We start from the raw sequence: 57,671 nt of genomic DNA, 5'->3' as shown, positions 1-57,671 counted from the left end.
GATCACGTTCGTCGCCACAAAAAGCCCGTGAGTGTGAAAGATCGGCAGGGCGTGCAGCAACACATCACGGTCGCTGAACTGCCAGTACTCCACCAGCGTCTGCGCATTGGACAACAGGTTCTCCTGGGTCAGCATCGCGCCCTTGGATCGTCCCGTTGTTCCGGATGTATAAAGGAACGCAGCCAGATCATCACTGCTGCGTGCCACAGTATCAAAGCTGTCGGGCTGCGCCTGTGCCTTGTCCACGATGCCGCCGGTGCCGTCATCGTTCAAGGTATCCAGCGCCGCACCGCAGGCCGCTGCAATCGGGGCCAGCGTTTGCGCGCGCGCATCGGGGCACAGGACCAGACGTGCGCCGCTGTTTTCGATAAAATAAGCTAGTTCCGCTTCTTTATAGGCAGTGTTCAGAGGCAAAAACACCAATCCGGCCTGCACACAAGCGGCGTAAACGGCCAGCGCCTCGGGCGATTTGTCGATTTGTACCGCCAGCCTGTCGCCCGCCACCAGCCCCGCATTTGAAAACACATGGGCAAACCGCGCCGTCATCGCCAGAAAATCGCGATAGCTCAGAACGCCTCCATCCGGCAGCAGCAGGAAATCCGCATCGCTCCCCTGATGGGTTCCGAACAATGTATCATAAAGCGGGTTCGCCATATTCCGGCCTCCGAATTCTTTAGCGTTTGATGCGGGTTGCGTTGCGTGCCTGCGCCTTGACCGCGGACGAGGCGACCACCTGCCCCCCCGTGGTAAATGCCTGTACGTTTTCAGCGATTTTGGACAGATCGTACAGGTAATTCACCATTGCGCCCTTGGATTGTGCCTGCCCTTTGGCGGACAGATCGGCCTTGGCATGAACCGCGTGCACCATTGCCCCGTTGCCCAGATGGAACCGTGCCACCGGATCGATCGGCATGCCATCCAGCCGTTTGGCGTTCAGCAGGAAATCAGCGGCCACTTCGTCAATTTCGGCATCCGGGTTCAGTTCGTTCTTGTCCACGCTTTCCATCCATGCCGCCAGCCCCGGAATAGGCGACAGGGTCACAAAGGTTTTCAACCCCGGCAGATCACGGGCCAGATCACCTGCCACCTGTTTGATCAGCGAGTTGCCAAAGGAGATGCTGGCCAGCCCGGCCTGACAGTTAGAGATCGAATAGAACACGGCGGTATCCGCCTCTTGCGGGGGCAGTTCGGTGCGGTCTTCTGTCAGAACCGAATGGATCGAACTGGGCACACCGCGGGTCAGCGCGACCTCGACGAAAATCAGCGGTTCGTTTGGCATTGAGGGGTGAAAAAATGCAAAGCACCGCCGGTCGCTAGGCAGCAGACGGGCGCGCAGATCGTCCCAGCTGTCGATGGCGTGCACGGCCTCGTATGCGATGATCTTTTCCAGAATCTGCGCCGGACTGTCCCAGTTGACGGGGCGCAGCACCAGAAAGCCACGGTTGAACCACGACGCAAACAGGTGGCGGAAATCCAGATCGACAGGGGCCAGTTCGGGGTGGTCGCGCACCAGTTTCAGCAGATCGGCGCGCATTGCCACCAATTGCCCCGTCGCCCCCGGAACCTGGTTCAGACGGCGCAGCATTTCCTGACGCGGCGCTTCGGCCGCTTCGACAAAGGCGCGATAGGTGGCTTTGGTCTGATCCGCCTCGTACGCATCCAACGCGGCGCGCACCTGATCGGGCTGAATATCCATATCCTGCGCCAGCATCAGGAAAAACGCCTTTTTCTCGGCGTCTTCCATCGCGTGGTACCGGTTCAGGATTTGCTGGGCCAGCACCATGCCCTGCACTTCGTCGTGATTGCGCACCAGATCGCGCATCATTTCATCCAGCGGGGCACCGCTGTCGGCCTGCTGTGCCAGCGGTTTTGTCGCCCGCTCAAACACGGTCGACAGAAGATCGGCAAGCAGGCTCATAACGCGGGTCCCATCACCGCATCGGGCAGCCATGTCGCAATGCCCGGAAACAGGCACAACAGAATGATCGCAACGACCATACAGGCGACAAAGGGCAGCGATCCCAAAAGGATGGTCTTGAGCTTGATGTCAGGGGCGATGCCGTTGATCACGTAAAGGTTCAGACCCACCGGCGGCGAAATCAAACCGATTTCCATGTTGATCGTCAGAATGACGGCAAACCAGATCGGATCGAACCCGGCGGTTGTGATGATCGGCAACAGGATCGGGGCCGCCATCAGAATGACCGCGACGGGGGGCAGGAAAAAGCCCGCAATCAGCAGGAACACGTTGATCGCCCCCATCAGCACCCAGCGGTTCACATCCAGCGTGCCGATCCATTCGGCAATCGACTGGGTGATGAACAGGCTGGACAGCATGTAGGAAAAAACGCCCGCGGCGGCGATGATGAACAGGATCATCACGCTTTCCTTGGTGCTGTCGCGCAGAACAACCCACAGATCGCGCGGGTTCCACAACCGGTAGATCACCATCGCAATGATCAGGCACAGCAACGCGCCCACGGCTGCCGTTTCAGATGGCGTCGCAACGCCGCCATACATGGCGTAAAGAACGCCAATGATGATCACCAGAAACGGAACCACCCGGGGCAGGATTTCGAATTTCTCGCGCCAGCTATAGCTGGTGGATTGCAAAAGCTGGGCGTTGCCCGACCGCGCCGTAGAATAAAGCGACCATGCCATGAACAACGTCACCAGCAACAGGCCGGGAAAGACACCGGCCAGAAACAGCCGCCCGATCGATACCTCGGTTGCGATGCCGTAGACGATCATCGTGACCGATGGCGGGATCAGGATACCCAATGTGCCCCCGGCGGCGATCGACCCGGCGGCGACACCATCGGGATAGCCGCGCTTGCGCATCTCGGGGATACCCATCTTGCCGATGGCGGCACAGGTTGCAGGGCTTGAGCCCGACATGGCGGCAAACAGGGCACAGGCCCCCAGATTGGAGATCACCAGCCCCCCCGGCACCCGGGTCAGCCAGCGCTCCAGCGCCTCGTAAAGATCAGCACCGGCGCGGGTCGAGGCGATGGACGCCCCCATGATGATGAACATCGGAATGGACAGAAGGGCAAAATTATCCAGCTTGCCGAACAGGATTTCCGGCATCAGTTCAAGGCTGCGCACGCCATCGAACACAATCAGGAAACCGCCCGATACGATCAGCAGGCCCAGCGCGACCGATACGCCGGAAAACAGCACGAATATGGTGAAAAACGCAACCAGTCCGGCCAGTGTAAGCGGATCCATTATGCGTCCTCCAGCCCGAATGGCGCATCAATCCTGAGCAGGACAGCGACCAGATCGGCGATCAGTTGCAGACCCAGAAGGGCGAAACCGACAGGCAGGGCGGCATAGGGGATCCAGAGGCGCACGGCCCAGATTGTATCGGACGTCCAGCCGCGTGACCACGCAAGGTGCCAGTAATCATAGCCGTAATAAAGCATCACCGCGACAATCACGATTGACGTGGTCAGCGTGACGATGCACAGGGCCAGCCGCCAGCGCGACGGCAACATCAGGGGGATCAGATCCACGTTCACATGGCCGCGCAGGCGCTGCACATAGGGCAAGCCGATCAGGGTGGCCGCGATGACAAGGTAAATCACCATCTCGGTCTGCCAGACCGTTGATCCGTTCAGCACAAAGCGCACAAAGATCATCTGGCAGGTAATTCCAACCGCCAGAACGATCATCGCCGCAGAACACCATCCAGCCACGGTGGATATGGCTGCAACGCCTCGTAGAAACCGGTTGTCGCCCGTCTTGGCAACGCTGGTCGATAGCTGGCCCGACATGTGCCGACCCCCTGTTTTTCGTGTTGATTTCGTTATTCAGGTCGGGATGGGGCACATGTTTTGCGCCCCATCCGTGATCTTTACGTCAGATCAGATCATTCAACGGCAAGCGCCATGTCCAGCAATGCCTGACCATCGGGTACATCTGCCACGAACGCGGCATAAGATGTGGTTTTCGCCAGTTCACGCCATGCGTCGAAATCGGCCTGAGTCATTTCGGCAATTTCAACACCGTTGTCGGCAAACACCTGTGCCGATGCCGCGTCTTCATTCTTGGCTTCTTCCAGATAGAACGCTTCGGCCTTGGCCGAAGCAGCCAACAAGGCATCCTGCTGTTCGGCGGTCAGGCCTTCAAAGGTCGATTTGTTCATCAACAGCGGCTGGTACATGAACCACAGCGCCACATCTCCGGCAGGCGTGTAGCAAGACACCTGTTCGTAAATCCGGTAGGATACAAATGACGACGACGATGTGTTGGCCGCGTTCAGAACGCCGGTCTGCATCGCATTGTAGATTTCCGAGCTGGCCATCGACGCGATCGAGGCCCCTGCCCCTGCCAGCATCTGTTCGAACGCCTTGCCCGCCGCGCGGGTTTGCAACCCGGCTACGTCTTCGGGTTTGGTGATGCATTTGTCTTTGCCCGCAAAGCCGCCGGCAAGGTATCCGTGCACCAGAACCATCACATCATCTTCGGCCATCTTGGCCTCAAGCGCTTCCATGAACGGGCTATCCGCCAGGCGCGCGGCATGATCGTGGTTTTTCACCAGGCCGGGCATCAGTGTCAGGTTATAGGCCGGTTGCTGGCCGCCTGCGTAAGACAGCGGCAGAACAGTCATGTCCAGCTGGCCACGGCTAAGCGGCTTGTACTGCTCGCGCGGTTTGAACAGCGATTTCGATCCGAAAATCTTGATCTCAAGATCGACATTCGCGGCGGCAACCTCGTTTGCGACGATCTCGGCCACCTTGTGGCGGATGTCGCTGTTGGACCATTGGTGCGACAGGCGCAATTCGGTGGCAGACACGGCGCTGGCCGCCAACAGGGCAACGGCAGCAACGCCGGATGCGAATAGGTTCTTCATGGTATCCTCCCAGATAGACAGGTCCGAAAACGATGCGGACCATTGCGAGCAAGTAACCGCATCCGTGCATTCCATGTCAACCTTTTTGTATACAAGAATACTAAACTTGCATTTTCATAGGGCCGCTGCTAGGAAACCTCATGGATAAACGCCGTGCCGATATCATTGCCGAAGAACTGGAACAGCTGATCCTCACATCGGGATTTTCTGATGGCGAACGGCTGGACGAAATCAAGCTGGCAGAGCGTTTTGGCGTGTCGCGCACGCCGCTGCGCGAGGCGTTTCAAAAGCTGGCCACATCCGGTCTGGTCAATCAGGTGCCCCGCCGTGGCGTATTCGTGCGCCAGCCCGGACCGGTTGAATTGCTGCAGATGTTCGAAGTGATGGCCGAGCTTGAGGCCGCCTGCGGGCGCTTTGCCGCGCTGCGCATTTCAGACGAGGCGCTGGAACAGCTGGAGCAGGCCAATCTGAAGTGCCAGACAGCGGTGTCAGAGCAGAACGCCAGCGAATACTATATTGAAAATGAACGATTTCATCATCTGATCTACGCGCAGTCGGGCAATGCCTTTCTGGAACAGGAAGCGCTGCGCCTGCACCGGCGGCTAAAGCCGTATCGCCGGCTGCAATTGAAACTGCGGGGGCGTATGCGCCAGTCGATGGACGAACATAACCAGATCGTGCGCGCCCTGCGCGACGGCGATGCCGATCGTGCAGCGCGGGCGTTGCGCGATCACGTGGCGGTACAGGGTGAAAAATTCCAGCATCTGATGGCGGGCCTGAAAACCGCGGCTGCGTAAGAAACCAGCCGAGAAATCAGGGCGTCAGAACCTCTGCCCTACATAGATATAGGTATAGTTTTCGCCGTCCCGGTTGCGCACCAGATCCACCGCCAAATCCATCGGAAACTTGCGACTAAGCCGGAACCGCCCGCCAATACCGGCGGCATATCTGATGTCCGTATCGCCGAGTTCTGAAAACGAATCCGCGGTGTTGCCGAACCCGCCGAAAACGGAATAACCGAACCGCGCACCCAACTGCCCCCGATAGGCAATCTGCGCCGAAAGCAACCGGTCGCCAAGTGTTTCAAACGCATTGTATCCGCGAAAGGCATCGCTACCGCCGATCGAACATTTTTCGAAAAACGGGGTGTTGTCGGTGACTCCACAGGCTGCAACCCGCATGGCGATCACCCCCGGCCCCAGACCGCTGATAAAGTGATCGAAGGTCAGAACCGCCTTTTCGAATTCCCGTGCGGCCCCGTCAACCGTACGGCCCTGCCCCGCCGTGACCTGCAAGTGCGACCCTTCGGTGGGGTATAATGAATCATCCCGGGAATCCGCAGCAAAGACCAGATTGACCGTGACAATGTTGAGATCGGCATCCGGCAGCAGATCTGACGGCAGCACCCCGGACCCGTCGCGCCGGATCTGCGTATCAAGCTGGCTGATTTCCAGACCGGCCGAAATGTGCCGGTTGAACCCGTATGATCCCGACAATAATCTCAGGCGGCCGCTTTGATTGATCGCAACCGGCACGCCCAGCGGAAAGGCGTCATAAAAGGCATCAACCTCGCCCAGAAAAAACGTGGTTTGCCAGCGGTTGTCGCTTAAGGAAAGTTTACCCCCTGCGCCATACCCGTTGGTGCCGTTCGAGGTTTTCAGCCCCGCCAGCCCCAAAAATGATGTGTTGGATCCGGCATCGCTCTGGAAAAGATAACCGCCACCCAGGGTAAGGCCGGTTCCGAACATCGGGCTGCGCATCGGTATAGGCGCAACAACAAATGAACCGTTGCCAAATCCGAACGGCGTGTCGGCCACCGCTTCCAGCGCACTGCGCCGATCAAGACCTTCCTGTGTATTGTCTGCAATACTGCCCGCATGGGCGTTCTGCACTGCCGTCAATGCAACCAGCAGTGCGCTTGCCGCGATCCTGATGCGCGATATCGCACAAAGCTTTTGCAGTCGACGAAACAGCAGATGCATGAAACGGTCCTTCCCGCCTGTGATCACGAGGCCAGATCAGTTTACACGTCACATGGCACCTGCGAAAGCCGTGCGCAGATTTTGGGTTGTCCACTGTTACATGAAAAAGGCGGGTCCGTTTCCGGACCCGCCCTGCGTATTTAATAATCAGTGCTCTGGTGTCAGCGTTTACTACGGCGTCTGCGGCCAACAAAGGCCATGCCGCCCAAACCCGCCAGCAGCAGTGGCATTGCCGCAGGCACCGGCACTTGCGACAGAACGATATTGATGTCGCCCGCGTAAGACCGGCACCCTGTTTGCGCGCAGCTTTGCGGTTTTTCGGTAAAATCAATCCATGTCGACAGGCCCAGCAGGGTCGCGTCCTTGTCGTTTGCGCCGATCCCGAATTGTACCTTCAATGGATCACCGCGCAGGGAAATGTCATAGCTTCCCAGCGCCTCGCTTCCGGCAAGGGCCGTCATCATGCTGGATTTCGTCACATCCAGTTCGAAAAAGCGCCAGTCTGACCGGTCGCCGGCATAACCGGGCGCGTCTTTGTAGGTGCCCGGATCGGCGACTTCGGACATGTAGACTTCGACAAAGAATCCCTCGCCCGCAGCGTTCCTGACATTGCCGGTCAGCGTCGCCTCGTTACCGTTCACCGCAAAAATGCCGTGACCCGGCAGCGCGTTTTCAAAGGTGAAATGGTTTGGCTTGCTGCCAGATGATCCGCTGGGATTGCTGTTGCCAGAAAACCAAACACTGTGTTCGGGCTGACCACCTTCGTAATGGCTGAACGCTTTATAGGTTGACGCTGCGGCCGATCCGGCCGCCAGCATCAACGTCACAGCGGCCGCTGCGACGGTACTTTTGAAAAACATTGTATTCCCCCTTGGATGCAGGTCTTTGGCTGTTTCCAACAGCGACCCACATCAGATTTCACTCATTAAACTAACGTGACGACGATGTTCGCAGTTTGCCGTAGGTGGGTATATGAAATTCACGAAGAACCGGCCCATTGGCGGGTTTTCAGGAACAATAAGGAAAAAGGATATCTATTGGAATCTCTGAAGAACTTCCCCATTTTGGCGTGATTTGGTATGGTTTCTGCGGATGAGAGAGGAGCCCGCCGATGCCCAAACAGCCTGCCATTCCCGGCCTTGGTGATGCGGTGAAGAAGAAGGTGACGCGCCGCGAGAAGTTCCTGTCGGAGATGGATGCGGTGGTGCCTTGGGGTCGTCTGTTGGCGCTGATCGAGCCGCACTATCCGAAGGTTGGGTCAAAGGGTGGTCGGCCACCGATGCCACTGGAGACGATGCTGCGAGTGTATTTCCTTCAGAGCTGGTACGCGCTGAGCGATCCGATGGCCGAAGAGAGCCTGTATGACAGCGAGGCCATGCGCCGGTTTGCCGGTATCGAGCTTGGCGATGACCGCATCCCCGACGAAACAACGATCCTGAACTTCCGGCACCTGCTGGAGAAGCATCAGCTGACCGAGAAGCTGTTTGCCGAGGTGAATGCCTATCTTGCCGACAAGGGCGTCACGCTGCGCTCTGGCACGTTGGTGGATGCGACGATCATCGATGCGCCGTCCTCGACCAAGAATGAAGCCAAGGCCCGCGATCCCGAGATGTCATCCACCAAGAAGGGTAATGACTGGTACTTCGGCATGAAGGCCCATGTTGGCGTCGATGCAGACAGCGGCATCGTCCACAGCCTGGAGACCACCACTGCCAAGACCCACGATAGCCAGGTCTGGGACGAACTGCTGCACGGCAACGAAACATCCGTCTGGGCGGACAAGGGCTACGTGCATTCCGAACGAGAGGCGGCCTTCACCAAGGATGCAGGCCGGTTCTGGGGCGTGATGCGCAAGGCACCCAAAGGTGGCGAACTGGATCCGCTCGACGTGCAGATCAACCGGATCATCGCAAAGGTCCGGGCCAAGGTTGAGCACCCGTTCCGGATCCTGAAGCGCCAGTTCGGCCACGTGAAGACGCGCTACCGTGGGCTGGCCAAGAACCGGGCGCATCTGTTCACGCTCTTCGCCCTCGGCAACCTGTTCATGACCCGGAGAAAGCTGGCAGCATGAGGCAGAGTCTGCCCAAAAACGCCGAAACCGCCACTCAGGCGGCCGAAACAGCGGGAAAATCGCTGGAAATGGGACGTCTGACGCCCCAAACTACCTTCAAGCCGGCACGGCGGCGAAGCCGAAGGCGTTGATCAGACGTTCCTATTGTTTCGGTACCTTTCATCCTCACTGTTGCGGCCCGTCCAGCGCATGCAACCCAGAGGATAAGCCGCTTCACATTCAAAACCTGGCATTGATTCGCCGGTCAGGTGCCGTCAGTTCAACCGTTTGGATCAGGTAAGGCATGGGCGCAGGCCATGACAAACGCCCCGCCAGTCAGGGCCTTTGATGTTTGTTTGCGGCGGCAAAACGTGCCAGAACCTTGGTCATCTTTAAGGAGTATTCGATATGCGGGCACATCGTATTTTTAAGGCCCTCTTTGCCGCTGGCTGTGTTGTCTATCTATCCAGCCCCGCAGCATTGGCCCAAATGGAGGCACATTGTCTGTTGGGACAGGCCAGCGATCCCGACAGGCAGGTTTTCACCTGCTCCGGGGGCTTGGTGATCGAACTCGAAGCTGCGGCGCAAATGGGGTTCACGACGGGCGATTCCGATGCGGACACGCTTGATCTGACAGGCGGGGCCGCCCTGATCGAGGTTACACCGGGCGGTTTTGCCCCGCAGATCAGAACGCCGCACGCCATCGCCGCCGTGCGCGGCACGGTTTACGCGGTGGATGTGACAGATACTGGCACGTCTGTCTTTGTTGTGCGCGGTCAGGTGGATGTCGGTGCGCTGTCAGATCAGGAAGCCCCCGTAGTTCTGGGGCCGGGCGACGGGGTGGACGTAACACCCGGCGAAACGCTGGAGGTTAAATCGTGGGGGGCGGCGCGGGTCGCGGCCCTGTTGGCGCGCTTTGGCAGATGATACGTCGAACACGTCTGCGCACGTTGCTGATTGCGCTTTTCGGTGCCCTGTGCGCCGCGATCTGGGCGATTTTCCTGTCACTTCCGCATCTCGGTGCGCGTGCCGGATTACTGGACCGGTTTGAATCCGGCCTGATCGACCTGCGCTTTTCTACGTTCGGCCCTGTCGACCTGCCCAGCGATGTTGTCGTGGTTGCCATAGACGATGCCGCGCTGGCCGATCCGGCGCTGGCCGCCATGACCGGGCGTGCGCGTCTGGCCCATGTCATCAACGCCATCGCGGCGCAAAACCCCAAGGTACTGGCAGTGGATGTCGTGCTGGCCGATGCGGGGGATGCCGCCGGCAATGCCGCGCTTGCCGAGGCCATCGGATCGCTGCCCAGCGTGATCGCGGCCGCGGGGACATTTCCGATTGTACAGGCCGGTTCTGGCCTGCCCGTGCTTGAAAACGAACTGTGGCCCCTACCCGTTTTCAGCGCCGCCGCGGACACCGGATGGGTCAACATTGCTACCGACGTTTCCGGCACACCGCGCCATATTCCCTTGATGTTTCTGACATCGCAGGGGCTGCAGCCGGCCCTGCCATTGCGCGCAGCCGCCCTGTTCAGCGCAGACACCCCGGAATTTGACAGGAATGTTCTGCGTCTGGGTGCCCGCGAGACGCGGCTTGATTTCGGGTTCCACATGCCGCTGCGTCTGGCGGGGCCAAGCGGCACGGTTGCGACGATACCGGCGCTGGATTTGGTTGAGGGGCGCGCGAACGGGCGTTTGAGCGGCAAAATGGTGGTTCTGGGCCTGACCGGCACAGGGCTGGGCGACAGGTTTCCAACCCCGTTTGATGGAAATACACCCGGCGTCGAACTGATTGCGACGGCCATTTCGCAGCTTTTGGGCGGGCCCGGTCTGGTGCGGGATGACACTGTGCGCCGCGTCGACGTGGCGATGGCTGCGAGCGTGGCATTTTTGTGCACGTTTATTGTGCTTGCCCTGTCCCTTGGGCCGGGCGTCACGTTGGCATTGGGCGTTCTAGGCCTTTGGATCGCTCTGATCTGGCTGGCCTTTCCGTTCGGCTGGTGGCTAAGCGCGGCGTTGCCGCTGCTGGCCACACTGCCGCCGGTGCTGGGAGCTGCGGGGATGCGCTATGTTCAGGAACGGCGCAGGTCGGCCATTACGGATCGCGCGGTTGTCGCGCTGAAGAAATTCCAATCACCCGCGCTGGCCGACATGATTGCCGATGATCCTGATTTTCTTTCCCGTCCGGTGACGCGCGATCTGGTGATCTTTTTTGTCGATCTCAGCGGTTTTACCCTGTTGTCGCAAACATTGGGGCCACAAGGCACCGAGGACTTTCTGAAGCGGTTCCATTCGGTTGTCGCACGGGAAGTGCACAAGCAAAATGGCATTGTTTTCAACTATATGGGTGATGGCGCGCTGGCCGTATTCGGGATGCGCGACACGCATCCCAATCCCGCCGATGACGCGATGAAAGCAGCGTTCGATCTGGTTGCAGCAATCGTTGCACTGGGGACATCTCAGGGGCTGGATGTGCCGCTGGGTTGCCGGATCGGCATACATTTCGGCCCCGTGGTCCTGTCCCGTCTGGGGGATGACCGGCAACAACAGGTATCCGTCACCGGAGACAGCGTGAACCTGGCCAGCCGCCTGATGGAAATCGCCAAGGCGCAGGGCGCATCCATTGTCGCAACTGCGGATGTGCTTTCCGCACTAAACGCGCGGCCAGAACGCGATGCCGCCGAAATCAAAACTGTCGAGGTGCGCGGACGTGCCGGCAATGTTGACGTGCATTTGTGGACGGTCTGATCGGCAGTGCGCCGCGTCAGAACCTGTCGGCTGCATAGCTTGAGAGGTCGATGTTGACCTGACGCCCCGATGCCAGATCTGTCACCATCCGCCCCAGACGCGGGCCAATTGTCATACCGATATGCTGGCCGCCATAGGCGTGAATGATGTTGGGCGCATTGCGCGCCTCGCCCAGAACCGGCAGGCTGTCCGGTGTTGTGGGGCGCCGCCCCATCCAGACATCATCGCGTTCGAATGTCAGCGCGGGATAGACCTGTTTCATCTGACGACGCAGCAAATCCAGCGGCGCCTGTGACATCGGCGCGTCAAGCCCGGCAAATTCGGCCACACCGGCGGCGCGCAAGAAACCGTCCATCGGAGTCAGCACGAATTTTGCGTCCGAAATCATGTAAGGGTTGGGTGCGGTGAAACTGGGCGCATACATCGACACGTGATAACCGCGCTCGGCTTCGAGCGGCATGCGAAGGCCCAGTTTCCTGGCCAGCGAACCAGACCACGCGCCCGCAGACAAAACAACCTTGTCCGCATCCAGACGCGCGCCGCCTTTCAACGTAACCGAAGGGGCATCACCCGGCGCAATATCGGCCACCTCGCCCGCGACAAAGTTGCCGCCTTGCGTACGGAAATGATCAAACAGCGCCGCGACATAGCGATCAGGTGCCGACAACCAAGCATAATCGCCAAAGACCGTGCCAAACGTATAGCGCGGCCCGATATTGGGATCGCGTTCAAGAATCCCCGCCCGATCCAGATAGGTCGCATGGATCCCGTGGGCGCGGCGCAATTCGATCGTCAGCGGCGATGCATCATAAGCGGCCCTGTCGGGATACAGGCTGACATAGTCGCCTGTGCGGATAAATTCGGCGGCAGGTGTGCCGGCGGCCAAAATCTGGTGCTGATCAACCGAATCCAAAGTCAGTTGTGCCAGTGCCCCGGCAATTTCGGTGACGCGTTGCACGGAGCTGTTTTTGAAAAACGGCACCAGCCAGGGCAGCAGTTTCGGCAGATAGCCCCAGCGCAGAAACAGCGGTGACGACGGGTTCAGCACCATGCCGGGGGCCTGTGTCATCAAACCGGGCGTGGCCACCGGAATGATCGCCGTGCGCGCGATCAGACCCGCGTTTCCATAGGATGTCTGATCACGCCCCCCCGGAACGATCCGGTCCACCAGCGTTACATCCCAGCCATCGCGCCGCAGCCATTCAGCAGATGACACACCGGTGATACCGGCCCCGATCACGAGAATGGATTTGCCCATGGTCTGCCCTTTTGCGTTCTGATGCGCCGCCTTTGGTCGCACGGGTGCATTTGTTTGCATGTGTCCGCCGTGGTCAACGGCAATTCGTTGACCCTGTGTTACAAAGGCCGGATAATTTGGCAGCACCGCCGCATGACAGGAGGATCGACATGACAACGAAGGACAGCTTTTCAGACGAGGAATGGGATAGAATTGTCAGGGCGCCGTTTGTGGCGGGTTTTGCCGTGACAGCCGCTGACCCCGGTGGGTTGATCGGGGCCGTTCAGGAAAGCTCGGCCATGGTGAAATCAGTAAGGGACGCGCAGGCCTCTGCCCCCGAGGGATCATTGATTGATGATCTGGCCGCCACGTTCATGTCCGCCGAAGGACGCGAGGCGGCAAGATCGGGCCTCAAGGCGCTGATCAAGGGCCGCACCCCGACCGAGGCAGGCACGGCTGCCGTTGCCGAATTGCATGCGACGATGACTATGCTGCACACCAAAGCACCGGAACACGCCGCGGTGCTTGCGCAATTCGTGCGCGACACGGCGCAGAACGTCGCCAATGCGGCCAGCGAAAACACGTTTCTGGGCTTTGGCGGTGAAAAAGTATCAGACGCCGAACGCAAGACACTGGCAGATATTGACGCCGCGGTGGCCGCCCCGACAGGCTGAAACGGGCTGTTGCACCGGGTTTCCCGGGGTTGCAGGGCCGCCAATATCTGGTTTGGTGGGGCGGCACCCAGAATCAAAGGCCGCCCCCATGAAACCTGCCCACCCCGAATTTTCCGCGCCACAGGATTCAGACGCCCGCAAGGCCATCGCGCCGGTCATCTGTTATTCGCCCGACACGCTGCCATCCCCTGATCTGGCTGGATTGTCCGAATTGCGCGCGCAATCAAAGGCGGCGGACAGCGTGACTGTCCCGCCGCGCGATGCGCGGTGTATCGCGGTTGCCGCCGGGTGCTTTTTCCGCATTTCGTCCGTAGAGGGATCGCAGGTGGGCGATCTGAACCTGTGGAATGCCAATGATCTGACCGAACGGTTCTATTCCGGCAAAACCCGCGCGCTGCACGGCACACATCTTTCGACGGGTGACAGGATGTGGTCTGCCTTTCCGGCAATGCGGCCGATGGCAACCATCACTGCCGACACGCTGGAATGGTACGGGTTTGATGGGTTTGGCGGATCAGTTCATGATGTGATCGGTACGCGATGCGACCCTTATACCGGTCGTTTGCTGAATGGGTCCGACTACCATTATTGCTGCCATTCCAACCTGACGCGCGCGCTGGCCGATTTTACCGGACTGCCGATGGAAAGCGCCGAACCGCATGTGCATGACGTGCTGAACGTATTCATGTGCACCGGCTTCACCCGTGACACCGGCCAGTATTTCATGAAGGCCAGCCCCGTGCGTCCCGGTGACTATCTGGAATTTTACGCCGAAATCGATCTGATTGTCGGCCTTTCGGCCTGTCCCGGCGGCGATTGCAGCGCTGAACACACATCCGATACCGCACAGTGTTATCCGCTGCTGATCGAGGTATTTGATCCAGGGGCAGCGGCGCGCGACGCACATGAAAAACCGGCGCGCTCTGCCTATGATCGCAGCCACGGGCGCTAGCGTTTTGGGGGATGTTGCGGCGCGGGTTGCCTATCGGCCCAACTTGTCTGCCATCCTGTCCAGCATGGTGCAGCACTGTTCCAGTTGCGACAATTCGATGAATTCATCGGGCTTGTGGGCTTGCAGGATCGATCCCGGCCCACAGACAACCACATCACATCCCAGGCTTTGAAACAGCCCGGCTTCGGTCCCGAAAGACACCAGTTCGCAGCCGTTTGCCCCGGTCAGTTCGGCCACCAGATCGCGGGCCGCATTCTGGGGTATGGGGATCAGGCCTTCGACCTCGCCCACCGTGGTGGTGGTGATCGAAGCATCCGGGTGCACGGCCTGCATCGCGGGCAGCAGAACATCGGTGCAATAGCGCTCCAGATCGGCCTTGACCAGATCGGCGTCTTCTGTGCGCACCGGGCGCATTTCCCAGTCGATCTCGGCCTTGCCGACGATCACGTTATGGGCCACGCCACCCGCGACACGGCCAATATTTATCGTGCTCCAGGGCGGTTCGAACAGGCTGTTAGGCTGGGTGCGGGTTTTCAACACCTCGCGCAGGTCCAGCAACCGGGCGACATAGCGTACCGCGTATTCGGCGGCGTTCACGCCCAGTTCGGGGCGCGATCCGTGGCCTTCCAATCCGGTGAAATGGGTCGAATATTCGTAACACCCCTTGTGGCCTTCGATGATACGCATGTCGGTGGGTTCGCCGATGATCACGATGTCGGGCGTGATACCAAGGCCACGCAGTTCCCCGACCAGATGGCGCGCACCCAGACAGCCGGTTTCCTCGTCATAGGTGAACGCAAAATGCAGCGGGCGCGTCAGACGGTTGGGGTCCAGCCCTTCGGCCATCGCCATCGCGGCGGCAATGAACCCTTTCATGTCGCAGGTGCCACGCCCGTACAAGCGGCCATCATCGGTGCGCATGATGAACGGATCAGACGCCCAATCCTGATCGGTGACGGGCACCACATCCGTGTGACCCGACAGCAGGACACCCCCCGGCCGGTCCGGCCCGAGCGACGCAAACAGGTTGGCCTTGGTGCCGCAGGGCGACAATTGCGTGATCACCCGCGCGCCCAGATGCGACAGCGTATCGGACAGATCGGCGATCAGTTCCAGATTGCTGTCACTGGACACCGTCGGGCAGGCAATCAGCCGGTCAAGGATATCGATCGTGCGGGCCAGCATCAGGGTTTCACGAACATCTTACGCGGGCGGTTGCAGAAACATTCGGCTGCGCCGTTGTCCCTGATCAGGATGCTTTCGGTAATTTCAAGACCCCAGTCATCCATCCACAAACCCGGCATGAAATGGAATGTCATCCCCGGCTGCAACACGGTTTCGTCCTCTTCACGCAAGGATATGGTGCGCTCGCCCCAATCGGGCGGATAGGACAGCCCGATCGGATAGCCGCAGCGAGCGCCGCGTTCGATCCCGGCCCGTTCCAGCGGTGCGGCCAGCGCCTTGGCGATATCCTGTGCGCGGTTGCCGGGGCGCGCAGCCTCAAGCCCGGCCTCCAGCCCTTCGACCAGCGCCGCCTCGGCCTTTTTCAGAAAATCGGGCGGCGTACCCAGATAGACAGACCGGCAGAACGGCACGTGATAACGCCGGTAACAGCCCGCCAGTTCAAAAAACGTACCCTCCCCCGATTTGAACGGCGTGCCATCCCATGTCAGGTGCGGCGCAGCGGCATCGGTGCCGGACGGCAACAGCGGCACGATGGCCGGATAATCGCCCCAGTCGTTTTCGACCCCGCGAATGGTGTCGCGGTAAATCTCGGCCACTAGATCGTTTTTTCGCATACCCGGTTCGATGCGTTCGATCACGCCGTCCATCACGTGTTCGGCGATGCGCGCGGCCTTGCGCATCATGGCGATTTCTTCGTCCGATTTTACGGCGCGCTGCCAGTTGACCAGCGCCGTGGCATCGATAAATGTCGCGTCCGGCAATTCCGTTGTCAGCGTCTGGTAGGCCTTGGCCGAGAAATAGTAATTGTCCATCTCGACGCCGACCCGCTTGCCGCCATATCCGGCGTCGCGGATATGGCCCGCCAGATCCTGCATCGGATGGCGCAGGGTGGATTGAACATAGTGATCGGCATAGCAATGCACGCGGTCGTCCTTCATCCAGACGGTGCGCAACGCGCCATTGGCATCCTGCCGCCGCCCCCACCAGACCGGATCGGCGTCACCAAACACCAGAACACCCTGATGCACATAAAACGACCATCCGTCATAGCCGGTCAGCCAGGCCATGTTCGACGGATCCTGTACGTAAAGAACATCGATCCCTGCCTTTTCCATCGCTGCGCGGGTCAGCGCCAGACGGCGGCCGAATTCTGTCTGGCTGAAAGCTGGATTGGCGTGTGTCACGATGCTCTCCCTGATATTTTGTGCCCGAAAGGTTGACGTGGCGGGCCAATTGTTTTGTGTATGGACGGTCTGACAAAACGGGGGGACAGGTGTCACGTCAAGCCAAAAACAGCACGAGCGGTGCATCTGGCCTGACGCTGGCGGACGTGGAACAGGCCGCTTCGGCCATTCGCGGGGTCGCGGATCACACGCCGCTGGTTCCGTCACCCCATATGAGTTCGGTGGCGGGCAGCGAATTTCTGATGAAGCTGGAAATCGCGCAGCCGATCGGTGCGTTCAAACTGCGCGGCGCGCTGAATGCGGTGATGGCCCTGCCGGATGGCACAGCCGGTGTCACCTGTTGTTCCACCGGTAATCACGGGCGCGGCGTGGCTTTTGCCGCCGGTTTGCGCGGATTGCGTGCGGTGATCTGCATGTCGCATCTGGTGCCACAGGCCAAGGTTGACGGGATCCGCGCGCTCGGCGCGGATGTGCGCATCATCGGGCAGTCGCAGAACGATGCGCTGGCCGAAAGCCGGCGTCTGGTCGATGCCGAAGGGCTTGCCGACATTTCGCCCTTTGACGATCCGTTTGTGATTGCCGGCCAAGGCACCATCGGGCTTGAGATCATGCAGGCCCGCCCTGACATCCGCACAGTGCTGGTGCCGTTGTCGGGTGGCGGGCTGGCGGCGGGCGTAGCACTGGCGGCCAAGGCGCTGGACCCGGCGGTGCGCGTGATCGGTATCAGCATGGACAGGGGCGCGGCCATGGAGGCCGCATTGCGCGCAGGCCATCCGGTTACTGTGCCGGAATATGCCAGCCTTGCCGACAGTCTTGGGGGAGGCATCGGGGCGCAGAACCGGTTGTCCTTTCCATTGTGCCGCGCGTTGCTGGATGATGTCGTTCTGGTCAGCGAGGCCGAGATTTACAACGCCATGCAAACCCTGTTCTATCAGGACCGTCTGGTCGCCGAAGGCGGCAGCGTCGTCGGGCTGGCGGCGGTTCTGGCGGGCAAATTGCCCGATCTGGCGGGGCCTGTGGCCACGATCTTGACGGGGCGCAATCTGGATATGCATGTCTTTCACCGGATCATGGCCGGACAGGACATCGAACTGGGCGACATGATATTGAAAGGACACCGCTATGCCGCATGACATTGCCATCGTTTCCGAAGACCAGTTGCGCGCGCTGGTCGGGCTGGACACCGGCATGATCGACCTGACCGAACGCGCCTTTGTGGCGCTGGCCAGCGGTGGTGTGATCATGCCGCCGATCATGTCGATGGAACTGCATGACAGCAACGGAGAGGTGGACGCGAAAACCGCATACCTGCCCGGGTTCGACAGTTTCGCGCTGAAGGTCAGCACCGGTTTTTACGGCAATGCCGCGCTTGGCCTGCCCAACCTGAACGGGTTGATGGTGCTGTTTTCCGTCAAGACCGGCATGGTCGAGGCGGTGTTGCTGGACAACGGGTACCTGACCGATCTGCGCACCGCTGCCGCCGGGGCCGTGGCCGCGCGCCATCTGGCCCCAGAAAGCGTGGAAACGGCAGGGGTCATCGGGACCGGAATGCAGGCCCGATTACAGATCGAAGCGGCGCATCTGGTGCGCCCGTTCGCCCGCGTGCTGGTGCATGGGCGCGATATGGATAAGGCTCAGACCTGTGCTGACGATCTGGCGCGCGCACTGGGGATAAAGGCGCAGGCCGTCGAGGATGCGCAAGCGCTGGTCCGTGACAGCCAGCTTGTCGTGACAGCGACGGCATCACGCGCGCCGGTGATCGATGCAGTCTGGCTTCATCCCGGGTTGCACATCACCGCGCTGGGATCGGATGCGGATTACAAGAACGAAATCGACCCGCGCGCGCTGGAGCGCGCCGATGCCTATATCTGCGACCGTGTCAGCCAATGCGAGGTGCTGGGCGAATTGCGCAGCGCGCTGGCCGCGGGTCTGTGGACCAAAGGCACGCCCGCCGAACTGGGCGAGGTCGTGACCGGCGCCAAACCCGGGCGGCGCGCCCAAAGTGACATAACGATTTGCGATCTGACCGGAACAGGCGCACAAGATACCGCAATCGCAACCCATGCCTATGCCCTGTATACCAGTGGCAAACACTGACATCTGCACTGAAAAGGAACCTAACATGCTGCGCAACGATCAACTGGACCAATGGGACCGTGACAATTTCTTTCACCCCTCGACCCATCTGGCCCAGCACGCCCGTGGCGAAAGCCCGTCGCGGACCATCCAGACCGCCAGCGGCTGCCATATCGAGGATCGCGACGGCAACAGATTGCTGGACGGGTTTGCCGGACTTTACTGCGTGAATGCAGGCTATGGACGGCGCGAGATTACCGACGCCATTGCCCAGCAAGCCGGCGAACTGGCCTATTACCATTCCTATGTCGGGCACGGCACGGAGGCATCGATCACCCTGTCCAAGATGATCCTGGATCGCGCGCCTTCGAATATGTCCAAGGTCTATTTCGGGCTGGGCGGATCGGACGCCAACGAAACCAATGTCAAGCTGGTCTGGTATTACAACAATATTCTGGGTCGCCCGGAAAAGAAAAAGATCATATCGCGCTGGCGCGGCTATCACGGGTCGGGGCTTGTCACCGGGTCACTGACCGGGCTTGAGCTGTTTCACAAGAAATTCGATCTGCCGCTGGCGCAGGTGCTGCACACCGATGCGCCCTATTATTACCGCCGCACGGATGCCGACCAGAACGAGGCGCAGTTTGTTGCACAATGCGTGCAGTCGCTGGAAGATCTGATTGCCCGCGAAGGGGCCGATACCATCGCCGCCTTCATCGGAGAGCCGGTGCTGGGCACCGGTGGCATCGTTCCCCCGCCCGAAGGGTACTGGGACGCCATTCAGGCAGTGTTGAAAAAGCACGACATTCTGATGATCGCCGACGAGGTCGTAACCGGCTTTGGCCGGCTGGGCAGCATGTTCGGATCGGACCATTACGGGATCGAAGCCGATATTATCACCATCGCAAAAGGTCTGACATCGGCCTATGCGCCGCTGTCGGGGTCGATCGTCAGCGACAAGGTTTGGGCGGTTCTGGAACAGGGCACCGATGAAAACGGCCCGATCGGGCATGGCTGGACCTATTCGGCGCATCCGATCTGTGCGGCGGCCGGTGTCGCGAACCTGAAACTGATCGACGATCTGAACCTGATCGCGAATGCCACCGATGTGGGTGCCTATCTGAACCAGTCGATGCACGCCGCACTGGGTGATCATCCGCATGTGGGCGACATTCGTGGTGAAGGCATGTTGTGTGCGGTGGAATTTGTGAAGAACAAGGATGATCGTGTATTTTTCGATGCCGCCGACAAAACCGGCCCGCAGATCGCCGGCGCACTGGCCGCGCGTGGCGTGATCGGGCGGGCGATGCCGCAGGGCGATATTCTGGGCTTTGCACCACCCTTTTGCCTGACCAAACCCGAAGCAGATCAGCTGGTGGCCCAGACCAAGGCCGCCGTGGCCGACGTGTTGGGATAAGGCATGAAAGCTGTCGCCAACCCGCACCGCGCCAAACCGAAACTGGTGGCCGAAGCGCCCTATCCCAGTATCGCCGCGCACAGGGTTGCGGCGTTGCTGGAACACTGCCCTGCCGCGGCAGAGACGCCATTGTTGGACGCCGCAAGTCTGGCCACGCAGGCGGGAATTTCCGCATTGTGGGTCAAGGATGAGCGCACGCGCATGAACCTTGGAAGTTTCAAGGCACTGGGTGCGGCTTACGTGATTGCGCGCCACGCCAGCGATCTTTCCGAAATGCCGGACGCCACCACGTTGCGGGGGCGCACCTATGTCACGGCAAGTGCGGGCAATCACGGCATGTCGGTGGCGGCGGGCGCGCGGGTGTTCGGTGCAAACGCGGTCATCTATATCGCCGAAACCGTACCGGAAAGCTTTGCAATCCGATTGCGCGATCAGGGGGCGGATGTGGTACGCGAAGGGGCCGATTATGCCGCAAGCATGGCCGCCGCAGCTGCCGCGGCGGATGCCAACGGCTGGACCCTGCTGTCTGACAGCGCCTGGGCGGGATATACCGAACTGCCCCACATCCTGATGGAAGGCTATCTGCAAATGGCCGCCGAAGCGGTTGAGCAATGCCCGACAGTGCCAACCCATATCGTATTGCAGGCCGGCGTTGGCGGGCTGGCGACGGCGGTGGCCGCCTATGCGCGCAAGGTGTGGGGCAATGCGCCGACTATCATCGTGGTTGAACCTGACGCCGCTCCGGCCCTGCAGGCCAGCATCAAAGCTGGCAAGTGTGTAACCACAACCGGTCTTGACAGCATCATGGGGCGGCTGGATTGCAAGGAACCGTCGATTATCGCCCTGAACGGGCTGGCGCGTGATGCCGACTGGTTTGTGACGATGTCCGATGCTGCGGTTTCAGCGATGCTGCCCGCGATGGCACAGGCAGATTTGGCCACAACGCCGTCAGGCGGGGCCGGCGTGGCGATGGTTCTTACCGAACAGGCGCGCGCCGCTGTCGGGATCGGCGCGGACGCGCGGGTTCTGTGTTTCCTGTCCGAAGTGGCCGATTGATGAGCAATAGCGAACCGCAACGCGGATTTCCCGATGCCGAATTTCAGGCCCGCGTGGCCAAGGCCCAGCACCTGATGGGCCAGCGCGGGCTGGATGCGCTGGTGCTGACCTGCGAAACCGATGTGCGCTATTTCAGCGGCTATCTGACCCGGTTCTGGGAAAGCCCGACGCGCCCGTGGTTTCTGATCGTACCTGCCAGCGGCGCGCCGGTTGCGGTGATCCCGTCCATCGGGGCGGCGTTGATGGCACAGACTTGGGTGCGCGACATTCGCACTTGGTCCTCTCCCGATCTGGAAGATGACGGCCTGTCGCTGCTGTGCGACACACTGGCCGAACTGACGCCGGAACATGCGCGGATCGGCCTGCCCGACGGGCCGGAAACCCATGTGCGGATGCCATGGGCCGATCTGCAACGTTTGGCACATGATCTGGGCGCAAGAACGCTGACGGGCGATCAGCAGATCGTGCGCGACCTGCGCCGGATCAAATCACCGCTTGAGGTGGACAAGATCCGCGCCGCCTGCGCAGTGGCCGCGCGCGCCTTTCGGCGGGTGCCGGAAATCGCGGGCGAAGGCGTGCCGCTGGACCGGATTTTCCGGCAGTTCCAGATGCTGTGCCTGCAGGAAGGGGCCGATTGGGTGCCCTATCTGGCCGGTGGGGCGGAACAGGGCGGATACAGCGATGTGATTTCCCCCGCGCGCCCCGTGCCGCTGCAACAGGGCGATGTGCTGATGCTGGATACCGGCCTGGTCTGGGACGGGTATTTTTGCGATTACGACCGCAACTGGTCGGTCGGGCCGGTGGCACCGCCGGTGGCAGATGCGTATAAAACCCTGATCGATGCGACCGATGCCGCCGCCGCCATCGCCCGCCCCGGTTACAGGGCCGCCGATCTGTTCCATGCCATGAACGACATTCTGAGCAAGGGGGCCGGTGCCACGGATGCGGGGCGTCTTGGGCACGGGTTGGGCATGTCGCTGACCGAATGGCCATCGTTCATTCCCGCAGATGATACCCTTCTGGCACCGGGTATGGTATTGACGCTGGAACCGGGGATCGCTGTCAACGGCAGAATTCTGGTGCACGAAGAGGATATTCTGATCACCGAAGGCGCACCGGAATTCCTGTCGCCGCGCGCCACGGCGGAGATGCAAATCATATGAGCCGTTATCCCTATACGCTGGACCGCGATGATCCACAAAAACCGCCCATCGGGCTGATCGTCTTGCAGACGGATGAAACGATAGAACCCGATTTCAAACGCTATTTCGCCGATCACCCCAGCCCGCTTTATGTCAGCCGCATTCCATCGGGTCAGACGGTGACGCACCAGACCCTGTCGCAGATGCAGACCGATCTGACGGCCGCGGCAGACCTGTTGCCCAAAGGATTGCACTTTCCGGTGATCGGGTATGGCTGCACGTCAGCCAGTTCGGTGATCGGATCAGAGCGGATCGAAAAACTGGTTCAGGGGGCGTGCGATGTGGACACGGTCACTAATCCGCTGCGCGCGACCGTTGCGGCCTGCGCAGCGCGCGGCCTGTCGCGGATCGCGCTGTTGTCGCCCTATATAGAAGAGGTGAACGAGCCGTTGCGCGCGGCATTTGCGCAAAACGGCGTGGATATGTCTGTCTTTGGCAGCTTTGGCGAGGCCCAGGAGGCAAAAGTTGTTCGGATTTCAACGGCTTCTGTTGTCGATGCCGCGGTGAAACTGGGGGCCGACCCATCGGTCGAGGGTGTTTTTCTAAGCTGCACGAATCTGCGTACCTACGATGCGATTCCAGCCATTGAACAGGCTTTAGGCAAACCGGTTCTGTCCAGCAATCAGGCACTGGCGTGGCACATGAGGCATCTGGTGCAAAACTGCGTAAAATAGGGCCGTTTTGACGCCTTTTTTCCGGCAACACTATAGAAAATAACAAAAACCGGTTGCATGTCGCCTATCTGATGCCTTTTACTATGTCAAAACCGGTGGGGGCCGGTTCGCTGGCACCTCAACCGATAAAACAGAAAGACAGGGAGACAACGTGGCCGATTCATCCAGCGACGCATTCGTCGAATTTCAGCACGTCCAGAAAAGTTATGATGGCGAAACGCTTGTCGTCAAAGATCTGAACCTGGCGCTTCCCCGCGGCGAGTTTCTGACCATGCTTGGGCCATCAGGGTCCGGCAAGACCACTTGCCTCATGATGCTGGCGGGGTTCGAAACCGCAACCCACGGCGAAATCATGCTGGGCGGAGAACCCATTAACAACATCCCGCCGCACAAGCGCGGTATCGGCATGGTGTTTCAGAACTATGCCCTGTTCCCGCACATGACGATCGCCGAAAACCTCAGCTTTCCTCTGGAAGTGCGCAATATCGGCAAGTCCGACCGCGAGGCCAAGGTCAAACGCGCGTTGGATATGGTCGAAATGGGATCGTTCGGCGGACGCCGTCCCGCACAATTGTCAGGCGGTCAGCAACAGCGGGTCGCGCTGGCACGCGCGCTGGTGTTTGAACCCGAACTGGTGCTGATGGACGAACCGCTGGGCGCGCTGGACAAACAGTTGCGTGAAAAGATGCAGTTCGAAATCACCCATCTGGCGCATGAACTGGGCATTACCACAGTTTACGTGACGCACGACCAGACCGAAGCGCTGACCATGTCGGATCGCGTGGCCGTTTTTGATGACGGGCGTATCCAGCAGCTGGCACCGCCCGATCAGCTATACGAAGAGCCCGAAAACAGCTTTGTTGCGCAATTTATCGGCGAAAACAACACGCTGGAAGGTGTTATTAAAGAGGTCAACAACGGCGTTGCCATTGTCCAGCTGGACGACGGAGAGCTGATTGACTGCAAGCCGATCAATGTCAGCCAGCCGGGCGAACGCACCCGCGTGTCGATCCGCCCCGAACGTGTCGAATACAACAAGGACCGTTTGCAAAAAGGCGTTCACACACTGAAGGCCGAAGTGCTGGAGTTCATCTATATGGGCGACATTTTCCGCACCCGCCTGCGGGTTGCCGGAAATGACGAGTTCGTCATCAAGACCCGCAACGCCCCGGATCAGGACCGACTGAAACCGGGACAGCAGATTGAAATCGGCTGGTTGCCACAAGATTGCCGCGCACTGGACGCCTAGCGCTGTCGGTTCGGTCTGCCGCTGGGCGGACCGACGATCCAGTGATAACCCGAAGCGCTGGACGTAAAAGTTACGGGAAATAAAGGGAGACTAAAATGAAAGTCACAAGTTTGTTCGTCACCGCAAGTGCAGCCGCATTGGCAGCGAGCGGCGCGCTGGCCCAGGACATGACAATCGTGTCATGGGGTGGTGCATATTCTGCATCTCAGCAAAACGCCTATCACGACCCCTATATGGCGGCCAATCCGGGCGTGAACATCATCAACGACGAAAGCTCGGCCGAAGCGGTTGCGAAACTGCGCGCCATGAACGAAGCCGGAAACATTACCTGGGATGTGGTCGATGTGGTTGCATCCGATGCGATCCGCCTGTGCGACGAAGGTCTTGCGCTGGAAATCGATGCCGACACACAACTGGCCCCTGCCCCCGATGGCACACCCGCCAGCGAAGATTTCGGCGACCTGCTGGTTTCCGACTGCTTCATTCCGCAAATCGTTTATTCGACAACATTCGGCTATCGCACCGACATGGTGGGTGACACGCCCCCCACAAGCGTTTGCGCAATTTTCGATACCGAAGCCTATCCCGGCAAGCGTTCACTGGAAAAGCGCCCGATCAACAACATGGAATGGGCGCTGATCTGTGATGGGGTTGCCAAGGAAGACGTTTACGACGTTCTGGAAACACCCGAAGGTCAGCAGCAGGCGCTGGATAAACTGGCCACGATCAAGGATGACGTGATCTGGTGGTCGGCCGGTGCGGATACGCCCCAACTGCTGGCCGATGGCGAAGTGGTTATGGGGTCCACCTACAACGGTCGTCTGTTCAGCGTGATCGAAGAGCAAGACCAGCCCGTTGCCATGCTGTGGGACGCGCAGGTGTTCGATCTTGACGGCTGGATCATTCCTGCCGGTCTGTCGCCCGAGCGTGAAAAAGCAGCGCTGGATTACATCTATTTCGCCACAGATACGCAGCGTCTTGCGGATCAGGCCAAGTGGATTTCCTATGGTCCGGCACGCAAGTCTTCGGCACCTCTGGTTGGCCAGCACGCCGAACTGGGTATCGATATGGCACCGCACATGCCGACCGATCCCGAAAACGCCAAGAACACGTTCCTTTATAACTACGAGTTCTGGGCCGATTATCGCGACGACATCGACGCGAAATTCCAGGCGTGGCTGGCACAATAGGCCTGCCTGACACATCCATCGGGGGCGCGGACCACTGCGCCCCCGAACCACCAGAAGCCGAAAACGGCCAAGACCTAAAACAGAACGGGGAACACCATGAGTGATGCAACAACCGATACCGGACCTGTCCTGTCGGCAGATGGCACACCGCTGAAGAAAAGCCTTGCAAAGGCGTTGCGGCGCGAAAAGCTGCGGGCGCTGATGCTGATTGCACCGTTGCTGGTGTTCATCCTGATTACATTTATTCTTCCCATTGCAGACATGCTGTTCCGCTCGGTCGAGAACTCGATCGTGCCCGACACGCTGCCCAGAACCGTCGAGGCGCTGCAAGACTGGGACCCCGATTCAAACGAAGCGCCCGACGAGGCGGTGTTTGCCGCACTGGCGCAGGACATGCAGATCGCTGTCGAGGCCAAGTTGCACACGCGGCTTGGGTCGCGCCTGAACTATGAAAAAACCGGCATGTCGTCGCTGTTCCGCAAATCCGGCCGCCGGATTGATCGCTGGGATCTGGCCGCAGATGCGCCGTTCAAGGAAAAATTCGCCGATATCGACGAAGACTGGGTAGACCCCGACACGTGGAAGACGCTGAAGGTCTATTCCTCCAATTACACAAACGGGTATTTCCTGAACTCGGTCGATCTGCAAAAGGGAGTTGACGGGGTCGAAATGCGTCCCGAGAACCAGCAGATTTACATCACCCTGTTCCAGCGCACATTGTTCATGTCTCTGATGATCATGGGGTCATGCGTGTTGCTGGGCTATCCGATTGCGTTTTTGCTGGCCAATCTGCCGTCCAAAACGTCGAACATGCTGCTTATTCTGGTTCTGTTGCCGTTCTGGACTTCGCTGCTGGTGCGAACCTCTGCCTGGAAGGTCATGTTGCAGCAACAGGGCGTGATCAACGATACGCTTGTTTGGCTGGGTCTGGTCGATGATGCGGCGCGACTGATCATGATCAACAACCAGTTCGGCACGATTGTGGCCATGACACATATCCTGCTGCCCTTCATGATCCTGCCGCTCTATTCGGTGATGCAAACCATCCCGCCATCTTATGTGCGGGCGGCGAAATCGCTGGGCGCAACCAACTGGACAGCGTTCTGGCGGGTCTATTTCCCGCAATCCGTGCCGGGGATCGGTGCGGGCTGTATCCTCGTGTTCATTCTGGCCATCGGGTACTACATCACCCCCGAACTGGTGGGCGGCACCAAAGGTGTCTTTATCTCGAACCGGATCGCCTATCACATCTCAAGCTCTTTGAACTGGGGACTGGCGGCGGCACTGGGCACCATCCTGCTGGTCGCGGTTCTGATGCTCTACTGGGTGTATGACAAGATTGTCGGTATCGACAACGTGAAGTTGGGGTAAGAAACATGGCCAAGTTAAGATCAGAAATTCCGACCCCCGATTTTGGCAAGTTCACCTTGCCCCTGATGGCCGCCGCGGGCGCGTTTGGCGGGTATCTTGTGGGAACGGCAAATGGCAATTCCTGGGCCGGTGTGGCCGGCGGTATCATCGTTGCCGCACTGCTGGCCGTCATCCTGATCAAGATGGTGCCCAACCGCGCGACGGGCCGGCTGGGAACGGCCATTGTTCTGGGTTTGGGCGGTTTCATCATGGCGGGGCTGTCCGGCCTGATTGTTGGTGCAATCTTTGGACTGATCTACAGCTGGTTCGCCTACTGGCTGCATTCGGGCGATTACCGGCGCGGCGTTCCGATTTATGCCACCGCGGGTGATGTGCTGTGGCACAATACGTTCCTGCTGATCTGCGGGCTGATCTTTTTCTTTCTGATCGCGCCGATCGTCGTGGTGATGCCACTTAGCTTTAATGCCGAAGATTTCTTTACCTTCACGCCCGAAATGCTGGCGCTGGATCCCGAAGGCTATTCGCTGAAGCATTATCGTGATTTCCTAACCAATTCCGATTGGCAGCACGCGCTGAAAAACTCTTTTATCATCGCGCCCTGGGCGACGTTGCTGTCGGTTACATTCGGCACACTGGCCGCCATCGGGCTTAGCCAGGATCACGTGCCGTTCCGCCGTGCGATCATGGCGATCCTGATTTCACCGATGATCGTGCCGCTGATCATTTCTGCGGCGGGCATGTTTTTCTTTTATTCGCGCATCGGTCTGCAGGGTGAATATCTGGGCGTGATCTTGGCCCATGCCGCCCTTGGCATTCCGTTTGTGATCATCACCGTGACCGCAACGCTGGTTGGCTTTGACCGCAGCCTGACGCGGGCGTCAGCCAATATGGGTGCCGGACCGGTCCGGACCTTTTTCAAGGTGCAGATGCCGCTGATCCTGCCGGGTGTGATTTCGGGCGCGCTGTTTGCGTTCATCACCTCCTTTGATGAAGTTGTGGTGGTTTTGTTCGTCGGTTCATCCGGCCAGAAAACCCTGCCCTGGCAGATGTTCACCGGCCTGCGCGAACAGATCAGCCCGACCATTCTGGCGGTGGCGACCATTCTGGTGGTTCTGTCGATCATGCTGCTGACAACGGTCGAACTGCTGCGTCGCCGGTCCGAGAGGTTGCGCGGTATCACGCCCAGCTGATCGCACGACCTGAAATCCAAAATTTGTGTTGACCGGCGCATTGCCGGGCAATACGGAAATCCTGTGACAGCTGCCGCGATGGCGTCGTGGCCGTGGTCCCCTGTCACGGTCCTGCTTTGCAAGGCCTGCCGCCCTGAACGCCGGGGTGTGTGGCCGGGCATGGGTTTATGTCCGGCAGTGGACAAGGAACAAATCCATGCAAGATCTATCAAACCGCCCGGAGTTTTTTACCTGCCATAATGGCGAAAAAGCGCCCCTGCCCTTTAGCACCGGCGAATATGATCGCCGCCTGACCAACCTGCGCGCGCTGATGGCGCAACGTGACATTCCGGTCGTTTTGCTGACCAGCATGCACAATATCGCCTATTATTCCGGGTTTTTGTATTGCAGTTTTGGGCGGCCCTATGGCTGTGTCGTTACACAGGATGCCTGCACAACAGTCTCGGCGAATATTGATGCCGGTCAGCCGTGGCGGCGTTCGGTCGGGGACAACGTCATTTTCACCGACTGGAAGCGCGACAATTACTGGCGCGCAGTTGCGATGCTGGCCGGTGGCGCCCGCCGCATCGGGATCGAAGCGGATCATATGACACTTGCGGCCCGCACCACTGCGACGACCATGTTGTCAGACCCCGAACTGGTGGATATCGCACCGGATACAATGGCCAGCCGTATGGTGAAATCGGCTGAAGAGATCGCGCTGATCCGTGAAGGGGCGCGCATTGCCGATATCGGCGGTGCTGCCGTGCGCGATGCCATTCGTGAAGGCACGCGGGAAATCGATGTTGCAATGGCCGGGCGCGACGCGATGGAGCTGGAGATTGCCCGCGCGCATCCGAACTCGGAACTGCGCGACAGCTGGGTCTGGTTCCAGTCGGGTTTGAACACTGACGGCGCGCACAATCCGGTCACGACACGCAAGCTGGAAACCGGTGATATCCTGTCGCTGAACACGTTCCCGATGATTTCGGGATATTACACAGCGCTGGAACGCACCCTGTTTCTGGGCGAACCGGATGTGGACAGCCTGCGCATCTGGAAGGCCAATGTCGCAGCACATGAACTGGGGATAAGCCTGATCAAACCGGGCGCGACCTGTTCGGGCATCTGCGACGAGATCAACCGCTTTTTCGCGGACGAGGGTCTGCTTCAGTACCGGTCGTTCGGCTATGGCCATTCGTTTGGCATTCTAAGCCATTACTACGGGCGCGAGGCCGGTCTGGAACTGCGCGAAGATATCGATACCGTGCTGGAAGACGGCATGGTCGTGTCGATGGAACCGATGCTGTGGCTGCCCGAAGGCCAACCCGGTGCCGGTGGCTATCGCGAGCATGACATTCTGATCGTCGGCAAGGAAACATCGGAAAACATCACCGGCTTTCCCTATGGTCCGGACGCCAACATCGTGTAGCCTGCCCGCACAAGACAGCATCAGGCATTAGCGGAAGGCGGGACCCATGAAGGTATATGTAAGCGTCGATATCGAAGGCATCGCAGGCATCGCCCACTGGGATGAAGCCTTGCATAACGGACCGGATTACCCCGCCTTTCGCACCCTGATGACGAACGAGGCGATTGCGGCCTGTGAAGGAGCCGCAAATGCAGGCGCAGACGAGATTTATGTGCGTGACGCACATGAAACCGCCCGCAACCTTGAGATCGCGCGCCTGCCATCGGGTGTGCGTGTGATACGCGGCTGGTCAGGCCACCCTTACAAGATGATACAGGAACTGGACGACAGTTTTGATGCGCTGGTGATGGTGGGCTGGCACGGGCCGGCAGCGGATGGCGGCAACCCGCTGTCGCACACGATGACGGGTACTTACGCCAACATCACCCTCAATGGCGCGCCATTGTCCGAGTTCGGCATCAACGCGTTGCTGGCGGCGACCCACAAGGTGCCGGTTGTGTTCCTGTCGGGCGATGCGGCGATGTGTGCGCAGGCACAGGCGGTCAATCCGGAAATGGGGGTCGTCGAAACCAAATACGGGCACGGTGCATCAGTGATTTCGATCACACCTGCCGAATCCTGCACCCGCATCCGCACAGGGGTCGAGGCGGCGTTGCGCACGGATTTCGGCGGCCATGCCCTGCCCGCCAGCGATCATTATGTGATGGAATTGCGGTTCAATCACCATGAACTGGCTTACAAGCGGTCGTTCTATCCCGGTGCGGATCTGATTGCCGACGATACGATCCGGATCGAAGCGGATACGATTTTCGAGATTTCGCGCGCACTGGTGTTCATGTAAGTCCGCTGCCACCTTTTGTGGACATATCGCTCATCGGTCTGTGGGCCTGCCCTGCGGGTGGATAGGTGCGTTGATCCAGTGGAATGGCACTGATCTGGCTTTGCAGGCGATCCACCAGAATCTGTTCGGCGCGGTTCAGCCGTTTCTTGGGATTGATCAGCAGATAGATATCCACCTCTGGCGGGTCATAGAACGGCGGCAGACGCCATAACAAACCGTCGCGCACATCCCGTTCGACCACATGCAGCGGCAGGGATCCGATGCCCAGTCCGCACTGGATCATACGCCGCACTTCCTCCAGTTGCGACGACCGGCCGACAATGCGCTGCGCCATGTCGTATTGTTTGCGCAGCAACGCAACGGGGCGCAGTGCGTCGTTCAGATCATCAGTGTCAAAGGATACGATATCGCAATCGCGCAAATCGGCCATCACCAGATCACGCCGTCCGAACAACGGATGTTGCGGCCCGCAGTAAAACCCGAAAAATTCGCGGTAGAGCACCTGATAGGTCAGGTCCGGCAGGCGGCGATTGACCAGACAGATACCGAAACTGGCCGTCTTGTCCACAACAGCCTTGGCCACATCCGCACTGGTCGCCGTCTTGATCGAAAAGGTGATTTTGGGATAATCGCGTTTGGTGTCGGTCAATAGATCATCCAGCAGCGGGGTGATTACGTGACTGGCCAGATGGATCGAGACCTGGCCGGAAATTTCCTTGGCTGCGGCCGTGGTGATATCTTTGAGCCGGGCAATGCCGCCGTAGATGTCCATACATTCGGTGTATAATTGCCGCCCCGCCGCCGTCAGGTGGAAAGCGCCGCGCCCGCGTTCGATCAACCGGCATTCCAGTTCGGTTTCAAGCCGTTGCAACGCCAGACTGACCGAAGGCTGCCCGCGCAACAGGCGGGTTGCGGCGCGGGTGATACTGGCCTCTTCGACGATCACCACAAAGGTGCGCAGCAGGTTCCAGTCAAGCTGGGAAACGAATTTATCTTCCTTGCCGGTTTGCATTAATCAAATCAATGTTATCCATACGTCTTATCAATTTGTCCAATTCCCGACCCACATGCAATAGTAAATGAAACCTCGGGGATGAACACGCAGATGGGTGAAACCACGCAGACAACTGACACGCGGCCATGGCTGCTTTTGTCGCCTTCGCTGTTCGCCATTACTGTGCTGGTCGTTGTCCCGATGGCGTTCATTCTGGTGTATTCGTTTTACGAAAACGTCGATCTTGCTGTGGATCGGGTGGCGTTTCAGTTCGGCAACTGGAACGAATTGCTGACCGACAGCTATTATCACACCGCCATCTGGAAAACCTTGCGCCTGTCCCTGATCGTGACGTTTCTGGCGGCGGTTCTGGGTTATATTCCGGCCTATTTCATCGCGATGACCAAATTCCGCGACAAATGGCTGTTGCTGCTGTTGCTGATCCTGCCGTTCTGGATCAGTTTCATCATCCGTACACTCAGCTGGATTCACATTTTCGGCAATCAGGGCGCGCTGAACGGGTTGTTCCAGTTGCTGGGGCTGACCGATGCGCCGCTGTCGCTGATGTACAACGAATTCACCGTTATCGTCGGCTTTATCCACGTGTTCCTGCCCTACATGATCCTGAACATCTATGTCAGTCTGGAAGGCATTGACGAAAACCTTGAACCGGCGGCGCGCACGCTGGGTGCCACCCCGTGGCAGGCCTTTCGCGAGGTGACGCTGCCGCTGTCGATGCCCGGATTGGCGGCGGGCTGCCTGCTGGTGTTCGTTCTGACGGGGGGAAGCTATGTCACGCCACTGATCCTGGGCGGACCGGGTGATTTTCTGTTCGGCAACCTGATTTACGATGCCGTCGTGTCGGAACTGAACTGGCCGATGGGAGCGACGCTGTCGTTCACTCTGCTGTTCCTGCTGGGACTGGTTGTGGTGCTTTACAGCCGCCTGATGGGGCTGAACCAATTGTCCAAAGCGTTCAGGTAGGGCCAGGATATGCGCGTCTGGAGCCTTTTGAAAACCTACACGATCATGGTCTACCTGTTCATGTTCGCGCCCATTTTGGTGGTGCTGGTGCTGGCGTTCAATTCATCGCAGTTCGGCGGCTTCCCGATCGAGGGGTTCAGTTTTCGCTGGTTCGCCAAGCTTTATGAAAACGAGGCGATCACGCGCGCCCTGCGCACCTCGCTGATCCTTGGCGCGCTGACGGCGGTGATCTCGACAACGCTGGGCATTCTGGCCGCGCTGGCGTTGGTGCGCTACCAGTTTCGCGGCAAGGATTTCATCACCACGTTCCTGATTTCCCCTGTTCTGGTGCCCGAAACGGTGCTGGCGGTCGGGTTGCTGATATTCCTGCGCTGGCTGCACATGCCGCGATCGTTTGGCTTGCTGCTGCTAGGCCATTCGATCATCGCCTTGCCCTTTGTGGTGCTGGTGGTGCAGGCGCGCCTGACCGGCATCCGCCGCGACTATGAAGAGGCGGCGCGATCCCTTGGCGCCAGCCCGGTCCAGACATTTTTTCAGGTGACGTTTCCGCTGATGCTGCCGGCGGTTTTTGCCGGCGCGTTGTTTGCGTTCACCATTTCCTTTGACAACATCACCGCGACGATCTTCTGGCGGCCTTCGGGCATGGAAACCGTGCCGACCCAGATTTTCGGAATGCTGCGCAATTCGGTCAGCCCCGAAATCAACGCGCTGGGATTTGTCATGATCTGTATTACCGTTGGCGTGCCTTTGGTGGCGGGTGCATTGGCGCGCTATTTTTCCCGCAAGAAAATTTAACCCCCCAACAAGGAGTAAGCACATGAAAAAGATAGACAGTACCAAACGGTATGAAATCCTGCGCGAACGGATGGGAAATGGCGACATTGACCGCCGTTCGTTCTTTGGCTTTCTGGGCGCAGCGGGCATCTATGCCGGTGTGACCGGCGGCGTGATGACAACCATGGCCAAACAGGCCCGCGCGGCTGGCACGGAACTGAATTTCGAAGGCTGGGGCGGCGTTGTCTCTGAAGCGCTGCGCGCCAATGCGTTCAATCCTTATGAGGAAGCTACCGGCAACAAGGTGATCGATGCGACGTTCGGCGGCGAATCCGAAGTGCTGACCAAGATCAAGGCCGCGGGCAGCACCGATGGGCACAACATCCTGCATTCCTCGGGTGTCAGCTGGTACAAACGCTGGGTGGACGCCGGATATGCCAGTGAGTTGAATGAAGCCAACATTCCCAACATGGCGAATGTGATGACATCCATCATCGCACCGTTCAAGAAAATCACCCCCGACACGCTGTCGGCCGTACCCTACGATTACGGCACGACGGGTATTGCCTATAACACGAAATACGTGTCCGAAGAAAAGGCCAAGGAACTGGGCGCCAATCTGTTGCTTGATAAGGAACTGAAGGGCAAGATCGGCGGCTGGGGTGGCGACTGGGCCAACCGCGCATGGTATGGCGCATTGCAGACAGGTCAGGACCCGAACAACATTCAGGACTGGGATGCCGTCTGGGACAAGGCGCGCGAGCATCGCGATCTGGTTCTGAAATACTGGTCTTCGGGGGCCGAACTGATGGATCTTCTGGCGAAAGAGGAAATCTATGTCACCGAAGCATGGTCTGGCCGCGTTGCTGCCTTGCAGGCGCAGGGGCATCCGATTGCCTATATGGATCCGCCCAACGGGCTGGCCTGGATGGAAAGCATGTTCGTATTGAAAGGCTCGCCAATGGCCGAAGCCGAAGAACTGCTGAACTTCATGCTGGACCCGGCGACCGCCATAGCGGTGGCCGAGGGCCAGAAGTATCCGCCATCGCTGGATCCCAACAAGGTCAAGATGACACCGACGATCGAGGCGCTTCCGGCCTATGATCCGACAGGTACGTTGTCTGAACTGGTGTTCCGTGATCCCGTGGTCTGGAATGCAGTTGAAAAAGAGCAGACAAAGCAATGGAACCGCGTGTCAAAAGGCGGCTGATCCGTACCTGAAAAAAACGCAGGCCGCCCGCGACAGGGCGGCCCGCACCTCTAACTTTGCAACCACTGACTGGATCACTGCGCATGGCCCGTGTTGAACTGATCGACATCAAAAAATCCTATGGGTTTGTCCAAGCTGTCAAGAACGCGAATATCGTGTTCGAAGAAGGGTCTTTCACGACGCTTCTGGGCCCGTCGGGGTGCGGCAAGACAACCATTCTGCGCATGGTTTCCGGTCTGGCCGACCCGACCAGCGGCGACATTCTGGTGGGGGGGAAACGCGTCAACGACGTTCCCATCCACAAGCGTAATCTGGGGCTTGTGTTCCAGAACTATGCGCTGTTTCCGCATCGCACGATCGGTGAAAACATCGCCTTCGGTCTGAAATATCGGGGCGTTTCGAAATCTGACATGCGGGACAAGGTCAAAAGCGCGCTGGACATCGTGCGTCTGCCCGGTGTCGAAGACCGCTATCCCCAGCAATTGTCCGGTGGGCAACAACAGCGCATCGCGATGGCCCGTGCCATTGTGATCGAACCCGATGTGCTGTTGCTGGATGAACCGCTTTCTGCACTTGATGCCAACCTGCGCGAGGATATGCGCGTCGAATTGAAGGCCATTCAGGACCGCATCGGTGTGACCACGATTTTCGTGACCCATGATCAGTCCGAAGCGCTGGCCATGTCGGACAAGATCGTGGTGATGAGCGCCGGAGAGGTTGAACAGATCGGCCCCCCTGACGAGGTTTACAACACCCCGCATTCCGAATTTGTGGCAACGTTTCTGGGCGCGTCCAATCTGCTGCCGGCCAAAGTGGTGGGGCGCGATGACAAGGGCGTTACGCTGGACACGCCGGAATTCGGCAAGGTTCATGTGCCTGCCGCGCGCGCGACAACGCTGGGCGATGCGGATACGGCACAGTTGATGATCCGCGCCGAAAACCTGCTTCTTAGCGCGGGCAACGACCCGGAGGCCGCCGCGAAAGCCGTAGTGGAAGCGGTTGATTATCAGGGGCAACTGGCGCGCTATTTCGTGCGCGTGGGCGATACGCAGTTGCAGGCGATCAACATGATCAGCGGGCGCCCGTTTGCCGATGGCGATACAGTCAGCATCCGCCTGAACCCCGAAGATTGCAGCGCCCTGCCGCAGAAAGCCGGATAGATGTCGGACCATTTGTTCTATCAATCCCGACTGGCCCGCCCCGAACTGGACCGGGCTGACGGTATCTATATGTGGGACACGTCAGGCAAACGTTATATCGACGGATCGTCCGGCGCGATGGTCAGCAATATCGGGCATTCAAACCCCGCTGTGCTGGACGCGATGCGCGCGCAGATGGACAAATCGACATTCGGCTACCGGCTGCATTTCGAAACCGGACCGTCCGAGGCGCTGGCCCGCAAGACCGCGGCACTGGCCCCTAAGGGACTGGACCGCGTGTTTTTTGTTTCCGGCGGATCCGAAGCGGTGGAAAGCACGCTGAAAATGGCGCGGCAATACGCGCTGACCCGCGGGCAGGCGCAGCGCACCAAGGTGATTTCACGCTATCCCAGCTATCACGGTTCGACGCTGGGGGCGCTTTCCATCACCGGCTATGCACCGATGACCGCACCGTTTGATCCGATGATGCACACGATGCCGAAAATCCCGGCACCGCGCGCCTATCTGGACGGGCTGGACGCCAATGATCCGGCAACGGGTTTGCATTATGCCAACATGCTTGAGGATAAAATCCTGCAGGAAGGCCCGGATACCGTGCTGGCCTTTATCGTCGAACCCGTGGGCGGGGCATCAACTGGCGCGCTGGTACCGCCGGCGGGCTACATGGCGCGCGTGCGGCAGATTTGCGATCACTACGACGTGCTGCTGATCCATGACGAGGTGATGACAGGCGGCGGGCGCACGGGGCGTTTTTTCGGCGGCGATCACTGGGACGGTGCGCCCGATCTGATTGCGCTGTCCAAAGGGTTTGGTGCGGGATACATGCCCTTGGGCGCGATGATCGCCCGCAACGACATGGTCGAGGCGGTGCTGGACAGCGGCGGTTTCATTCACGGTCATACCTACGCTGGCAACCCTTTGGCCTGTGTTGCAGGTCTGGCCGTGCTGGAGCAGATTGAGCAACACGAGCTGACGCAGAATGCCGCGCGGATGGGCGATGCGCTGGCCATGCGGCTGAACGGGTTGATGCAGAAATATCCAATCATCGGCGATGTGCGCGGCAAGGGCCTGCTGATGGCGTTTGAAATGATGGCCGATCGTGCCACCAAGGCCACGCTCCCGCGCGAAATGAATGCCTATAACCGTCTTGTCGATATTGCCTATAACAACGGGCTGATCATCTATTCGCGCCGCACGCGGGGCGGAATTTCAGGCGATCATTTCCTGGTCTGTCCGCCGATGATCGTGACCGAGGCACAGTTGGACGAAATCACGGATATTCTGGACCGGTCGCTGGCGCAGTTTTTCGATGAAATCGCGCCCGAGATCACAGCAGCGTAGCGGGGTCGAATGTCAAAGATCATCATCACCTGCGCGATTACCGGTTCCATCCACACCCCGTCGATGTCGCCCTATTTGCCGGTCACCGCAGACCAGATCACCCAACATTCGATCGAAGCCGCCGAAGCCGGCGCGGCAATCCTGCATCTGCACGCGCGCGATCCAGATACGGGCCGGCCTTCGGCCTCGCCCGCGCATTTTGGCGCGTTCCTGCCGCGCATCAAGCAAAGCAGCGATGCGGTGCTGAACCTGACAACCGGCGGCAGCGCGGTGATGACGCTGGATGACCGTTTGGCCGCGCCGAAGCTGGCGGAACCCGAAATGTGTTCGCTGAACATGGGCACGATGAATTTCGCGCTTTATCCGGCGGCAGAGCGGATCAGCGACTGGAAATACGACTGGGAAAAACCGTTTCTGGAAGGATCAGATGATCTTGTGTTCAAGAACACGCCGCGCGATATGGCCCATGTCCTGACCGAGATGGGGCAGATGCGCGGCGCACGGTTCGAATTTGAATGCTACGATGTCGGGCATCTTTACATGCTGCGCCATTTCGTGGATCGCGGTTTGGTGCAGACACCGCTGTTCATCCAGTTCGTATTCGGCGTTTTGGGCGGGATCGGGCCGGACCCTGAAAACCTGATGCATATGAAAGTGATCGCGGACAAGCTGTTTGGCGATGATTACATGTTTTCCGTACTGGCCGCAGGGCGTCACCAGATGCCGATGATCACCATGTCGGCCAGCATGGGCGGGCATGTGCGCGTCGGGCTGGAAGACAGCCTGATGATTGCGCGCGGTGAACTGGCGCAAACCAATGCCCAGCAGGTGCGCAAGATCCGCGCGATTGTCGAACAGTTGGGACGCGACGTTGCCACCCCTGCCGATGCACGCGCAATGCTGGGCCTGAAAGGCAGCGACAGGACCGCGATTTGACCCAGCAAGACATCACGATCCGCCGCGTCGAACGTGCCGACCTGCCTTTGCTGGATCAGGCATTGCGCGCCTTGTCAGCCGATCTGGGCGATCCGCACCCCGCCGATATTGCCCTGCTGGAACAGGCCGGGTTTGGCCCGACACCCGCCTTTTACGCGCTGATTGCAGAGAACGGTGAGGCCGGATTATGCGGGGCTGCGATGTATTCGCCTGTCATGTCGACAACACTGGCTGCGCCGGGGGTTTTTGTATCTGATCTCTGGGTCGAAAAGTCTGCGCGGGGCACCGGTTTGGGCCGCCGCCTGCTGGCGCAGGTCGCACAGGATGCCGGCACACGCTGGAACGCCGGATATCTGAAACTGGCGGTTTATCATGATGCGTCGGGCGCCCGCCGGTTTTACGATCAGCTTGGCTTTGGTGCGCGCACCGATGAAACCACCATGCTTTTGGACAGACCCGCCTTTGAGGCGCTGAAAGGACAGAGATGAAAGCGTTTTTCGACGATCGCCAATGGCACCATGATCCAAAGCATTTCATGGCCAACGGCGCGATCCTGCCCAACCCCGAACAGCCCGGCCGCATCAAGGTGCTGCACGACGCCGCACAAGAGGCGGGGTGTGAATTCAGCACACCCGAAGATGCCGGATTGGACCCGATTGCCGCGCTGCATTCGCCTGAATATCTGACGTTTCTGCAAACGATCTACAAACGCTGGCAATATATCGACGGCGCCGGGGACGAGGTGATCCCCAATATCCATCCCGCAAACCGAACCGACAGCTATCCGCGATCCGCAGTCGGTCAGGCCGGTTTCCATCAGGCCGACACCGCCTGCCCCATCGCGTCCGGCACATGGGAAGCAGCATACTGGTCGGCGCAATCGGCCATTTCCGGTGCCGATACCATCGCGGCCGGAACAAATGCGGCCTATGCGCTGTCCCGCCCGCCCGGGCACCATGCCTTTGGCGATCTGGCGGGAGGGTTCTGTTTTCTGAACAATTCCGCGATCGCGGCAGAACGGTTGCGCGCCAAGGGGATGCGCGCCGCCATTCTGGATGTGGATGTGCACCACGGCAACGGAACCCAGAGCATATTCTATCATCGCGACGATGTGCTGACCGTATCGATCCATGCCGATCCGGCGCGGTTCTATCCGTTTTTCTGGGGGCACGCGCAGGAACGGGGCACCGGGGCGGGGTTGGGTTATAATCTGAACATTCCGCTGGACCGGGGCACCGATGATGACGGTTTTCTGAATGCGCTGGCCACTGGTCTTGACCGGGTGCGCGCCTTTGGCGCCGATGTGGTCGTGATCGCACTGGGGCTGGATGCGTCAATCGACGATCCGTTCAAGGGGCTGGCCGTGACCACACCGGGATTTGCCCGCATCGGCGCGGCAATTGCGGGCCTGAACATTCCTACACTTTTTGTGCAGGAAGGCGGATATCTGTGCGACGCACTGGGTGCCAACCTGACCCACGTTCTGACAGGATACCAATCGGCATGACCCAACCGGATGTCATCATCATCGGCGGCGGCATCGCCGGCATCAGCGCCGCCGCCCACCTGAGCGCAGAGGTCAGGGTTGTCTTGATCGAGAGCGAGGCGCATATCGGTTATCACTCCACCGGCCGCTCGGCGGCGATGTTTATTCGCAATTACGGCAATGCGGTGCTGCGGGCGCTGAACGCGATTGCCGCGCCGGTCCTGGAAGCGCCCGATGGTATTTCGGACCGGTCACTGCTGTCGCCGCGCGGCGAAATGCTGATCGCGGACGAAGATGACCTGCCCGCGCTGGAAGCCTATGCAGACGGGGCCACCGGGCTGGAACGGCTAACCGCGGACGAGGCCGTGGCCCTTGTGCCGATCCTGCGCCGCGACCGGATCGCGGCGGCCATTCTGGAACCCGATGCGCAGGACATTGACGTGGACCGCATGTTGCAGGGCTATGCCCGCCTGCTGCGCGACCGGGGCGGACAGACGGAAACGGGTGTGCCGGTAACGGGGATCGCGCATAAAAACGGTGTCTGGCGCGTGATCACACCAAACGGAACCCACAGCGCCCCGATCCTGGTCAACGCGGCAGGCGCATGGGCCGACAGAGTGGCGCAGATGGCCGGCCTTGGCGGGGTCGGCCTGACACCAATGCGCCGCTCTGCGGTGTTGCTTAATGCGCCCGACGGGCACGATATCGAGCGTTGGCCGCTGTTCGCCTCGGCCTCTGAAAGCTGGTATGCCAAGCCCGATGCCGGAAAACTGCTGGTGTCCCCGGCCGAGGAAGACCCGGTTGATCCCCATGATGCCTATCCAGATGACATGGTGCTGGCCGAAGGGCTGTACCGTTTCGAACAGGCCACAACCATGCCAATCACGCGCCCCACCCATTCCTGGGCCGGGCTGCGCAGCTTTGCACCCGATCGCACACCGGTGGTTGGCTTTGATCCGGATGCCAGCGGCTTTTTCTGGCTGGCGGGTCAGGGCGGATACGGCGTACAAACGGCCCCGGCCCTGTCGGCGATTTGCGCCCGCCTGTGCCTGGGTCAGCCCAGTGATCTGGATCCCGCGATCCTGAACGCATTGCATCCGGAACGGTTCCGGACATGAAAAGGAAAACAGAATGAGCGATATTACCCGCAAACATACCGGCCCCCGGATGAGCCAGATCGTGATCCACAAGGACATGGTTTACCTTGCCGGTCAGGTTGGCAATGCCGCAGATGACGTGACCCAACAGACCAAAACCTGTCTGGAACAGATTGATGCCCTGCTGGCCGAGGCCGGAACCGACAAGACGCGGATTTTGCAAACCGTGATCTGGCTGGCCGATATGTCGGACTTTCAGGCCATGAACGCAGTCTGGGACGCGTGGGTGCCCCAAGGCCACACACCGGCCCGCGCCTGCGGCGAGGCGAAACTGGCAACACCGGATTATCTGGTGGAATTCATCGTCACAGCCGCCCTGCGCTGATCGGCCTTGCCCAAAGCGGATTGCGGCGGTGAAGACCGCTGCAATCCGTGTCGCTGGGGATCGTGGTTGATTGATAGCAGCCGTTAGGTGTCTGGTGTTTTGGTGGCAGCTTTGCGGGGCGGTTTCAACGGGTCGACGCAACACTTTAATCTTTGACCAAAGATGGAGTGAGCATAATGAAGTATCGTCGCCGGATATTTTTCACAGATAAACAGAAGTCAGAGATATGGGATCGATGGCAACGCGGCGAGTCGATGAGTTCGATCGGACGTTTGTTTGAACGCGAGTCATCGTCGATCTATCCGCTGCTTGCGCGCACTGGCGGCATTCGCCCGCCGGACCGTGTGAGGTCTCGGCTCGCTCTGACGCTTTCCGACCGCGAAGAGATATCCAGAGGCTTGCGAGCGCAGGTCTCGCTGCGTTCAATTGCTCAAACATTGAAGCGACCGGCATCCACAATCAGTCGCGAGGTCAGGCGCAATGGCGGCGCCAAACTTTATCGAGCAGCGGTGTCTGATGCAGCTGCTTGGGACCGCGCCCATCGCCCAAAGCTCTGCAAGTTGGCGGGCAATGACTATCTGTGCCGCGCAATATCGGCCAAGCTGACGCGCAAATGGTCTCCACAACAAATCGCAGGCTGGTTGATGCGTGAACATCCCGATGAAGACAACAAGCGGGTCTCCCATGAGACGATCTACCGAAGCCTTTTTATCCAGACAAGAGGCGTACTTAAGAAAGAATTATTGGCGCATCTGCGGGCGACACGATCCATACGCCGATCCCGCCATGCCACCTTGAAGCGCAGCGGCCTGGGTAAGTTCAACGACGCAATATCGATCCGTGACAGACCTGCGGACGTTGAGGATCGAGCAGTGCCGGGCCATTGGGAAGGAGACTTGATTGCAGGGTCTGGCAACAGCTTCATCGCGACATTGGTCGAACGTCACACCCGCTTTGTGATGCTGGCCAAGGTGAGCAACAAGGACAGCCACAGTGTCATTCAGGCATTGATCAAACAGTCTCGCAAGTTGCCAAAAGAGCTGTACCGCTCGCTGACCTGGGACCGCGGAACGGAGATGGCTGGACACAAGGCCTTCACCCTGGCCACGGATATTGACGTCTTTCTGTGCGAGCCACATTCGCCATGGCAACGCGGCACAAACGAAAATACCAACCGTCTGCTGCGACAGTACTTCCCAAAGGGCACAGATTTGTCGATACATAGTCAGGCGAAGCTCAGCGCCGTCGCCAGACAACTCAACGAACGACCTCGAAAGACGCTAAACTACGAAACACCAGCCGAGCGTTTCAATGCATGTGTTGCGTCGACCCGTTGAAACCGCCGGACAAAGCAGACGGTTCGATAACGCGTTCTCGAAGCTGGCGCAACTCACGTGGAACCTGGATCTACATCGCAAGATCTAAGGCCTTTCAGGTGTTGGTTTTTACGCTGAATATCGGGATTTCACCTTTGCCCTTGATGTCGCGAATGCCTTCTGGGGTCACCGTGAAACGGTCGGACAAAAGCTTGGCCGTATTCTCGGTGACAATGATTTGCCCGGGTAATCCTTGGCTTTCCATGCGTGACGCCAAGTTCACGGCATCCCCCCAGAGGTCATATGCAAACTTGCGCTTGCCGATGACGCCCGCCACAACCGGTCCTGAATTGACCCCAACTCTCAAATTGACATTGAAATGCGTGTGCGCGCTTATGGCTACTGCGGCCTTATGCATCTCCGTCGCAAGCTCGATAGCGATTTCGGCATGGTTCCGTTTGTCTTCAGGTACCCCGACAACAACCATATAGGCATCACCAATCGTTTTGATTTTTTCTGCGCCATAGTTGTCTGCTAGATTGTCAAATTCAGTGAAGATCAGATTAAGGGACTCAACAAGCTCGCCTGCCGAAAGTTGTGAGCTCGCGGCTGTGAAGTTCGCGATATCTGCGAAAATGACCGAAACTTCCCTATGCTCATTTGCAATGACGCGTTCGCCGTTCTTTAAACGCAAAGCAATTGGGGTCGGCAAAATATTGTGTAGCAAATTCTCGGCCCGTTCATATTCACGTTTCATACCTTCTTCTGCGGTTTCAACCAGATACTGGTTAAGCCCCAGATAGAAGACCAATGCCGAACTCACGCTGATCGTATTTAAGACGAAGAGGAAAATAATAGACGCGTCGGGCATTATCACCCAGGGCTGCGATGTGATTTCCAGGACACCAACAAGGACGGCATAAGCAACGAGTCCTGAGCAGATCAGAGTTTTGCGCGCCCATGAAAACTGCGGCGTAACCAAGCACACAATGGCAGACACAAGCGGGAAGAGCCAAAACATTGCTCCGACCCCTGCATAGAGCGTGCCAAGCAAAGCATGCAGAGGTATTTCTCCGAAATAGAGGAAGTGGATGTACCACATAGGGCCTTGGCGACGCGGCCAAAGAAATCCGTACACAGCAAACAAAAGCGTTACGGCGATGTTATAGTTCGCCATCACGGTTACACCATTCAGTGCAAAAGTGATTGCCCATAAACCATGAGAAAAGCTCGCAACCCACGGTCCGAGGCGGTGAAACATGTAATATCGCGCCTCTTTACCATCGATCCCCGGAGGCGTCCAAAGCACGAGATCGATGGTTCGCTGGATGAGATCAAACATCAGAAGCTTCCAGCCGATCATTGTAAACGTCCGACAAGTGGTCTGATCTCCTCCGAAGATGGTGGCGCGTTGTAAAGGCCTCAAATTCTGTTTAAATCGATCCGTTGGACACAGCATGTGCCACCGAGAAATACGCTATATCACAGCTGGAATTGGTTCAACGAATAAGCTGTCAACGTTCTCCCGATAGGCCGACTTTGGGCTCAAAACAGTTATTAGCCGCGATGTGGCGTGGAAACTCCCTATAAACGTCTGTTCTGGGCTGGAGCAGACCTACGCCGCACGGTGCATCAATGACTGTTCTGCGGACAAACCGGAAAGTCAGCGTAAACGTGCTCGAAGCGGCCTTCAGAACTGCAAAATTCACAGGCGTCCAAACCAACTGGACGCCACGAATGAGCCAGGTTCGTCAATACCGACAACAAAGGGCAACTCCATGAGTTATAGGGATTATCAGTCAGATGTGTTAGAGTGGACACTGCCGTAGCTATACAAAGCGCGGCAGAAACAGGGGGATTCATCATGACTACGGTTGTTGTAACGCATGCTGTTGGAAACATGGACACATGGTTAGGCGGGGGAGAAGTGCGCACGCAAACTTTCTCCAACTTCTGTTCAGGTCACCGAATTTTCAAGCATTCCAACAAAGATCAAGTGTCAATTGTCTTCGAAGGCGTAGATCTTGAAAAGATGAAGACCACACTCGGATCATCAGAGGCCGCAGCGAGCAAATCCCAACACACAGTGATCGATCCGATTGAAATCTATATCGAGGTCGAGGGCGGCGCTTAAATTCTGAATTCGGCTGGTGACTTTGGGTGTGATCGTAAGCAACTGCGCACGAGCGCAATTTCTGAAGTTGACTGCAATGCCGCGTGAAGAAGTCGTTCACGATTGGAAATTCGACGTTTCGTTCTGAAGGACCGCTCTTACCATTAGCGGATGTTCGTCAAAAAATTGCGAGTTTCCGAGTTGCGGGACGGAGCCGCCGTTTAAGTTCGCCGATATGACATCGGCATGACGGCCCGAACGGACATTTTGCATCGGCGGGCTAGCCCAACCATGCGTCGACCAAAATATCCCAACCAACGGCCCACCGAGATCGAGAACCGCGCTCAGTTTGTAGGCTAGGTGTCGCTGTTACAACACAGCAAGCCCAAAACGCTTGATAGGCGCGCGAAATAGGGACAACATGTAAAAGAGGGCATTCTACTTGGAGAATGCCAAACAATTGGAGCTTGTTATGATTATCACTCAAAGAAAGATCGTGTTCATTTCTGGCGCTTTAGCGCTGATGGTTGCGCTTGCTTCAGTCACTTCAGCGCATGCCCTAAGTAAGACTACAAAAGGAGCCGTTATCGGCGCGGGCGTCGGCGGTCTCGTCGGGGGCAGTAAAGGAGCCGTTGCCGGAGGAGTTGCCGGAGCGATCATTGGGAAAAATTCCTGACGGCAACCTGTGCCGGTTCTGACCACAATCATAAGGGAGCTGAAATAGTGGCTATAATCAGATTACTCGGTATTGGAGCAACTGCGCTTGTCATATCTGCGGTGACCGCGACCGCAGATGAGGAACTAGACCAGATGCTCAAAGAAGCGCTACCAGTCATGCAACACTCTTGCGACACCGCGGTTGAGGAAACCGGCGGAAACGAAGAGGCGATTGTGGATATTGTCCGCAAAATGGTGATCGTATCCCTTGCGAACCGTGACATCGATCTCTCGGACTATGCAGATACGGAGGAAGAACGTGCGGTACTGCGCGCTGAATTTATTGAAGAGCTGCGGGCTGGATGCGAAGCAGACAGAAAAGGATTGCTGGCAGGGATTGTAGACACCGCCGTCAAAACGGTTTTGAAGCTCTGATACAATGAACCTTTGTATCGCATTGGACGGCCTTCAACTGACCACCAAAGCCGGCATCCCGATTAAATAACGTTTTGACTCGCTGTCCGGCGCGAAAGATAGAGCTTAGACCAGACTTTCGCTGCACCAGCCACGAATGCCCCATAAGCTCAGAGCAGGGTACTCATCGAGGTCCGTTCTGCGAGCGCTCCGAGGCATCGAGCGGTCAGCAATAGTAACAGCAGTGCTCCAATTGGCATTGTCAGACAAAACCTGCTTGAGACGGGCTGGGCGGTTCCGTACTTTTCGAACATGACCAAACCTGATCCATTTCGTTACTTTAAAACTAGCCCCGAGATCATCCGATTGGCTGTGATGATGTATGTCCGATTTCCGTTGTCGCTAAGGAATGTGGAAGATCTGCTCCACGAACGGGGCATCGATGTGAGCCATGAAGCGGTGAGATATTGGTGGCATCGGTTCGGCCCGATGTTCGCTGCCGAGATCCGAAAACGGCGGATTGTCGGCATGAAATCGAGTAAGTGGCGCTGGCATCTTGATGAGGTGTTCGTGAAAATCAACGGTGAGCGGCATTATCTTTGGCGCGCCGTGGATCACGAAGGCGAGGTTCTGGAAAGCTTTGTGACGAAGACCCGCGACAAGAAGGCTGCTCTGAAATTCTTAAAGAAAGCAATGCGTAAGCACGGTAGTCCCGAAGTGATCGTAACCGACAGGCTGCGATCATACGGTGCTGCACTAAAAGAAATTGGCGCAGCAGATAAGCAGGAAACGGGGCGCTGGCTGAACAACAGGGCGGAGAACTCTCATCTGCCGTTTCGACGACGAGAACGCGCAATGCTCCGCTTTCGACAGATGCGATGTCTGCAAAAATTCGCTGCTGTTCATTCTACCGTTTTCAACCATTTCAATCAGGAGCGCGCCCTCTACAACAGAGACCATTTCAAGATCAACCGAGGCGCCGCTCTTGCCGAGTGGCGCCAGCTTTGTTCCACATAGGTTCCGGCATTTGGCGGCAACCTGAGACGGGTTCGAATTCGTCTGACAGCACCCATGTTTCGGACTGCGTTTTTGTTTCGCGGCCGACTAATGCCGCACCCAGCGTGCACTGAAGATCGTGACGGATATGACCTTCTCTCTGGTTTCCTGTCCACTCATTGTGGCAAACCAGCCTTCAACCAGCCTTTGCGGCAGTTTTCTGCGGAGGCGGGAACGGTAAATATCGGCATCTGAGCCTGCGGGGACGAGGCCGTTATTTCCGGACGCAGCGCCTGCAGGTCACTCACCGCCGCCTGCGCCACATCGACTTTGTCCAGTTGTCCGAGTGACGCAATGAGCATGAGGTGGCTCATAACAAATCCTGAGCGTACCGCCAAAGCATTGCGGCAAGCCTCGGCGGCCTCTTCGTAGCGTCCCATGTGAAAGAACGCACAGCCTTGGACGAGATAGGCGGCATGGCGCAGCGGATCGTGCGGGCTAAGGACGATAGCCTGAGACGCATGTTCCAACGCATCTTGCGGCCGATCAAGAAGGAACAGGTTCATAGATGCCAACATATGAACGGTCGCCGCGTTCGGGATTTCGGCCAACGCCTGTTTGAAGGCCTCCCTGGCCCGTGGCAAGTCGCGTGCCAACATAGAGATCGAGTGTGCCGCATAGGCCATGGCAATCCCGTCGGCGCGATCGCTCGTCAGAACCTTCTCAGCTGCAGCAACGGCTGATTTTGGCCCCTCACCTACGGGCTCGAGGCCCTGAACCATGCGCTGAATGTGCAGCCAGGCCATCAGCCCCGCTGCGGCTGCGTAATCAGGATCCCGCTCCAAAGCGAGTGCGGTCAGCTTGATCGCCTCTCTGTTGTCATTGTCCGTCAACAGGTGGAAGTGCGATTGTGCCCGGAGGTAGAGCTCATAGGCTTCCAGGTTCTCCGTTGGCTTCGCCCGTGCACGATTGGTTTCGGCGTGCCGGAGCGACGGTTCAATTGCAGTAACCACTTCTTGGGTGACCTTGTCCTGAAGATCGAAAATGTCATCCAGCACCCCGTCAAAGCGATCAGCCCAAAGATGGCTGCCGTTATCAGCATCAATGAGCTGCCCCGTAATACGGACTCGTTGACCCGCCCTTCTGACCGACCCCTCCAGCACATAGCGCACGCCCAGGGTTCGACCAACTTCGCGAATATCCGTGCTTTGGCCTTTGAATGTGAACGAAGAGTTTCGCGCCACCACCATCAGCCAACGGAACCGTGAAAGCTCGGTGATAATGTCTTCAGTGATGCCATCAGCGAAAAACTCCTGCTCGGGATCCCCCGACATGTTGTCGAACGGAAGGACTGCAATTCCAGGCCTGACATCTGACATTTCGGCAAGATTTGGCGACGTCCCTTTGGGCCAGCACCAGACGCCGATGCGGCGGGTGATGTTCTTCAGTTCCGTTTGCTCTCCGCCGTCAAACAAGGCTGCGTTGCCTCGGTCGAGGCTGTTGTGAGAGGTATCCGAAATCAAAATCTGATCCGGCTTGGCCAAAGATTCAAGCCGCGCGGCGATATTGATGCCATCACCGAATATGTCGTCGCCATCGGTGACCACTTCGCCCGTGTGAATGCCAATTCGGAGTCGAATATCGTTTGATTTGCGGGACGATTGTATTGCGATGGCGCAATCGGCGGCGTCGGACGTCGAAAAAAACTCGACGATCCAGCCGTCCCCCATACTTTTGATCAAGGTCCCATTATGGGCCGCGAGGATCGACATGAGCGTTTCTTCGCGAAATGATTTGAGCGCTGCAATAGTGCCCTCGCGATCATGATCCATAAGCCCTGAATACCCAACAATATCAGCCGCCAGTACCGTCGTGAGCCGTCTGTCCATTCCCATCTCCCTGTTAATTAGAACTTAGCGTGCTACTTTGGTTATGTCAGCCCGATCGCCCAGTGTGAAATACAGGCCCCGCTTGAGAGTGAAAACAAGGTGATTTTTTTGAGGAAAACTAGAGAGTTTGTTCAGCTCGGCGGATCGTCGTTTCAGTTTTGGTAAATAAGGAAATGTCTGCATCAGGGCTCGGAACAGACCTTCGTAGGTTCTTGGCGGGTGCCTGCTGTGTCCCGTTTAGCAGACGTTCGCGACTGGAAATTCGAAGTTTTGGTTCTGAACGACTGCTTTCACCGGCACCAGACGTTCGCTACACTCAGCATTCATGACCGCCTAGCGGACTTGCCGGACCTTCTGTCAGGTGACGCCAACTGGCGTAAACAACGCGCTACCACATCTTGAGGCAGGGGAACGTGGACGCAAGCGCTGGCTCGTCTAGGTCCCAAAGCTGGGAAACGGCATGCCTGCTAGCGCAGACATACGCTCTAGGCCTCGCCCAGATACAGAGGCAAGACGAGCGGAAGCTGACGTGACGGGAAGGTCTTCAGCCCGCGACGGGTCGAGACGCGCCGGGTTGAGGGCACACTGGTTAGCCCATAAAGCAATGTCCGGCTGGGCGCCATACGAGCGGCTCGCCAAGATGCCGCGCATCTGCATTTCTGCCCAGTTCGTTGGGTTGTCGGGAAGCGTGTTCGGCGGACACAGCCGGTTGCGTTCGCGGTCGTCGTCGCGGGTGGCCTCCACGTAACCGGCCAGTGCTGCGCAAAAGCACGGGAAGCCTGCCCGGATGGTCTGAAGGCGTATCTTGTCAGCCCCCCAGATCGGGACGAGCGGTGGATAGCGATGTCCGGAGGCCGCGCAGTGGACGACGAGCGCACGCGGAGCCAATGGGATAGAGCCCTTCTCGAACACAATCTCGCGTCGGTTGACGCTCCTGATGTGACCGAGCCGGACGACGCGATCGATGGTGCGTAGCAGATCGAGTTCCCACTGTCCGAGGGTCGGCGTCTTCGCCATGGTCGGGACGACGTCGCGATCGATCCGGAGCATCACGCCAGCGGCCTCGAGGCGCAGGAACATTTCGTCGACCGACCCGGCTTCGATCGCGGACGCCATGGTGGCCGCCGCGAGGTTGAGCGCCACGGCCGGGTCCGGCTGGACCACCGCACGATTGAGCATCCACGGGTCGCGGGGACGGGCCCACACAATGCGATCTGGCTGCACGCCGTTTGCCAGCAGCCAGATGATTGCGTCGGTCGCAGTCTTACCCGAACCTACGATGACGAAATCATTCGGCGCCTCAGCCAGCCGCGCGAGTTGATTGACTGGCACGACGCGGACGTCGTCAGCGACACCGAACGGCGGCGGCGTGGTCGCGGGAATGTTTGGCGACAGGTAATTTGCATCGACAACCCGATGCCTGACGTTCACCTGAAAACTCTCGCCCGAAACCACTGATGTAACGTGATGACCTTCTTCTTCGTGGTATTCGTAACCTCCGAGGAAAGTGACGCGGCCGGAGCTGAGGAATCGGCGATGTAGTATATCGTGGTAGTAAGCTTGGATCTCCGGCTGATGGGCGCGTTCGTGCAACCCGGCTTCCGGCCCTTCACGTTGTATGGTGCCGGTCCCCAATTCGGTCGATGCGACTCCGTAAAAGAGCGACGCTTGGTGCAACTGCACGAACGGGTAGGCGTCTTGCCAGTGTCCTCCGGCGACATGGCGTCGGTCAACGACGGTGACGTGAACGTCGGCGTTGTCGATAAGCGCATCGGTGAACGCCATGCCCATCGCCCCAGCCCCGATGACGAGGTAGTCAGTCTCAGTCGATTGTCTCGCCATTGGAGCCCCAATCCTGGTGTCTCCCGATCTTATGGTTTCCTGGACCTGTCTGTCGAGCCGTACCTCGAATAAACGCGCTGCACCTCCGATGAGGACAAGCCACATATTTTTTTCGACGGGCGTTGTCGGTGGGGCCGGCGAATAATCGACCCGGTTGACCAGCGAGATTGTCCGCGAACTGTTCATAGCGGCTGTCTTTACGCTGCGCCTCACTCGAACGGCTGCTCTCCTCGCTGCCAAGCAGCATGAAAAATTGCGCTCCCGCAGAAATTTTTGTGCTACCAACGCGCGGCGAGAAACCGGCATGTCGGCTGTGGGCTCTCACCAGTCATTCGCCGCAGTCAGCACCAGTGACTGATTTGCGGGCCTAACGACCTACCGTCTCAATGTTCTGGTAGGCTAACTTCATTTGAGGGGACTAGAATTTGCAACGATACAAACGCGCCAAGCTTTGAATGTCGAACTCGCTTTGAAAAGCCTCAGGATTCCTATCCAGCATCTCAAGGATGAAATCCCGCTCGGCACGTGAATCCTTCTGCGCATCGTCGGTTGAAGCCGCGCAATTCCTCGATGGCTTCAAGGCTTTCCAGATTTCTTCAATACGTTTCCAGACAATGGGTCGCGTCATAGTAAGGGAAGTCATGGCAAGGTCCTTCTGGCTTTACATTTCGACTCCCACTATATTTGCAGCCCAACACGTCTGGTATCGTGTTAGATATTGCGCTGTTCTACAAAAATGAAGAAAGAGTTTCGAAATTGGTCAGATGCTCGAGTGTTTCTGACGGTTGTCAGAGAAGGCTCGACGTTGTCGGCATCGCGAAAACTGGGCGTTGCCCAGCCCACTGTCGCACGGCGCATCGAAGCGTTGGAAAACGAGATTGGACTCAAGCTGTTTGAGCGCGATACGCGGGGTTTCAAGCCAACGGAAGAAGCGCGCAGTCTTATTCCGCTGGTCGAGGCCATTGAAGAAGCTGCAGAAACCTTTGCCAGCAAAACACGAGATCTAGCTGAACTACGGCCAATCCGCATCACTGCGCCCGGAATTTTCTCGGACCGGGTGATGGACATGTTCAGCGAATTTACAACATTGAATCCTGGCGTTGCATTCGAATTCATTCCCAGCTTGAAAGTCTTGGACCTGTCTGCAGGCGAGGCCGACATTGCATTTCGAATTGGCGGAAGTGAACCGGATAAGACTCTCATCTGCCGGAAAATTAGCACCGCAAAATGGGCTCTGTTTGGAGCGCAAAGCTATGCTGATAAGTTCGGCTTGCCAAAGTCCGTGGACGATTTTCAAGGCCACCGCTTTGTAACTTTCGAGCACTTCGACGTGCCGGATTATGAGCGCAGATGGCTTTTGCGCCACGTGTCACCGGATCAAATCGTTAAGTCTTTTAGTGAACCGGAATTGATGAGAGCATCTATACGGGCAGGTCATGGTTTGGGTCTTGTTAACCTGAGGTTGGCTGAAGCTGACCATACGCTCATCCGCTGTTTTGACAATATTGAAGAGTTGTCGAGTTCAAATATGATGCTGATTGCACCCGCCGCGTACCGACGCCCCGAGGTCAAAGCTTTCACCAAGTTCTTTGCGCCGCGGTACGCTGCAACCTTCAAATAACCGAAGTCGCAGCCGTCTTCCAATCTGATCCAAACGATAATGCAAAATTGTAGCTTTGTTCACTAAAGGCTCAAACCGCCCCTTCCCCACCGATTGCACCAACGCCCACTCTCCCGCCAGACAGCGCTTTTGACCCAACAGGCCACCCCCCTAAACCACAGAGGCCGCCAGCAGTTCCTGCGAATAGGGATGCACGGCCTTCATCTGGCGCAATTGGGCGACATCCATGGTTTCGACGATCTCGCCGTCTTTCATCACCGCCAGCCTGTCGCACATATGCCCGATCACCGGCAGATCATGGGACACCATCAGATAGGTCAGGCCACGATCTGTGCGCAAATCCGCCAGAAGGTTCAGGATTTCCGCCTGCACCGACACATCCAGTGCCGAGGTGGGTTCGTCCAGCAGCACCAGTTCCGGTTCGGGGGCCAGCGCGCGGGCAATGGCCACACGCTGCCGCTGTCCGCCGGACAGCTGGTGGGGATAGCGAAACCGGAATTTCTGCCCCAGTCCGACATCATCCAGCAGTTTGACAACGCGCGTGTCGATATCGGTGAACCCGTGCAGATGCAGGGTTTCACCCAGCACCTGATCCACCGAATGGCGCGGATGCAGCGATGCATAGGGATCCTGAAACACCATCTGCACCGTTTTGAAAAAGGATTTGGGGCGCTTTCCGGACAGTTCCGTACCCTCCACCCGGATGTTGCCCGACCAGTTCGGGGCCAATCCGGCGATCGCGCGCAGGATCGTGGATTTGCCTGACCCGCTTTCCCCGACCAGACCAAAGCTTTCGCCCATGGCCACATCGAATGCTGCGTCACGCACCGCATCCACCCGGTCGCGCCCCGATCCGAACCAGACATTCAACCCGTTGATGTGCAACATTGTCATCGCCTACACCTGCCCGCTGACGCTGTCGGCCAGCGCCCACTCAGGATCGCGTTCCAGCACCTCAAGCCGCTCGCGCGGCGCATTCAGACGCGGCAGCGAATTCAGCAGGCCACGGGTATAGGGGTGCTTTGCCTGATGCAGCTTGTCGGCATCGCACACCTCAACGATGCGACCCGCATACATGATCAGTACCCGATCACAGAAATCCGCCACAAGGTTCAGATCGTGGCTGATAAAGATCAGGCCCATGCCGCGATCCTTGACCAGCTTGTCCATGATATCCAGCACCTGCCGCTGCACCGACACATCCAGCGCCGAGGTCGGTTCATCCGCGATCAGGATTTCAGGGTTCGGGATCAGCATCATCGCAATCATGATACGCTGGCCCATACCGCCAGACATCTCATGCGGATAGGCGCGCATCACGCGTTCTGAATCGCGGATCGAAACCGCTTGCAGCATTTCGAGCGACTTCTTGTAGGCTTCGGATTTGCTGACCGAATTATGCAGGCGGTACGCCTCCATGATCTGGTCGCCGATGGTCATCACCGGATTCAGCGAAAATTTCGGGTCCTGCATGACCATGGAAATGCGGCTGCCGCGCACGGATCGCATTTCTTTTTCGCTCAGCCCCATCAGATCAGTGCCTTCCAGCGCAATATGAGCGGCCTTGACGATACCGGGCGGGCGGATCAGGCGCAGGATGGCGCGCCCGGTCATGGATTTGCCCGAGCCGCTTTCGCCGACAATGCCCAGCCGCTCGCGCCCCAGCGAAAACGACACGCCGCGCACCGCATCGAACACGCCGTTGCGCGTGGGAAACTGTACCCACAGGTCTTTGACATCCAGAATGGTCATTGTTCACCCGCCTTTGGATCCAGCACATCGCGCAGCCCGTCACCCAGCAGGTTAAAGGCCAGCGACACGGTAAAGATCGCCAGTCCGGGCACGGTGGCAACCCACCAGTGATCCAGAATGAACCGGCGCCCTTCCGAGATCATGGCGCCCCATTCCGGCGAGGGCGGCTGTGCGCCCAGCCCCAGAAACCCAAGGCCCGCAGCGGCAAGGATGATCCCCGCCATGTCCAGCGTCACCCGCACGATCAATGATGAAATGCACAGCGGCCAGATATGTTTGGTGATGATGCGCAGCGGTCCCGCCCCCTGCAACTGGATCGCGCTGATGTAATCCGATGACCGGATGGTCAGCGTTTCGGCGCGCGCGATCCGCGCATAGGGCGGCCATGCTGTCAGCGAAATGGCCAGTACCGCATTTTCGATCCCCGCGCCCAATGCCGCCACAAAGGCCAGCGCCAGAACAAGGCGCGGAAAGGCCAGAAAGATATCGGTGATGCGCATCAGAACCATATCTGTCCAGCCGCCGACATAGCCCGATACTGTGCCCACCAGCAGCCCCGCAACCGGCGCGATCAGCGCGACAAGTGCGACGATGTAAAGCGTGATCCGCGCACCATAGATCAGCCGCGACAGGATATCCCGGCCCAGACTGTCAGTGCCGAAAACATGCCCCTCTGTTCCCAAAGGCGCCAGCCGGTTGCCCAGATCCTGTGCAAAGGGATCATGCGGGGCGAGGATCGGCGCGGCAAAGGCAATCAGCACCAGCAGCACCAGAATGATCAGACCGACCATTGCCATCGTATTGCTGCGAAACGACAGCCAGCCCTGATAGAGTGCGGACAGTTTCGCGTGCTGTCTTGATGTGGGCGTATCTGTCAACAGCCACGCGCGCAGGCTTTGCGGTTCGGCCATTATTTCGCCCTCGGATCAAAGAATTTGTAAAGCAGGTCGGAAAAGATGTTCAGCAGGATAAAGATCAGCCCGACCACAACAGTGCCACCCAGAACGGCGTTCATGTCCGCCGACAAAAGAGCCGTGGTGATATAGCTGCCGATGCCCGGCCAGCTGAACACGATCTCGGTCAAAACCGACCCTTCCAGCAGGGTCGCATAGCTTAGCGCAATAACGGTGATCAATTGCACGCGGATGTTGCGGAACGCATGTTTCCAGACCACATTCCATTCCGACATGCCCTTGACCCGCGCAGTGGTCACATATTCCGCGCTGAGTTGTTCAAGCATGAAAGAACGCGTCATACGGCTGATATAGGCCAGCGAATAATAGCCCAGCAGCGATGCGGGCAGAATGATATGGCTGAACGCGTTCTTGAACACGTCCCAGTTGCCGTCCAGCAGGCTGTCAATCAGGATCATACCGGTGACGGATGGCACAACATCCACATAGAAAATGCCTACACGCCCCGGCCCGCCAACCCAGCCCAGAATACCGTAAAAGATCAAAAGCCCCATCAGGCCCAGCCAGAAGATCGGCATCGAATAGCCCACCAGCGCGACAACACGCGCGATCTGGTCAATCCACGATCCCTTCTTGACGGCTGCAACCACGCCCAAAGGCACTCCCAACACGATGCCGAAGATCACGCCCAGCGTGGCCAGTTCCAGCGTGGCGGGAAAGACGCGGGCGATGTCTTCGGACACGGGGCGCGCGTTCAGCAGGGAGATGCCGAAATCGCCGTGCATCACATCCCAGATGTAATAAAGAAACTGCACGATTAACGGCTTATCCAGCCCCAGTTGGGTATAAACCGCATCATAGGTCGATTGCGACGCGCGTTCCCCGACAATGGCCAGCACCGGATCAATCGGCATGACGCGACCGATCACGAAGGTGACGAACAACAGGCCCAGCATCGTGACCGCGATTGATCCCAATGTCAGCGCGGCAGTCTTGATCGCCGGCACAAAAGGCGCGCTTTCGCGCGCCTTTTGCTGGTTTTCAGTCAATGCCATTTACTTGGTAACTTGCCAGTAGGATGCTGATGTAATGGCCTGTCCGGTCGAAAAGTTCGTGACATTGTCGCGCATGGCGGACTGTTCGATTTGCTGGAACATGATCACGAAGGGCGATGTTTCGCGGAATTCGGCCTGAATATCCTTGTACATCTGCACCCGTGCATCGCGATCGTTTTCAACCACGGCAGCGTCCACCTTGGCCGTCAGACCGCCGGTGTCCCATGAATTGCGCCATGCCAGCAAACCTGTGGCCTGTGCTTCCATCGAATTGTCGGGGTTGTAGGCAAATGTGCCCGCATTCGTTTGCGGATCGGGATAATCCGGCCCCCACGCGCCCAGATAGACATCAAGTTCGCGGGAACGATAGCGGCCCAGTATCTGTTTGGCCGTCCCCACCGTGATGTTCATCGTGATGCCGACCTGCGCCAGCGTGTTCTGCAAGGATTGCGCGATTTCGATGCGTTCCTGCGCCTCGCGCACGCCCACTTCGATTTCAAGCCTGTCAACACCTGCTGCCGTCAGCAGTTCCTGTGCCTTGGCCACATCAAGGGTAAACGGATTTTCATCGGTCGAGCCCAGATAGGTCTGCGGCAAGAAGTTCTGGTGGATCGTGTACTGACCCTTCAGAAAACTGTCGCGCATGCCTTCGTAATCAACCAGATACTTGAATGCCTGGCGCACTTCGGGCTTGGACAGAACCGGATGCGCCTGATTAAGCGAGGCATACATCAATCGGCCCTTCAGTTCGTCCACGATCTTCACGCCGTCCGCCTCAGTGGCCCCTGCGATATCTTCGGGGTTGAGGTTACGCGCGATGTCGATGTCGCCGCGTTCCAGCAGCAGGCGCTGACTCGCGCTTTCCAGAACGTGGCGCACGATGACGCGTTCCATGGCCGGTGCGCCACTGTAGAAATCAGGGTTCGAGGACAGTGTGACGCTTTCGTTCGGCTTCCAGCTGTCCAGTTTGTAGGCACCTGACCCGGCCGAATTGGTTTTCAGCCATGTGTTGCCCATATCGCCGTCAACTTCGTTGGCCATGACCAGTTCTTTGTCGACGATCCCGCCGATGGTGGCGGTCAGGCAGTTCAGCACAAACGATGTCGCATACCGTTTGTCGGTTGTGATCATCAGCTTGTTGCCATCCGCCCTGATGGTGTCTTCGATGTTTTCGGGGGTAAAACCGAACTGCGTCAGGATGAACGCCGGTGTCTTGTTCAGCAGCACCGCACGGCGCAGCGAAAATTCGGCATCTTCGGCACGCACCGGATTGCCCGAGTGAAAGCTGACGCCTTCGCGCATGGTAAAGGTGATTGTCATCCCGTCTTCGCTGACTTCCCAGCTTTCGGCCAGATCGGGCTGATAGCCCGCAGCCAGATCAAGCGGATCAAAGTTGACCAGCTTGCCATAGACGTTGCGGCTGACATCAGAACCGGCAAATTCAAAGGATTCCGCCGGGTCCAGTGTGGTGATATCGTCAATCCGGTTGGCAATGACCAGCATGTTGGCAGGCGTTTCCGCATAGGCCGCCATCGACGTCACGCTAAGCGCAAGGCCCAATGCGGCGCTGGATAGCCATTTGTTCATTATCGTCATCTTCTGTCCTCTCCTGTTTTGGTTTCACTTGTATCGAATGCGCGGGGTTATGACCCCCATGTCTTTTCCAGAACGCGCAGCCAGTTTTCATGGCACAGCTTCGCGATCAGTTCATCGCCATACCCATGCTGTGCCATCGCCTGTTTCAGTTTGGGCAAGGTCGCGCAGGTTGTGACATCATCCGGCACCACCGCCCCGTCATAATCCGACCCCAGGCCGACACGATCCTCGCCCAGTTCCGTCATCAGATGATCCAGATGGCGCAACATCTGTTCCAACGGCACATCGGCCAGCATGCGGCCATCCGCGCGCAGAAACGCCACGGCAAAATTCAGCCCTACCATACCATCGCTTTCGCGGATGGCGTGCAACTGCCTGTCGGTCAGGTTGCGGCTGTGCGGGCAGATCGCATGGGCGTTCGAATGGGTCGCCACCAACGGCGCATCCGATTGTCGCGCCACATCCCAGAACCCCGCTTCGTTCAGGTGCGACAGATCCAGCATGATGCGCAATTCGTTGCAGGTTTTGACCAGCCGCTTGCCATGATCGGTTAGCCCGTCACCGATATCCGGCGTGCTGGGATAGCGGAACGG

At 58.4% G+C, this 57,671-nt stretch carries 55 protein-coding genes (2 of these 55 running past the window's edge); 34 read left to right on the top strand and 21 right to left on the bottom strand.

Features of this window, described 5'->3' with window-relative positions:
• The 5 genes from C1J05_RS07325 to dctP all read right to left on the bottom strand — a co-directional run.
• On the bottom strand, positions 1–654 hold the 5' end (the start) of the coding sequence (locus C1J05_RS07325) for a malonate--CoA ligase (RefSeq protein WP_114869674.1). It extends 858 nt beyond the left edge of the window; only the first 654 of its 1,512 coding nucleotides appear in the window; its start codon is at positions 652–654; its stop codon lies off the left edge, out of view.
• A gap of 19 nt (positions 655–673) precedes the next feature.
• Positions 674–1,918, bottom strand: coding sequence for a malonyl-CoA decarboxylase (locus C1J05_RS07320; protein ID WP_114869673.1), 1,245 nt, complete (start codon positions 1,916–1,918; stop codon positions 674–676).
• The gene (locus C1J05_RS07315) at positions 1,915–3,231 is read right to left on the bottom strand and encodes a TRAP transporter large permease (protein ID WP_114869672.1); all 1,317 of its coding nucleotides are present in this window, start codon (positions 3,229–3,231) and stop codon (positions 1,915–1,917) included. Before C1J05_RS07315 ends, C1J05_RS07320 begins: the two co-directional genes overlap by 4 nt.
• On the bottom strand, positions 3,231–3,779 hold the full coding sequence (locus C1J05_RS07310; protein ID WP_114869671.1) for a TRAP transporter small permease: 549 nt from the start codon (positions 3,777–3,779) through the stop codon (positions 3,231–3,233). Before C1J05_RS07310 ends, C1J05_RS07315 begins: the two co-directional genes overlap by 1 nt.
• Positions 3,780–3,874: 95 nt before the next feature.
• Positions 3,875–4,858, bottom strand: coding sequence for a TRAP transporter substrate-binding protein DctP (dctP, locus tag C1J05_RS07305; protein WP_114872180.1), 984 nt, complete (start codon positions 4,856–4,858; stop codon positions 3,875–3,877).
• Positions 4,859–4,998: 140 nt separating this feature from the next.
• On the opposite strand from dctP, the gene C1J05_RS07300 reads away from it, so the two are divergent.
• Positions 4,999–5,655, top strand: a complete 657-nt coding sequence (locus tag C1J05_RS07300; RefSeq protein ID WP_114869670.1) for a GntR family transcriptional regulator — start codon at positions 4,999–5,001, stop codon at positions 5,653–5,655.
• Between the two features lie 24 nt (positions 5,656–5,679).
• Here C1J05_RS07300 and C1J05_RS07295 read toward each other — a convergent pair whose 3' ends face one another.
• Together C1J05_RS07295 and C1J05_RS07290 are read right to left on the bottom strand one after the other, a co-directional pair.
• Positions 5,680–6,840 carry a BamA/TamA family outer membrane protein gene (locus tag C1J05_RS07295; protein WP_114869669.1) on the bottom strand — a complete coding sequence of 387 codons (1,161 nt, stop codon included), beginning with the start codon at positions 6,838–6,840 and terminating at the stop codon, positions 5,680–5,682.
• Positions 6,841–7,001: 161 nt separating this feature from the next.
• Complete coding sequence (locus C1J05_RS07290) at positions 7,002–7,700, bottom strand: VPLPA-CTERM sorting domain-containing protein (protein ID WP_114869668.1); 699 nt, start codon at positions 7,698–7,700, stop codon at positions 7,002–7,004.
• 251 nt (positions 7,701–7,951) lie between these two features.
• Between C1J05_RS07290 and C1J05_RS07285 the strand changes: the two genes are divergently transcribed.
• The 3 genes from C1J05_RS07285 (at position 7,952) to C1J05_RS07275 (ending at position 11,637) form a co-directional block, all read left to right on the top strand.
• A complete protein-coding gene (locus tag C1J05_RS07285; RefSeq protein ID WP_114868636.1) occupies positions 7,952–8,911 on the top strand; it encodes an IS5 family transposase in 960 nt (319 codons plus the stop codon).
• 387 nt (positions 8,912–9,298) lie between these two features.
• Entirely contained in the window at positions 9,299–9,817 is a 519-nt protein-coding gene (locus C1J05_RS07280; protein ID WP_114869667.1) for a FecR family protein, read from the top strand.
• Positions 9,814–11,637, top strand: a complete 1,824-nt coding sequence (locus C1J05_RS07275; RefSeq protein ID WP_114869666.1) for a CHASE2 domain-containing protein — start codon at positions 9,814–9,816, stop codon at positions 11,635–11,637. The genes C1J05_RS07280 and C1J05_RS07275 overlap by 4 nt, the downstream gene beginning before the upstream one ends.
• Before the next feature lie 16 nt (positions 11,638–11,653).
• Here C1J05_RS07275 and C1J05_RS07270 read toward each other — a convergent pair whose 3' ends face one another.
• The gene (locus C1J05_RS07270) at positions 11,654–12,955 is read right to left on the bottom strand and encodes an NAD(P)/FAD-dependent oxidoreductase (RefSeq protein ID WP_114869665.1); all 1,302 of its coding nucleotides are present in this window, start codon (positions 12,953–12,955) and stop codon (positions 11,654–11,656) included.
• An 89-nt stretch (positions 12,956–13,044) separates the two neighbouring features.
• Between C1J05_RS07270 and C1J05_RS07265 the strand changes: the two genes are divergently transcribed.
• Together C1J05_RS07265 and C1J05_RS07260 are read left to right on the top strand one after the other, a co-directional pair.
• Entirely contained in the window at positions 13,045–13,548 is a 504-nt protein-coding gene (locus C1J05_RS07265; RefSeq protein ID WP_114869664.1) for a hypothetical protein, read from the top strand.
• 88 nt (positions 13,549–13,636) lie between these two features.
• Entirely contained in the window at positions 13,637–14,500 is an 864-nt protein-coding gene (locus C1J05_RS07260) for an urea carboxylase-associated family protein (RefSeq protein ID WP_114869663.1), read from the top strand.
• A 30-nt stretch (positions 14,501–14,530) separates the two neighbouring features.
• Here C1J05_RS07260 and argE read toward each other — a convergent pair whose 3' ends face one another.
• Positions 14,531–15,685, bottom strand: coding sequence for an acetylornithine deacetylase (gene argE / locus C1J05_RS07255; protein ID WP_114869662.1), 1,155 nt, complete (start codon positions 15,683–15,685; stop codon positions 14,531–14,533).
• The gene (doeA, locus tag C1J05_RS07250; RefSeq protein ID WP_254684734.1) at positions 15,685–16,869 is read right to left on the bottom strand and encodes an ectoine hydrolase DoeA; all 1,185 of its coding nucleotides are present in this window, start codon (positions 16,867–16,869) and stop codon (positions 15,685–15,687) included. Before doeA ends, argE begins: the two co-directional genes overlap by 1 nt.
• 89 nt (positions 16,870–16,958) lie before the next feature.
• Here doeA and eutB point away from each other — a divergent pair, with 89 nt between their 5' ends.
• The 12 genes from eutB to C1J05_RS07190 all read left to right on the top strand — a co-directional run bounded on the left by eutB (position 16,959) and on the right by C1J05_RS07190 (position 30,546).
• Entirely contained in the window at positions 16,959–18,002 is a 1,044-nt protein-coding gene (gene eutB, locus C1J05_RS07245) for a hydroxyectoine utilization dehydratase EutB (RefSeq protein ID WP_254684733.1), read from the top strand.
• Positions 17,992–18,966: a cyclodeaminase gene (locus tag C1J05_RS07240; RefSeq protein WP_114869660.1), complete on the top strand. Its 975-nt coding sequence runs from the start codon at positions 17,992–17,994 to the stop codon at positions 18,964–18,966. Before eutB ends, C1J05_RS07240 begins: the two co-directional genes overlap by 11 nt.
• Positions 18,967–18,991: 25 nt before the next feature.
• The gene (locus C1J05_RS07235; RefSeq protein ID WP_114869659.1) at positions 18,992–20,362 is read left to right on the top strand and encodes an aspartate aminotransferase family protein; all 1,371 of its coding nucleotides are present in this window, start codon (positions 18,992–18,994) and stop codon (positions 20,360–20,362) included.
• Positions 20,363–20,365: 3 nt separating this feature from the next.
• On the top strand, positions 20,366–21,418 hold the full coding sequence (locus tag C1J05_RS07230; RefSeq protein ID WP_114869658.1) for a pyridoxal-phosphate dependent enzyme: 1,053 nt from the start codon (positions 20,366–20,368) through the stop codon (positions 21,416–21,418).
• The gene (locus C1J05_RS07225) at positions 21,418–22,581 is read left to right on the top strand and encodes a M24 family metallopeptidase (RefSeq protein ID WP_114869657.1); all 1,164 of its coding nucleotides are present in this window, start codon (positions 21,418–21,420) and stop codon (positions 22,579–22,581) included. Before C1J05_RS07230 ends, C1J05_RS07225 begins: the two co-directional genes overlap by 1 nt.
• Positions 22,578–23,294 carry a maleate cis-trans isomerase family protein gene (locus C1J05_RS07220; protein ID WP_114869656.1) on the top strand — a complete coding sequence of 239 codons (717 nt, stop codon included), beginning with the start codon at positions 22,578–22,580 and terminating at the stop codon, positions 23,292–23,294. Before C1J05_RS07225 ends, C1J05_RS07220 begins: the two co-directional genes overlap by 4 nt.
• A 151-nt stretch (positions 23,295–23,445) precedes the next feature.
• A complete protein-coding gene (locus C1J05_RS07215; RefSeq protein WP_114869655.1) occupies positions 23,446–24,543 on the top strand; it encodes an ABC transporter ATP-binding protein in 1,098 nt (365 codons plus the stop codon).
• Positions 24,544–24,638: 95 nt separating this feature from the next.
• A complete protein-coding gene (locus C1J05_RS07210; RefSeq protein WP_114869654.1) occupies positions 24,639–25,733 on the top strand; it encodes an extracellular solute-binding protein in 1,095 nt (364 codons plus the stop codon).
• 96 nt (positions 25,734–25,829) lie between these two features.
• Positions 25,830–27,104: an ABC transporter permease gene (locus C1J05_RS07205; RefSeq protein ID WP_114869653.1), complete on the top strand. Its 1,275-nt coding sequence runs from the start codon at positions 25,830–25,832 to the stop codon at positions 27,102–27,104.
• 5 nt (positions 27,105–27,109) lie between these two features.
• The gene (locus C1J05_RS07200) at positions 27,110–28,294 is read left to right on the top strand and encodes an ABC transporter permease (RefSeq protein ID WP_114869652.1); all 1,185 of its coding nucleotides are present in this window, start codon (positions 27,110–27,112) and stop codon (positions 28,292–28,294) included.
• A gap of 196 nt (positions 28,295–28,490) precedes the next feature.
• Positions 28,491–29,705, top strand: a complete 1,215-nt coding sequence (locus C1J05_RS07195; RefSeq protein WP_114869651.1) for a M24 family metallopeptidase — start codon at positions 28,491–28,493, stop codon at positions 29,703–29,705.
• 46 nt (positions 29,706–29,751) lie between these two features.
• Positions 29,752–30,546 carry a M55 family metallopeptidase gene (locus C1J05_RS07190; protein ID WP_114869650.1) on the top strand — a complete coding sequence of 265 codons (795 nt, stop codon included), beginning with the start codon at positions 29,752–29,754 and terminating at the stop codon, positions 30,544–30,546.
• Here the strand turns inward: C1J05_RS07190 and C1J05_RS07185 are convergent.
• The gene (locus C1J05_RS07185; RefSeq protein ID WP_114869649.1) at positions 30,539–31,558 is read right to left on the bottom strand and encodes a LysR family transcriptional regulator; all 1,020 of its coding nucleotides are present in this window, start codon (positions 31,556–31,558) and stop codon (positions 30,539–30,541) included. The genes C1J05_RS07190 and C1J05_RS07185 overlap by 8 nt on opposite strands.
• A gap of 81 nt (positions 31,559–31,639) precedes the next feature.
• Here C1J05_RS07185 and C1J05_RS07180 point away from each other — a divergent pair, with 81 nt between their 5' ends.
• The 11 genes from C1J05_RS07180 (at position 31,640) to C1J05_RS07130 (ending at position 42,250) form a co-directional block, all read left to right on the top strand.
• Complete coding sequence (locus C1J05_RS07180) at positions 31,640–32,524, top strand: ABC transporter permease (protein WP_254684732.1); 885 nt, start codon at positions 31,640–31,642, stop codon at positions 32,522–32,524.
• Between the two features lie 9 nt (positions 32,525–32,533).
• Positions 32,534–33,319 carry an ABC transporter permease gene (locus C1J05_RS07175; protein WP_114869648.1) on the top strand — a complete coding sequence of 262 codons (786 nt, stop codon included), beginning with the start codon at positions 32,534–32,536 and terminating at the stop codon, positions 33,317–33,319.
• A 22-nt stretch (positions 33,320–33,341) separates the two neighbouring features.
• Positions 33,342–34,508 carry an extracellular solute-binding protein gene (locus C1J05_RS07170; protein ID WP_114869647.1) on the top strand — a complete coding sequence of 389 codons (1,167 nt, stop codon included), beginning with the start codon at positions 33,342–33,344 and terminating at the stop codon, positions 34,506–34,508.
• Positions 34,509–34,591: 83 nt separating this feature from the next.
• Positions 34,592–35,668, top strand: coding sequence for an ABC transporter ATP-binding protein (locus C1J05_RS07165; protein WP_114869646.1), 1,077 nt, complete (start codon positions 34,592–34,594; stop codon positions 35,666–35,668).
• Positions 35,669–37,009 (top strand): aminotransferase family protein, encoded by a 1,341-nt coding sequence (locus C1J05_RS07160; protein ID WP_114869645.1) that lies wholly within the window; start codon positions 35,669–35,671, stop codon positions 37,007–37,009.
• Positions 37,010–37,018: 9 nt separating this feature from the next.
• On the top strand, positions 37,019–37,945 hold the full coding sequence (locus C1J05_RS07155) for a 3-keto-5-aminohexanoate cleavage protein (RefSeq protein WP_114869644.1): 927 nt from the start codon (positions 37,019–37,021) through the stop codon (positions 37,943–37,945).
• Positions 37,942–38,433, top strand: coding sequence for a GNAT family N-acetyltransferase (locus C1J05_RS07150; protein ID WP_254684731.1), 492 nt, complete (start codon positions 37,942–37,944; stop codon positions 38,431–38,433). Before C1J05_RS07155 ends, C1J05_RS07150 begins: the two co-directional genes overlap by 4 nt.
• Positions 38,430–39,452: a histone deacetylase family protein gene (locus tag C1J05_RS07145; RefSeq protein WP_114869643.1), complete on the top strand. Its 1,023-nt coding sequence runs from the start codon at positions 38,430–38,432 to the stop codon at positions 39,450–39,452. The genes C1J05_RS07150 and C1J05_RS07145 overlap by 4 nt, the downstream gene beginning before the upstream one ends.
• Positions 39,449–40,549, top strand: coding sequence for an NAD(P)/FAD-dependent oxidoreductase (locus tag C1J05_RS07140; protein ID WP_114869642.1), 1,101 nt, complete (start codon positions 39,449–39,451; stop codon positions 40,547–40,549). The genes C1J05_RS07145 and C1J05_RS07140 overlap by 4 nt, the downstream gene beginning before the upstream one ends.
• Before the next feature lie 13 nt (positions 40,550–40,562).
• A complete protein-coding gene (locus C1J05_RS07135) occupies positions 40,563–40,913 on the top strand; it encodes a RidA family protein (RefSeq protein ID WP_114869641.1) in 351 nt (116 codons plus the stop codon).
• 176 nt (positions 40,914–41,089) lie between these two features.
• Positions 41,090–42,250, top strand: a complete 1,161-nt coding sequence (locus C1J05_RS07130; protein ID WP_114869640.1) for an IS30 family transposase — start codon at positions 41,090–41,092, stop codon at positions 42,248–42,250.
• A gap of 94 nt (positions 42,251–42,344) precedes the next feature.
• On the opposite strand, the gene C1J05_RS07125 is transcribed toward C1J05_RS07130, so the two are convergent.
• On the bottom strand, positions 42,345–43,592 hold the full coding sequence (locus tag C1J05_RS07125; protein ID WP_162797953.1) for an adenylate/guanylate cyclase domain-containing protein: 1,248 nt from the start codon (positions 43,590–43,592) through the stop codon (positions 42,345–42,347).
• Between the two features lie 501 nt (positions 43,593–44,093).
• On the opposite strand from C1J05_RS07125, the gene C1J05_RS21685 reads away from it, so the two are divergent.
• The 4 genes from C1J05_RS21685 (at position 44,094) to C1J05_RS07105 (ending at position 46,430) form a co-directional block, all read left to right on the top strand.
• On the top strand, positions 44,094–44,363 hold the full coding sequence (locus C1J05_RS21685; RefSeq protein ID WP_114869638.1) for a hypothetical protein: 270 nt from the start codon (positions 44,094–44,096) through the stop codon (positions 44,361–44,363).
• A 421-nt stretch (positions 44,364–44,784) separates the two neighbouring features.
• Positions 44,785–45,018, top strand: coding sequence for a hypothetical protein (locus C1J05_RS07115; RefSeq protein ID WP_114869637.1), 234 nt, complete (start codon positions 44,785–44,787; stop codon positions 45,016–45,018).
• A 47-nt stretch (positions 45,019–45,065) separates the two neighbouring features.
• Positions 45,066–45,434, top strand: coding sequence for a hypothetical protein (locus C1J05_RS07110; RefSeq protein ID WP_162797952.1), 369 nt, complete (start codon positions 45,066–45,068; stop codon positions 45,432–45,434).
• A 291-nt stretch (positions 45,435–45,725) separates the two neighbouring features.
• Positions 45,726–46,430: an IS6 family transposase gene (locus tag C1J05_RS07105; protein WP_114869635.1), complete on the top strand. Its 705-nt coding sequence runs from the start codon at positions 45,726–45,728 to the stop codon at positions 46,428–46,430.
• Positions 46,431–46,585: 155 nt separating this feature from the next.
• On the opposite strand, the gene C1J05_RS07100 is transcribed toward C1J05_RS07105, so the two are convergent.
• The 3 genes from C1J05_RS07100 to C1J05_RS07090 all read right to left on the bottom strand — a co-directional run bounded on the left by C1J05_RS07100 (position 46,586) and on the right by C1J05_RS07090 (position 50,783).
• Positions 46,586–48,298 (bottom strand): adenylate/guanylate cyclase domain-containing protein, encoded by a 1,713-nt coding sequence (locus C1J05_RS07100; protein ID WP_114872176.1) that lies wholly within the window; start codon positions 48,296–48,298, stop codon positions 46,586–46,588.
• 435 nt (positions 48,299–48,733) lie between these two features.
• Positions 48,734–50,083 carry a hypothetical protein gene (locus C1J05_RS07095; RefSeq protein WP_205389163.1) on the bottom strand — a complete coding sequence of 450 codons (1,350 nt, stop codon included), beginning with the start codon at positions 50,081–50,083 and terminating at the stop codon, positions 48,734–48,736.
• Positions 50,084–50,558: 475 nt separating this feature from the next.
• Complete coding sequence (locus C1J05_RS07090) at positions 50,559–50,783, bottom strand: hypothetical protein (RefSeq protein ID WP_114869634.1); 225 nt, start codon at positions 50,781–50,783, stop codon at positions 50,559–50,561.
• 129 nt (positions 50,784–50,912) lie between these two features.
• Here C1J05_RS07090 and C1J05_RS07085 point away from each other — a divergent pair, with 129 nt between their 5' ends.
• Entirely contained in the window at positions 50,913–51,761 is an 849-nt protein-coding gene (locus C1J05_RS07085) for a LysR family transcriptional regulator (RefSeq protein WP_205389161.1), read from the top strand.
• Between the two features lie 150 nt (positions 51,762–51,911).
• On the opposite strand, the gene C1J05_RS07080 is transcribed toward C1J05_RS07085, so the two are convergent.
• The 6 genes in view from C1J05_RS07080 to C1J05_RS07055 are tightly spaced (at most 47 nt apart) and all read right to left on the bottom strand, a layout consistent with a single transcriptional unit that may run on beyond the window.
• On the bottom strand, positions 51,912–52,655 hold the full coding sequence (locus C1J05_RS07080; RefSeq protein ID WP_114869632.1) for an ABC transporter ATP-binding protein: 744 nt from the start codon (positions 52,653–52,655) through the stop codon (positions 51,912–51,914).
• Between the two features lie 3 nt (positions 52,656–52,658).
• Entirely contained in the window at positions 52,659–53,513 is an 855-nt protein-coding gene (locus tag C1J05_RS07075; protein WP_114869631.1) for an ABC transporter ATP-binding protein, read from the bottom strand.
• Positions 53,510–54,424 carry an ABC transporter permease gene (locus C1J05_RS07070; protein ID WP_114869630.1) on the bottom strand — a complete coding sequence of 305 codons (915 nt, stop codon included), beginning with the start codon at positions 54,422–54,424 and terminating at the stop codon, positions 53,510–53,512. Before C1J05_RS07070 ends, C1J05_RS07075 begins: the two co-directional genes overlap by 4 nt.
• A complete protein-coding gene (locus tag C1J05_RS07065) occupies positions 54,424–55,482 on the bottom strand; it encodes an ABC transporter permease (RefSeq protein WP_114869629.1) in 1,059 nt (352 codons plus the stop codon). Before C1J05_RS07065 ends, C1J05_RS07070 begins: the two co-directional genes overlap by 1 nt.
• Positions 55,483–57,078 (bottom strand): ABC transporter substrate-binding protein, encoded by a 1,596-nt coding sequence (locus C1J05_RS07060; protein ID WP_114869628.1) that lies wholly within the window; start codon positions 57,076–57,078, stop codon positions 55,483–55,485.
• 47 nt (positions 57,079–57,125) lie between these two features.
• A protein-coding gene (locus C1J05_RS07055) for a dipeptidase (protein WP_254684730.1) crosses the window boundary here: on the bottom strand, positions 57,126–57,671 show its 3' portion. It continues 468 nt past the right edge of the window; only the last 546 of its 1,014 coding nucleotides appear in the window; its start codon lies off the right edge, out of view — the gene reads right to left on this strand; its stop codon occupies positions 57,126–57,128.

Origin of the sequence: Sulfitobacter sp. JL08, assembly GCF_003352045.1 — a bacterium.
GTDB lineage: Bacteria > Pseudomonadota > Alphaproteobacteria > Rhodobacterales > Rhodobacteraceae > JL08.
This window is presented reverse-complemented; position numbering and strand designations above follow the sequence as displayed.

Coding starts and splice junctions, on each gene's coding strand:
- C1J05_RS07235 (WP_114869659.1), top strand. CDS start 18,992: ATGCTGCGCAACGATCAACTGGACCAATGGGACCGTGACAATTTCTTT.
- C1J05_RS07080 (WP_114869632.1), bottom strand. CDS start 52,655: ATGACAATGTTGCACATCAACGGGTTGAATGTCTGGTTCGGATCGGGG.
- C1J05_RS07160 (WP_114869645.1), top strand. CDS start 35,669: ATGTCGGACCATTTGTTCTATCAATCCCGACTGGCCCGCCCCGAACTG.
- C1J05_RS07105 (WP_114869635.1), top strand. CDS start 45,726: ATGACCAAACCTGATCCATTTCGTTACTTTAAAACTAGCCCCGAGATC.
- C1J05_RS07180 (WP_254684732.1), top strand. CDS start 31,640: ATGAACACGCAGATGGGTGAAACCACGCAGACAACTGACACGCGGCCA.
- C1J05_RS21685 (WP_114869638.1), top strand. CDS start 44,094: ATGACTACGGTTGTTGTAACGCATGCTGTTGGAAACATGGACACATGG.
- C1J05_RS07130 (WP_114869640.1), top strand. CDS start 41,090: ATGAAGTATCGTCGCCGGATATTTTTCACAGATAAACAGAAGTCAGAG.
- C1J05_RS07300 (WP_114869670.1), top strand. CDS start 4,999: ATGGATAAACGCCGTGCCGATATCATTGCCGAAGAACTGGAACAGCTG.
- C1J05_RS07290 (WP_114869668.1), bottom strand. CDS start 7,700: ATGTTTTTCAAAAGTACCGTCGCAGCGGCCGCTGTGACGTTGATGCTG.
- C1J05_RS07320 (WP_114869673.1), bottom strand. CDS start 1,918: ATGAGCCTGCTTGCCGATCTTCTGTCGACCGTGTTTGAGCGGGCGACA.
- C1J05_RS07090 (WP_114869634.1), bottom strand. CDS start 50,783: ATGACTTCCCTTACTATGACGCGACCCATTGTCTGGAAACGTATTGAA.
- C1J05_RS07230 (WP_114869658.1), top strand. CDS start 20,366: ATGAAAGCTGTCGCCAACCCGCACCGCGCCAAACCGAAACTGGTGGCC.
- C1J05_RS07100 (WP_114872176.1), bottom strand. CDS start 48,298: ATGGACAGACGGCTCACGACGGTACTGGCGGCTGATATTGTTGGGTAT.
- C1J05_RS07260 (WP_114869663.1), top strand. CDS start 13,637: ATGAAACCTGCCCACCCCGAATTTTCCGCGCCACAGGATTCAGACGCC.
- C1J05_RS07190 (WP_114869650.1), top strand. CDS start 29,752: ATGAAGGTATATGTAAGCGTCGATATCGAAGGCATCGCAGGCATCGCC.
- C1J05_RS07315 (WP_114869672.1), bottom strand. CDS start 3,231: ATGGATCCGCTTACACTGGCCGGACTGGTTGCGTTTTTCACCATATTC.
- C1J05_RS07310 (WP_114869671.1), bottom strand. CDS start 3,779: ATGTCGGGCCAGCTATCGACCAGCGTTGCCAAGACGGGCGACAACCGG.
- C1J05_RS07270 (WP_114869665.1), bottom strand. CDS start 12,955: ATGCAAACAAATGCACCCGTGCGACCAAAGGCGGCGCATCAGAACGCA.
- C1J05_RS07095 (WP_205389163.1), bottom strand. CDS start 50,083: ATGGCGTTCACCGATGCGCTTATCGACAACGCCGACGTTCACGTCACC.
- C1J05_RS07200 (WP_114869652.1), top strand. CDS start 27,110: ATGGCCAAGTTAAGATCAGAAATTCCGACCCCCGATTTTGGCAAGTTC.
- C1J05_RS07205 (WP_114869653.1), top strand. CDS start 25,830: ATGAGTGATGCAACAACCGATACCGGACCTGTCCTGTCGGCAGATGGC.
- argE (WP_114869662.1), bottom strand. CDS start 15,685: ATGCTGGCCCGCACGATCGATATCCTTGACCGGCTGATTGCCTGCCCG.
- C1J05_RS07165 (WP_114869646.1), top strand. CDS start 34,592: ATGGCCCGTGTTGAACTGATCGACATCAAAAAATCCTATGGGTTTGTC.
- C1J05_RS07220 (WP_114869656.1), top strand. CDS start 22,578: ATGAGCCGTTATCCCTATACGCTGGACCGCGATGATCCACAAAAACCG.
- C1J05_RS07265 (WP_114869664.1), top strand. CDS start 13,045: ATGACAACGAAGGACAGCTTTTCAGACGAGGAATGGGATAGAATTGTC.
- C1J05_RS07195 (WP_114869651.1), top strand. CDS start 28,491: ATGCAAGATCTATCAAACCGCCCGGAGTTTTTTACCTGCCATAATGGC.
- C1J05_RS07065 (WP_114869629.1), bottom strand. CDS start 55,482: ATGGCATTGACTGAAAACCAGCAAAAGGCGCGCGAAAGCGCGCCTTTT.
- C1J05_RS07185 (WP_114869649.1), bottom strand. CDS start 31,558: ATGCAAACCGGCAAGGAAGATAAATTCGTTTCCCAGCTTGACTGGAAC.
- C1J05_RS07175 (WP_114869648.1), top strand. CDS start 32,534: ATGCGCGTCTGGAGCCTTTTGAAAACCTACACGATCATGGTCTACCTG.
- C1J05_RS07170 (WP_114869647.1), top strand. CDS start 33,342: ATGAAAAAGATAGACAGTACCAAACGGTATGAAATCCTGCGCGAACGG.
- C1J05_RS07295 (WP_114869669.1), bottom strand. CDS start 6,840: ATGCATCTGCTGTTTCGTCGACTGCAAAAGCTTTGTGCGATATCGCGC.
- C1J05_RS07060 (WP_114869628.1), bottom strand. CDS start 57,078: ATGACGATAATGAACAAATGGCTATCCAGCGCCGCATTGGGCCTTGCG.
- C1J05_RS07135 (WP_114869641.1), top strand. CDS start 40,563: ATGAGCGATATTACCCGCAAACATACCGGCCCCCGGATGAGCCAGATC.
- C1J05_RS07225 (WP_114869657.1), top strand. CDS start 21,418: ATGAGCAATAGCGAACCGCAACGCGGATTTCCCGATGCCGAATTTCAG.
- C1J05_RS07155 (WP_114869644.1), top strand. CDS start 37,019: ATGTCAAAGATCATCATCACCTGCGCGATTACCGGTTCCATCCACACC.
- C1J05_RS07210 (WP_114869654.1), top strand. CDS start 24,639: ATGAAAGTCACAAGTTTGTTCGTCACCGCAAGTGCAGCCGCATTGGCA.
- C1J05_RS07140 (WP_114869642.1), top strand. CDS start 39,449: ATGACCCAACCGGATGTCATCATCATCGGCGGCGGCATCGCCGGCATC.
- C1J05_RS07125 (WP_162797953.1), bottom strand. CDS start 43,592: ATGATCGGCTGGAAGCTTCTGATGTTTGATCTCATCCAGCGAACCATC.
- C1J05_RS07285 (WP_114868636.1), top strand. CDS start 7,952: ATGCCCAAACAGCCTGCCATTCCCGGCCTTGGTGATGCGGTGAAGAAG.
- C1J05_RS07070 (WP_114869630.1), bottom strand. CDS start 54,424: ATGGCCGAACCGCAAAGCCTGCGCGCGTGGCTGTTGACAGATACGCCC.
- C1J05_RS07275 (WP_114869666.1), top strand. CDS start 9,814: ATGATACGTCGAACACGTCTGCGCACGTTGCTGATTGCGCTTTTCGGT.
- C1J05_RS07280 (WP_114869667.1), top strand. CDS start 9,299: ATGCGGGCACATCGTATTTTTAAGGCCCTCTTTGCCGCTGGCTGTGTT.
- C1J05_RS07145 (WP_114869643.1), top strand. CDS start 38,430: ATGAAAGCGTTTTTCGACGATCGCCAATGGCACCATGATCCAAAGCAT.
- dctP (WP_114872180.1), bottom strand. CDS start 4,858: ATGAAGAACCTATTCGCATCCGGCGTTGCTGCCGTTGCCCTGTTGGCG.
- C1J05_RS07075 (WP_114869631.1), bottom strand. CDS start 53,513: ATGACCATTCTGGATGTCAAAGACCTGTGGGTACAGTTTCCCACGCGC.
- C1J05_RS07240 (WP_114869660.1), top strand. CDS start 17,992: ATGCCGCATGACATTGCCATCGTTTCCGAAGACCAGTTGCGCGCGCTG.